This is a genomic window from Psychroserpens sp. AS72 (assembly GCF_038900375.1).
GTDB lineage: Bacteria > Bacteroidota > Bacteroidia > Flavobacteriales > Flavobacteriaceae > Psychroserpens.
This window is the reverse complement of the sequence record NZ_JBBMRC010000005.1, coordinates 57,672-115,342: the sequence shown is the minus strand read 5'-3', so window position 1 is coordinate 115,342 and position 57,671 is coordinate 57,672. Positions and strand designations below refer to the sequence as shown.

The 57,671-nt window shown below is 31.1% G+C and carries 50 protein-coding genes (2 of these 50 cut by a window edge); 42 read left to right on the top strand and 8 right to left on the bottom strand.

From position 1 onward, the window contains the following. From WNY78_RS11130 to WNY78_RS11120, 3 genes are all read right to left on the bottom strand, one after another. Positions 1 to 858, bottom strand: partial view of an SGNH/GDSL hydrolase family protein gene (locus WNY78_RS11130; protein ID WP_342873279.1) — the 5' portion only. The gene continues 99 nt to the left of window position 1, outside the view; 858 of the gene's 957 nt are visible here — the first part of the coding sequence; it begins with the start codon at positions 856 to 858; its stop codon lies off the left edge, out of view. A gap of 201 nt (positions 859 to 1,059) precedes the next feature. Further along, a complete protein-coding gene (gene gltX, locus WNY78_RS11125; protein WP_342873278.1) occupies positions 1,060 to 2,571 on the bottom strand; it encodes a glutamate--tRNA ligase in 1,512 nt (503 codons plus the stop codon). Positions 2,572 to 2,681: 110 nt separating this feature from the next. Beyond that, positions 2,682 to 3,725, bottom strand: coding sequence for an alkane 1-monooxygenase (locus WNY78_RS11120; protein WP_342873277.1), 1,044 nt, complete (start codon positions 3,723 to 3,725; stop codon positions 2,682 to 2,684). Between the two features lie 120 nt (positions 3,726 to 3,845). Between WNY78_RS11120 and WNY78_RS11115 the strand changes: the two genes are divergently transcribed. From WNY78_RS11115 to WNY78_RS11085, 7 genes are all read left to right on the top strand, one after another. Next, positions 3,846 to 7,340, top strand: a complete 3,495-nt coding sequence (locus WNY78_RS11115) for a DUF4175 family protein (RefSeq protein ID WP_342873276.1) — start codon at positions 3,846 to 3,848, stop codon at positions 7,338 to 7,340. Further along, positions 7,333 to 7,743, top strand: coding sequence for an rRNA maturation RNase YbeY (gene ybeY, locus WNY78_RS11110; RefSeq protein ID WP_342873275.1), 411 nt, complete (start codon positions 7,333 to 7,335; stop codon positions 7,741 to 7,743). The genes WNY78_RS11115 and ybeY overlap by 8 nt, the downstream gene beginning before the upstream one ends. 126 nt (positions 7,744 to 7,869) lie before the next feature. Then, positions 7,870 to 9,741 carry a tRNA uridine-5-carboxymethylaminomethyl(34) synthesis enzyme MnmG gene (gene mnmG / locus WNY78_RS11105; RefSeq protein WP_342873274.1) on the top strand — a complete coding sequence of 624 codons (1,872 nt, stop codon included), beginning with the start codon at positions 7,870 to 7,872 and terminating at the stop codon, positions 9,739 to 9,741. 149 nt (positions 9,742 to 9,890) lie between these two features. After that, entirely contained in the window at positions 9,891 to 10,763 is an 873-nt protein-coding gene (locus WNY78_RS11100) for a class I SAM-dependent methyltransferase (protein ID WP_342873273.1), read from the top strand. A 215-nt stretch (positions 10,764 to 10,978) separates the two neighbouring features. Further along, positions 10,979 to 11,500, top strand: coding sequence for an OmpH family outer membrane protein (locus tag WNY78_RS11095; RefSeq protein WP_342873272.1), 522 nt, complete (start codon positions 10,979 to 10,981; stop codon positions 11,498 to 11,500). A 267-nt stretch (positions 11,501 to 11,767) separates the two neighbouring features. Further along, the gene (locus WNY78_RS11090) at positions 11,768 to 14,143 is read left to right on the top strand and encodes a TonB-dependent receptor (protein ID WP_342873271.1); all 2,376 of its coding nucleotides are present in this window, start codon (positions 11,768 to 11,770) and stop codon (positions 14,141 to 14,143) included. Between the two features lie 4 nt (positions 14,144 to 14,147). Then, positions 14,148 to 14,993 carry a DUF4249 domain-containing protein gene (locus WNY78_RS11085; protein WP_342873270.1) on the top strand — a complete coding sequence of 282 codons (846 nt, stop codon included), beginning with the start codon at positions 14,148 to 14,150 and terminating at the stop codon, positions 14,991 to 14,993. 141 nt (positions 14,994 to 15,134) lie between these two features. Here WNY78_RS11085 and WNY78_RS11080 read toward each other — a convergent pair whose 3' ends face one another. Beyond that, positions 15,135 to 16,286, bottom strand: coding sequence for a DNA polymerase III subunit delta' (locus WNY78_RS11080; RefSeq protein WP_342873269.1), 1,152 nt, complete (start codon positions 16,284 to 16,286; stop codon positions 15,135 to 15,137). A 292-nt stretch (positions 16,287 to 16,578) separates the two neighbouring features. On the opposite strand from WNY78_RS11080, the gene WNY78_RS11075 reads away from it, so the two are divergent. The 3 genes from WNY78_RS11075 (at position 16,579) to WNY78_RS11065 (ending at position 20,696) form a co-directional block, all read left to right on the top strand. Continuing rightward, positions 16,579 to 17,766: a phosphoglycerate kinase gene (locus WNY78_RS11075; protein WP_342873268.1), complete on the top strand. Its 1,188-nt coding sequence runs from the start codon at positions 16,579 to 16,581 to the stop codon at positions 17,764 to 17,766. Positions 17,767 to 18,098: 332 nt separating this feature from the next. After that, entirely contained in the window at positions 18,099 to 19,697 is a 1,599-nt protein-coding gene (locus tag WNY78_RS11070) for a LysM peptidoglycan-binding domain-containing protein (RefSeq protein ID WP_342873267.1), read from the top strand. Positions 19,698 to 19,721: 24 nt separating this feature from the next. Further along, complete coding sequence (locus tag WNY78_RS11065; RefSeq protein ID WP_342873266.1) at positions 19,722 to 20,696, top strand: DUF4837 family protein; 975 nt, start codon at positions 19,722 to 19,724, stop codon at positions 20,694 to 20,696. A gap of 76 nt (positions 20,697 to 20,772) precedes the next feature. Here the strand turns inward: WNY78_RS11065 and tatA are convergent, their stop codons facing one another. Then, on the bottom strand, positions 20,773 to 20,958 hold the full coding sequence (tatA, locus tag WNY78_RS11060; RefSeq protein WP_040279599.1) for a twin-arginine translocase TatA/TatE family subunit: 186 nt from the start codon (positions 20,956 to 20,958) through the stop codon (positions 20,773 to 20,775). Between the two features lie 115 nt (positions 20,959 to 21,073). Here tatA and WNY78_RS11055 point away from each other — a divergent pair, with 115 nt between their 5' ends. The 30 genes from WNY78_RS11055 (at position 21,074) to WNY78_RS10910 (ending at position 52,960) form a co-directional block, all read left to right on the top strand. Further along, complete coding sequence (locus WNY78_RS11055) at positions 21,074 to 21,940, top strand: M23 family metallopeptidase (RefSeq protein ID WP_342873265.1); 867 nt, start codon at positions 21,074 to 21,076, stop codon at positions 21,938 to 21,940. Beyond that, positions 21,940 to 23,442: a GH3 auxin-responsive promoter family protein gene (locus WNY78_RS11050; RefSeq protein WP_342873264.1), complete on the top strand. Its 1,503-nt coding sequence runs from the start codon at positions 21,940 to 21,942 to the stop codon at positions 23,440 to 23,442. The genes WNY78_RS11055 and WNY78_RS11050 overlap by 1 nt, the downstream gene beginning before the upstream one ends. Before the next feature lie 29 nt (positions 23,443 to 23,471). Continuing rightward, on the top strand, positions 23,472 to 25,163 hold the full coding sequence (locus tag WNY78_RS11045) for a hypothetical protein (protein WP_342873263.1): 1,692 nt from the start codon (positions 23,472 to 23,474) through the stop codon (positions 25,161 to 25,163). 9 nt (positions 25,164 to 25,172) lie between these two features. Next, complete coding sequence (locus tag WNY78_RS11040; protein ID WP_342873262.1) at positions 25,173 to 26,228, top strand: hypothetical protein; 1,056 nt, start codon at positions 25,173 to 25,175, stop codon at positions 26,226 to 26,228. Beyond that, positions 26,218 to 27,237, top strand: a complete 1,020-nt coding sequence (gene rfbB / locus WNY78_RS11035) for a dTDP-glucose 4,6-dehydratase (RefSeq protein WP_342873261.1) — start codon at positions 26,218 to 26,220, stop codon at positions 27,235 to 27,237. The genes WNY78_RS11040 and rfbB overlap by 11 nt, the downstream gene beginning before the upstream one ends. Beyond that, entirely contained in the window at positions 27,234 to 28,088 is an 855-nt protein-coding gene (gene rfbA, locus WNY78_RS11030) for a glucose-1-phosphate thymidylyltransferase RfbA (RefSeq protein ID WP_342873260.1), read from the top strand. Before rfbB ends, rfbA begins: the two co-directional genes overlap by 4 nt. Positions 28,089 to 28,093: 5 nt before the next feature. Beyond that, positions 28,094 to 28,645 (top strand): dTDP-4-dehydrorhamnose 3,5-epimerase, encoded by a 552-nt coding sequence (gene rfbC / locus WNY78_RS11025; RefSeq protein WP_342873259.1) that lies wholly within the window; start codon positions 28,094 to 28,096, stop codon positions 28,643 to 28,645. Further along, positions 28,635 to 29,495, top strand: coding sequence for a dTDP-4-dehydrorhamnose reductase (rfbD, locus tag WNY78_RS11020; protein ID WP_342873258.1), 861 nt, complete (start codon positions 28,635 to 28,637; stop codon positions 29,493 to 29,495). Before rfbC ends, rfbD begins: the two co-directional genes overlap by 11 nt. A gap of 98 nt (positions 29,496 to 29,593) precedes the next feature. Continuing rightward, positions 29,594 to 30,712: a GDP-mannose 4,6-dehydratase gene (gene gmd / locus WNY78_RS11015; RefSeq protein ID WP_342873257.1), complete on the top strand. Its 1,119-nt coding sequence runs from the start codon at positions 29,594 to 29,596 to the stop codon at positions 30,710 to 30,712. Between the two features lie 6 nt (positions 30,713 to 30,718). Beyond that, a complete protein-coding gene (locus WNY78_RS11010) occupies positions 30,719 to 31,765 on the top strand; it encodes a GDP-L-fucose synthase (RefSeq protein ID WP_342873256.1) in 1,047 nt (348 codons plus the stop codon). After that, positions 31,743 to 32,549 carry a 3'(2'),5'-bisphosphate nucleotidase CysQ gene (cysQ, locus tag WNY78_RS11005; protein ID WP_342873255.1) on the top strand — a complete coding sequence of 269 codons (807 nt, stop codon included), beginning with the start codon at positions 31,743 to 31,745 and terminating at the stop codon, positions 32,547 to 32,549. Before WNY78_RS11010 ends, cysQ begins: the two co-directional genes overlap by 23 nt. Then, positions 32,549 to 32,974 carry a DUF2061 domain-containing protein gene (locus WNY78_RS11000; protein ID WP_342873254.1) on the top strand — a complete coding sequence of 142 codons (426 nt, stop codon included), beginning with the start codon at positions 32,549 to 32,551 and terminating at the stop codon, positions 32,972 to 32,974. The genes cysQ and WNY78_RS11000 overlap by 1 nt, the downstream gene beginning before the upstream one ends. Positions 32,975 to 32,978: 4 nt before the next feature. Further along, entirely contained in the window at positions 32,979 to 33,575 is a 597-nt protein-coding gene (gene cysC, locus WNY78_RS10995; RefSeq protein WP_342873253.1) for an adenylyl-sulfate kinase, read from the top strand. After that, positions 33,572 to 34,477 (top strand): sulfate adenylyltransferase subunit CysD, encoded by a 906-nt coding sequence (cysD, locus tag WNY78_RS10990; RefSeq protein ID WP_342873252.1) that lies wholly within the window; start codon positions 33,572 to 33,574, stop codon positions 34,475 to 34,477. Before cysC ends, cysD begins: the two co-directional genes overlap by 4 nt. A gap of 15 nt (positions 34,478 to 34,492) precedes the next feature. Further along, positions 34,493 to 35,746 (top strand): sulfate adenylyltransferase subunit CysN, encoded by a 1,254-nt coding sequence (gene cysN, locus WNY78_RS10985; protein WP_342873251.1) that lies wholly within the window; start codon positions 34,493 to 34,495, stop codon positions 35,744 to 35,746. A gap of 24 nt (positions 35,747 to 35,770) precedes the next feature. After that, positions 35,771 to 36,685, top strand: coding sequence for a DUF4296 domain-containing protein (locus WNY78_RS10980; protein ID WP_342873250.1), 915 nt, complete (start codon positions 35,771 to 35,773; stop codon positions 36,683 to 36,685). Between the two features lie 68 nt (positions 36,686 to 36,753). Beyond that, positions 36,754 to 38,568, top strand: coding sequence for an asparagine synthase (glutamine-hydrolyzing) (gene asnB / locus WNY78_RS10975; protein ID WP_342873249.1), 1,815 nt, complete (start codon positions 36,754 to 36,756; stop codon positions 38,566 to 38,568). A gap of 32 nt (positions 38,569 to 38,600) precedes the next feature. After that, a complete protein-coding gene (locus WNY78_RS10970) occupies positions 38,601 to 39,725 on the top strand; it encodes a hypothetical protein (protein WP_342873248.1) in 1,125 nt (374 codons plus the stop codon). An 11-nt stretch (positions 39,726 to 39,736) separates the two neighbouring features. Next, positions 39,737 to 40,177 carry an adenylyltransferase/cytidyltransferase family protein gene (locus WNY78_RS10965; protein ID WP_342873247.1) on the top strand — a complete coding sequence of 147 codons (441 nt, stop codon included), beginning with the start codon at positions 39,737 to 39,739 and terminating at the stop codon, positions 40,175 to 40,177. 16 nt (positions 40,178 to 40,193) lie between these two features. Continuing rightward, positions 40,194 to 41,378 (top strand): CDP-glycerol glycerophosphotransferase family protein, encoded by a 1,185-nt coding sequence (locus tag WNY78_RS10960; RefSeq protein ID WP_342873246.1) that lies wholly within the window; start codon positions 40,194 to 40,196, stop codon positions 41,376 to 41,378. Between the two features lie 4 nt (positions 41,379 to 41,382). Next, on the top strand, positions 41,383 to 42,639 hold the full coding sequence (locus tag WNY78_RS10955) for an oligosaccharide flippase family protein (RefSeq protein WP_342873245.1): 1,257 nt from the start codon (positions 41,383 to 41,385) through the stop codon (positions 42,637 to 42,639). Between the two features lie 107 nt (positions 42,640 to 42,746). Further along, positions 42,747 to 44,063, top strand: a complete 1,317-nt coding sequence (locus WNY78_RS10950) for an O-antigen polysaccharide polymerase Wzy (protein ID WP_342873244.1) — start codon at positions 42,747 to 42,749, stop codon at positions 44,061 to 44,063. After that, positions 44,056 to 45,300, top strand: coding sequence for an O-antigen ligase family protein (locus tag WNY78_RS10945; protein ID WP_342873243.1), 1,245 nt, complete (start codon positions 44,056 to 44,058; stop codon positions 45,298 to 45,300). The genes WNY78_RS10950 and WNY78_RS10945 overlap by 8 nt, the downstream gene beginning before the upstream one ends. Before the next feature lie 29 nt (positions 45,301 to 45,329). Then, entirely contained in the window at positions 45,330 to 46,412 is a 1,083-nt protein-coding gene (locus WNY78_RS10940; RefSeq protein WP_342873242.1) for a glycosyltransferase, read from the top strand. A 98-nt stretch (positions 46,413 to 46,510) separates the two neighbouring features. Beyond that, on the top strand, positions 46,511 to 47,473 hold the full coding sequence (locus tag WNY78_RS10935; RefSeq protein ID WP_342873241.1) for an NAD(P)-dependent oxidoreductase: 963 nt from the start codon (positions 46,511 to 46,513) through the stop codon (positions 47,471 to 47,473). After that, positions 47,473 to 48,024 (top strand): WcaF family extracellular polysaccharide biosynthesis acetyltransferase, encoded by a 552-nt coding sequence (locus WNY78_RS10930; RefSeq protein ID WP_342873240.1) that lies wholly within the window; start codon positions 47,473 to 47,475, stop codon positions 48,022 to 48,024. Before WNY78_RS10935 ends, WNY78_RS10930 begins: the two co-directional genes overlap by 1 nt. Further along, positions 48,014 to 49,228 carry a WcaI family glycosyltransferase gene (locus tag WNY78_RS10925; protein WP_342873239.1) on the top strand — a complete coding sequence of 405 codons (1,215 nt, stop codon included), beginning with the start codon at positions 48,014 to 48,016 and terminating at the stop codon, positions 49,226 to 49,228. The genes WNY78_RS10930 and WNY78_RS10925 overlap by 11 nt, the downstream gene beginning before the upstream one ends. A 75-nt stretch (positions 49,229 to 49,303) precedes the next feature. Beyond that, on the top strand, positions 49,304 to 50,614 hold the full coding sequence (locus tag WNY78_RS10920; protein ID WP_342873238.1) for a UDP-glucose/GDP-mannose dehydrogenase family protein: 1,311 nt from the start codon (positions 49,304 to 49,306) through the stop codon (positions 50,612 to 50,614). Beyond that, positions 50,614 to 51,600: a UDP-glucuronic acid decarboxylase family protein gene (locus tag WNY78_RS10915; protein WP_342873237.1), complete on the top strand. Its 987-nt coding sequence runs from the start codon at positions 50,614 to 50,616 to the stop codon at positions 51,598 to 51,600. Before WNY78_RS10920 ends, WNY78_RS10915 begins: the two co-directional genes overlap by 1 nt. 1 nt (position 51,601) lies before the next feature. Further along, positions 51,602 to 52,960, top strand: a complete 1,359-nt coding sequence (locus WNY78_RS10910; RefSeq protein ID WP_342873236.1) for an undecaprenyl-phosphate glucose phosphotransferase — start codon at positions 51,602 to 51,604, stop codon at positions 52,958 to 52,960. Here WNY78_RS10910 and WNY78_RS10905 read toward each other — a convergent pair. Together WNY78_RS10905 and WNY78_RS10900 are read right to left on the bottom strand one after the other, a co-directional pair. Then, positions 52,957 to 54,117, bottom strand: a complete 1,161-nt coding sequence (locus tag WNY78_RS10905) for a glycosyltransferase family 4 protein (protein ID WP_342873235.1) — start codon at positions 54,115 to 54,117, stop codon at positions 52,957 to 52,959. The genes WNY78_RS10910 and WNY78_RS10905 overlap by 4 nt on opposite strands. Further along, complete coding sequence (locus WNY78_RS10900) at positions 54,114 to 55,433, bottom strand: phenylacetate--CoA ligase family protein (RefSeq protein ID WP_342873234.1); 1,320 nt, start codon at positions 55,431 to 55,433, stop codon at positions 54,114 to 54,116. The genes WNY78_RS10905 and WNY78_RS10900 overlap by 4 nt, the downstream gene beginning before the upstream one ends. A gap of 104 nt (positions 55,434 to 55,537) precedes the next feature. Between WNY78_RS10900 and purD the strand changes: the two genes are divergently transcribed. Further along, a complete protein-coding gene (gene purD, locus WNY78_RS10895) occupies positions 55,538 to 56,809 on the top strand; it encodes a phosphoribosylamine--glycine ligase (protein WP_342873233.1) in 1,272 nt (423 codons plus the stop codon). Here the strand turns inward: purD and WNY78_RS10890 are convergent. Continuing rightward, complete coding sequence (locus tag WNY78_RS10890) at positions 56,804 to 57,031, bottom strand: uracil phosphoribosyltransferase (RefSeq protein WP_342873232.1); 228 nt, start codon at positions 57,029 to 57,031, stop codon at positions 56,804 to 56,806. The genes purD and WNY78_RS10890 overlap by 6 nt on opposite strands. 182 nt (positions 57,032 to 57,213) lie before the next feature. On the opposite strand from WNY78_RS10890, the gene WNY78_RS10885 reads away from it, so the two are divergent. Continuing rightward, positions 57,214 to 57,671, top strand: partial view of a DUF6427 family protein gene (locus tag WNY78_RS10885; protein ID WP_342873231.1) — the 5' end (the start) only. 466 nt of this gene lie beyond the right edge of the window; only the first 458 of its 924 coding nucleotides appear in the window; it begins with the start codon at positions 57,214 to 57,216; its stop codon lies beyond the right edge, outside the window.

The window sequence follows — 57,671 nt, the reverse complement described above, 5'->3', positions numbered from 1 at the left end:
ACCAATATAGTTTCTCCAACCTTCCGATCTTAATTCACGTCTTTTATGGATTAAAATAAAGAGAGAATCATTATTGAGACGTTCCATTTCTATATTAGGATTTTCTAATTTTAAATTAGGATATAAATCCCTCAATACGTTTTGTGCAATATAAAAATGCCCAATTTTATTAGGATGAACTCCATCTGGAACAAATGTTGAATCCTCTTTAATACCTTTCATATCCATTAAAACATTATTGAGATTATGATTTAAATTAATCACTTTTTGTGATTCGGTAGCTAAACTCAATAACCAATCTGAATACGTTGTTAGTACTTTATTATAATCGTAATAAGGATGCCAATAGGTGTGTTTCTCACCATCATTTGAGATCCGATTTTTTATAGGATCTGGGTCAAACACAGTTGGTGTAAGTAGTATTAATTGCGCATTGCGTTGTTCTACTTTAGATTTTAATTTTAGGATGCCTTTTTTATAAGCTGAAAATCTAAGGCTATCTAATGGTTGATAATTTCCATCATTCATGCCGTAACAAGCTAAAACCAAATCTGGTTTAATCTCGTTAAGTGCTGTATCTAAACGGTTATGTAGGTATGGTCTTGGAAATTCACGACCTAATTCTGTAGTCCCAGAAATCGTTTCTGCAGATAGCCCAATACTAATAATATCTAATTTGCTATTTGGATGCGCTTTCCGAAGATAATATTCCATTATATCAACGTAATGTCCATGTTGAGTGATACTATTTCCTAAAATAAGCACACGTTTGTTATGCAAAGGAAGATTCGTTTTTTCTTCATTTTCACAAGAAGTAATCCATATTAAAAGGAATAAGAATGGATATAGCTTAAACATATTAATTCGTTTTGGTTAAAAGAAAATTATAAGTTAGTAAATCTTAGTAGAATTAAGATTTCATATCAATAAAAAGTTCTTGAATTTTATAACCTATTTTAGAACATGTGTTGTAAACAAAATGAACAACCAAATACAAAAGAAGCCCATGGAACATAAACTGTTACCAAACCTCAATTGATAATGGATTTCAATATTTTTCTAATTTTGAGATATTAAATGATCTATTCGTTTCAACGTTTCCGCTTTTCCAATCATATAAATAATATCAAAAACATCTGGACCTTGTAAAGCACCAACAAGCGCTAAACGTAATGGCATCATCACTTTTCCGAAGCCAATCTCATTAGAAGTAATCCAACCCTTAACTGTAGTTTGTAAATTTTCTACAGTGAAATCTTCAACACTATTAACCAATTCTTTAACCTTAGTTAAAACATCTGCAGTATCCTCTTTAATTGCTTTTTTAGAAGCTTTTTCGTCAAATTCTTGAGGAGACGTAAAGAAGAAATGGCTCAAATCCCAAAAATCACTCACAAAAGTTGCGCGTTCTTTAATTAAGTTGACTACCATTTCAATGTAGTTAATATCGATATCTTTTAACTCTGATCTTAAATTCTGAAATGAAACAGCTAACTCACCATTGTCCTGCTCTTGCATATAATGATGGTTAAACCACTTAATTTTATCTGGATCAAAACGTGCTCCAGCTTTGTTAACACGTTCTAATTCGAAAGCATTAATCAATTCATCTAGATTGAAAATTTCCTGTTCTGTTCCTGGATTCCAACCTAAAAAAGACAAGAAATTAATCATTGCATCAGCAAAATAACCATCTTCCTTATAACCTCTAGACACATCACCAGTTTTTGGATCTGTCCACTCTAAAGGAAACACAGGAAATCCTAATTTATCACCATCACGTTTGCTTAATTTACCTTTTCCTGTTGGTTTTAAAATCAACGGAAGATGAGCAAACTCAGGAGCATCCCAACCAAAAGCATCGTACAATTGATAGTGTAATGCTAATGATGGTAACCATTCTTCACCACGAATCACGTGAGAGATTTCCATTAAATGGTCATCCACGATATTTGCTAAGTGGTAGGTTGGCATTCCGTCACTTTTAAATAATACTTTATCATCCAAAACATTAGTGTCAATCTTAATATCTCCACGAATGATATCTTTTAAGTGCAAAGTTTCATCCTGTGGTGATTTAAAACGAATGACATAATCGTCTCCAGCATCTAATTTTGCTTTTACTTCTTCTTCGGAAAGTGATAATGAATTACTTAATTTGAGTCTATTGTGCCAATTGTAGATAAAGGTTTTTCCTTTGGCTTCATGATCTTTTCTGTGGAAATCTAAAGTTTCGGCAGTATCAAAAGCATAGTAGGCATGACCTTTTTCAATCAATTCATCTGCATATTGCTTGTATAAATGTTTGCGTTCACTTTGACGGTAAGGACCAAATTTTTCGTTTTTACCAACACCTTCGTCAAAAGGAATTCCGCACCAATTTAGAGACTCAACAATATAATCTTCTGCACCTTCAACATAACGATTTTGGTCTGTATCTTCTATACGAAGCACAAACGTACCCTTATGTTTTTTAGCGAATAAATAGTTGAAAAGCGCTGTTCTAACGCCTCCAATATGTAAAGGTCCTGTTGGGCTTGGTGCAAAACGCACACGAACGGGTTTGGTCATGGGTTTGAATTTTAAGACTGTAAAGATAGAATAGAGTAGAAGAAAGAACAAAGAAAATAGAATAAAGACGCATAATATTGGTCTATTCTCTTTTATCTATTTTCTATGCTCTAAGAAATAATCATTTCCTTAGGCACGCGTTTATTCATAATCCCAAACCATAAAGGAGGCACCATTGCTAAAACGACAGATGTTGGATAACCAAATGGCATTTGCGGACTCTCATCATGGCAATCTAATATTTGATATTTTTTAGACGATTTAAAATGATGATCACTATGACGTGTCAATTCATATAAAACAATCCTACCAATAACATGATTAGAATTCCAAGAATGCATTTCTTTTACGCGCTCATATCTACCAGATTTTGTTTTGAGACGCAATAATCCGTAATGTTCAATATAATTAACAGATTCTAAAAGTAGAATTCCTACAATTGCTGCGGAAATTGAAAACAACAACCCAATACTTCCGAAGAATAAAAACACAGTCAGTAAAAACCCAAATTGTAATAAAACATACCAAAACATGTCATTTTTGACCGAAAAGAAGGGCTGATTGTTGTTTTTTAGTAGTTTTTGCTGAATATTCCATGCTTTCGCATATTGTCTAAAAATAGAAGTAAACCAAAAAGAATAAACGGATTGATTGTATCTAGCTGTTGCAGGATCTTCAGGAGTTGCAGCATGCAAATGGTGTCCAAAATTATGTTCAATATAAAAATGCATGTATTGCGCTGGTAATAATAGGGCTTTCCCAAGAAAACGTTCGTTTGTGGATTGTCTGTGACCAAGTTCGTGAGCAACATTAATCCCGTTGACGCCTAAAACGATACCTACAGAAAAGATCATACCAACCAATTCATATGTTTCAACTGGAGTGTTTGTTGCTTCATAAATTCCGAAGAAAACCAAACCGTATACTATTGGTATATTAAGATATAACAACCAATCAAAGATTTTATTCTTTAGTTTATTTTCAACGTCTTCAGACTCTAAATTCTTGTTTTCTACAGGGAAAAGAAGTTCTAGAATAGGAATTATTACAAAAGAAAAAATGACTGTTATAAACACGAATGAACCTTTAAAATATATGCTAATAAATGCAGCAATTGGTATAGAAAATGCAGCAAGATATTTGAGATCTTTCATTGATTACTTAGTTTTAACTAATGTTAAATTTAACATAGCTCTTCGAAATTAACAGAATCTTACCAATTTTAAGCAATTACAGATAAAAATAAATTCTATATTAGTGAGTTATTTAACTATATGGCAGGTAATTTTAAAAATATTCAAGGCAAATTAGAGCAATTTATCAGGCGTTACTATACAAATGAGTTGCTAAAAGGTGCTATCTTATTTTTCGCCATTGGGTTGTTATATCTCATAGGTACATTACTTATTGAGTATTTTTTATGGCTGAGCCCAACAGCAAGAACCATTTTATTTTGGGTATTTATTGCAGTAGAAGTGTCCTTGTTTGCTAAGTTTATCATATTTCCAATAGCAAAGTTATTTAAACTACAAAAAGGAATAGATTATAATGACGCTTCGCAAATTATTGGTAACCATTTCCCAGAAGTCAGTGATAAATTATTGAATGTCCTCCAGCTTAATCAAGACAATTCACAATCTGAACTGTTAGAAGCGAGTATTGAACAAAAATCGGCAGAATTAAGCCCAATTCCGTTCAAATTAGCGGTAAATTTCAGTAAAAACACCAAATATTTAAAATATGCGGCAATTCCAATTGTAATTTTATTATTGTCTTTAGTAACAGGAAAAATCAATTGGTTTAGTGATAGTTATGAGCGTGTAGTTAATTACAATACAGCTTATGAGCCACCAGCACCATTTCAATTTTTTGTAGTCAATGAGAATTTGAAAGCCATAGAAAACAAGGATTTTAAAGTCACAGTTAACACTGCTGGAGACATTATACCAGAGAATGCACAAATTCATTTTAATGAGCAATCTTACTTCATGCAACAAACTGCTCCTGGACAATTTGAGTATGTGTTTTCGCAACCTAAAGAAGCGGTTTCGTTTAGTTTATCGGCAAATGATGTGCTCTCAAAAAATTATACGTTAGATATTATAAAAGTACCAACACTCGTTAATTTTGAAATGGTACTCGATTATCCTGCGTACACCAAAAAGAAAGATGAGGTCTTAAAAAGTACTGGAAATTCTACAATTCCTGAAGGTACAAATGTGACTTGGAATGTTAAGACCAAATCTACCGATGAAGTGGTTTTTTATTCTAAAGATACGGTTGCTTTTGAGCCTATTTCCGACGGAAATTTTAAAGCTTCAAAACGCATCTATAACAATACAGATTATAGTATTAGTACAAGTAATGCAGCATTAAAGGACTACGAGAATTTAGCATTTTCTATCAACATTATTAAGGATAATTATCCCGAAATGAACGTAGAAATGAAAACTGATTCTTTAGATAATCAAACCTTATATTTCTTAGGTCAGGTCAGTGATGACTACGGATTGAGTAAATTACAATTAGTGTATTATCCAAGCAAAACTCCAGACGTAAAGTCGTACGAAGTAATGAACGTTTCAAAATCTAATTTTGATGAGTTTGTGAGCACGTTTCCTAATCAGTTAAATCTAGAAGAAGGTGTAGATTATGAGTTGTATTTTCAGGTGTTTGATAATGATGCTATCCATAATTATAAAAGCTCAAAAAGTTCAATATTTAGTTATAGAAAGTTAACTAAAGATGAAGAAGAACAAAAACAATTAAATGAGCAAAATGAAACGATTAAGGATATTAGCAAAACGTTTGACAAGCTAAAATATCAGGATAAAGAACTAAAAGAATTGTCTAAAACCCAAAAGGAAAAAGAAGAACTTAATTTCAATGATAAAAAGAAATTTGAAAACTTTTTAAAACGACAGAAAGAGCAAGAGCAATTGATGAAAACTTTCAACAAGAAATTGAAAGAGAACATTGAGGAATTTCAAAATGAAGATAAAGAGAAGGATAAATTCAAAGAAGATTTACAAAAACGTTTAGAAGAAAACGAAGACCAACTTAAAAAGGATGAAAAGCTTTTAGATGAGTTGGAGAAAATGAAAGACAAAATCAACAAGGAAGAGTTTACTCAAAAATTAGAAGAGCTAGCAAAGCAGAATAAAAATAAGGAGAAAAGTTTAAAGCAACTTTTAGAATTAACAAAGCGATTTTATGTCGCTAAGAAAACTGAAAAGTTGATGAAAGATTTGGAAAAGTTGGCTGAAGAGCAAGAGAAGCTTTCCGAAGAAAATAAAGACAAGAATACAAAAGAAGAGCAGGAGATGCTTAATGAGAAGTTTGAAGATTTCCAGAAGCAAATGGATGAACTACAAAAAGAAAATAAGGAGCTAAAAAAACCAATGGATTTACCTCAAGATAAACCAACTGAGGAATCTATAAAACAAGATCAAAAAGAAGCTACAGAGGCTTTAGAAGAACAAAAAGAGCAGGACAAGCAAGAAGAAGGAGAACCACAAGAGCCTCAAGAAAAACAGGAGGAACAAGAAAAACAAGAAGGTGAGCAGTCTGATAGTCCACCAGGTCCTCAGCAAGAAGCCAAGAAAAAGCAAAAGCAAGCAGCTAAGAAAATGAAAGAAATGACCCAAAAAATGGGCCAAGCAATGGCAATGGGTGGAGGCGAACAAATGCAAGAAGATATTGATGTGTTACGCCAAATTTTAGATAACCTCGTTTTGTTTTCTTTTGATCAAGAACACTTAATGAATGATTTTAAAAGTATTGAAGTCAATCACAATGAATATGGTAAGTTTTTGAGAAAGCAAAATGACTTAAGAGAACATTTTGAGCATATTGATGATAGCTTATTTTCATTGTCCTTAAGACAACCAGCTATATCAGAGCGAGTTAATTCTCAAATTACTGATGTCTTTTATAATATTGACAAGACTTTAGGTCAATTATCTGAAAATCAGCTATATCAAGGTGTGTCTTCTCAACAATATACCATAACAGCTACCAATGAATTAGCAAGTTTTTTGAGTGACGTGCTTGATAATATGAATCAAGAAATGAATCCTTCAATGGGTAAAGGTAAAGGTCAAGGAGAACAACTTCCAGACATAATTATGAGTCAAGAAGAACTCAATAAACAAATGGAAGAAGGTATGAAGAAAGGTGAAAAAGGAAAGAAACCTAATGAAGGCGAGAAAGGAGAAAGCGGAGAAGGAAAAGAAGGTAAGGAAGGAGAGAAAGGTGGCAAAGATGGAAAGAAAGGAAAAGAAGGAGAACAAAAAGGTGAAGGCGAAGGCGAAGGTAAAGGTGGCGAAGGAGAGGGAGAAGGTGATAGTGAAATGCAAAACGGTGAGCTCTATGAAATCTATCAAAAGCAACAACAATTACGTCAAGCTCTAGAAAAAAGATTAGAAAAAGATGGGATTAGTGATCCTTCTGGTCAAAAACTATTAAAAGACATGGAAGAGGTGGAATTAGATTTAATCAATAAAGGATTCACCAATCAAACGCTTCAAAAAATGATGGATTTACAACATCAATTGCTGAAATTGGAAAACGCCATATTTATGCAAGGACAAGATAATAAGCGTAAATCTGAGACGAATAATAAAGCATACGATAATACGATTCCTAATCAAATACCAAAAGCTAAAGAATATTTTAATACTACTGAAATTTTAAACCGTCAAGCATTACCTTTGCAGCAAGTTTATAAAAAGAAAGTTCAAGAGTATTTTAAGAAAGTCAATGATTAGTTTTAACTACGAAACAGATTTTAAATTAGATGATGAAACTATAATTTCAGAATGGATATCTAATACAATTTCAAAAGAGAATTGCAACGAAGGAGAGATCAATTATATCTTTTGTGATGATGATTATTTGCATCAATTAAATGTTCAATTTCTAGAACATGATACCTTAACTGATATTATTAGTTTTGATTATTCCGTCGGAAAAGAGCTACATGGTGATATTTATATTTCTATTGAAAGAGTGGCTGATAACGCTAAAGATTTCGAGGTAGAATTTTCCGAAGAATTGAAACGTGTTATGATTCATGGGATACTTCATTATTGCGGATTTAAAGATAAAACTGATGATGATGCTAAACTCATGAGAGAAAAGGAAAACTATTATTTAACTGCTCTGAAATAATATATTAATTTCTACGTAGGAAGGAATCTAAATTAGCTCGAGTAGAAGGTTTAGTATTTCAACGTATATTTGCAGACTGAAAAAAAAATTAATCCACATGTTCCACGTGGAACAATACATAAGATTATGTTTAACGAAGTTTATGATGTCATAGTTGTTGGAGCAGGTCACGCAGGAAGTGAAGCTGCTGCATCTGCTGCAAACATGGGAAGCAAAACATTGCTCATTACTATGAATTTGCAAAACATTGCACAAATGTCTTGTAATCCTGCAATGGGTGGAATTGCGAAAGGACAGATCGTAAGAGAAATTGATGCTCTTGGCGGTTATAGCGGAATCGTTAGTGACACGTCTGCTATTCAATTTAAGATGTTGAACAAATCTAAAGGACCTGCTATGTGGAGTCCAAGAGTTCAAAGTGATAGAATGCGCTTTGCTGAAGATTGGAGATTATTGCTAGAGCAAACCAAAAATTTAGATTTCTATCAAGAAATGGTTTCTGGTTTATTAGTAGAAAACCATAAAGTGGTAGGTGTGAAAACATCACTTGGTTTAGAAATTAAAGCAAAAACGGTTGTCTTAACTAATGGAACATTTCTCAATGGATTAATCCATATTGGAGATAAAAATTTTGGAGGAGGAAGAGCAGGTGAAAGAGCTGCAACCGGAATTACAGAACAGCTTATTAATTTAGGTTTTGAATCTGGTAGAATGAAAACAGGAACACCTCCAAGAGTTGATGGTCGTTCTTTAGATTATTCTAAAATGGTAGAACAACCTGGAGATGCACAACCTGAAAAGTTCTCGTATCTTGAGTCTATTAAACCATTGACAGAACAACGTTCTTGTCATATGACTTATACAAGTCCTGAAGTTCATGATTTATTACGTGAAGGCTTTGATCGTTCGCCAATGTTTAATGGTAGAATTCAAAGTACTGGACCAAGATATTGTCCATCAATTGAAGATAAGATAAATCGTTTTGCAGATAAAGATAGACATCAATTATTTGTAGAGCCAGAAGGTTGGAATACCGTTGAAGTTTATGTGAATGGTTTTTCTACATCGTTACCAGAGGATGTTCAATTTAAAGCTTTACGTTCTGTTGTGGGTTTTGAAAAAGTGAAGTTTTTTAGACCTGGTTATGCTATCGAGTATGACTATTTTCCACCAACACAATTAAAGCATACATTAGAAACTAAGTTGGTTGATGGTTTGTTTTTTGCTGGTCAAATTAATGGAACAACCGGATACGAAGAAGCAGCTTCTCAAGGTCTGATGGCTGGAATAAATGCAGCATTAAAAGTTCAAGAAAAAGACGAATTTATATTAAAACGTAATGAAGCTTATATTGGTGTTTTGGTAGATGATTTAATTACAAAAGGTACTGAAGAGCCTTATAGAATGTTTACATCTCGTGCAGAATATAGAACATTATTACGTCAAGATAATGCAGATTTTAGATTAACACCTAAAGGATATGATTTAGGTTTAGCGAGTGAAACGCGTTTACGTAGAATGGAAAAGAAGCAAACAGAGTCTGATAACTTTGTCAACTTTTTTAGAGAGACGAGTGTGTTACCAGAAGAAGCAAATCTTGTTTTAGAATCTAAAAACTCAGCATTAGTAAAACAATCTGATAAGATGTTTAAGTTGTATTCTCGACCAAATATTACTTCTGAAGATATGCGACGTTTTGATGCCGTTGAACAATACATTCAGGAGCATAATTTAGATAGAGAAGTTATTGAACAAACAGAAGTTCAGATTAAATATTCTGGTTATATAAAGAAAGAAAAGAATAATGCAGATAAGTTAAGTAGGTTAGAGGATGTGAAAATTCCTTCAAATTTTGATTACACAAAATTGAAATCTATGAGTACTGAAGCGATTCAAAAGTTAACAAAAATTCAACCTGTAACTATTTCACAAGCATCTAGAATTAGTGGAGTTTCTCCTGCAGATGTTTCTGTGTTGTTAGTTTATATGGGACGATAACTTCGACAAATTCTGCTACCTATTTTCGTTAAGCAGAGCTTTTCGAATCCAAAGGATGTTTCACGTGGAACATCACAAATTTCATTTCTTTTTTATAATTCAAAATGTAACAATAAACGTAGTTGAAATACTTTGTAAATAATAAATTCATGAGTAATAAATCAATCTATTTAAATGTCAAAGATCACTCCGTTTCAGGAGAAGAATTTGAGTTGGTTTATAATAAAGAATTTGATTTCCTTGAAACACATCCACAACCTTCCGAAGATAAATTAGGAGCATATTACGAAAGTGAAGATTATATTTCTCACACAGATGCTAAACGAAATCTGTTTGAAAATCTATATCATTTTATAAAAGGTATTGCATTAAAAAGAAAATTAAAACTCATTAATTCAATTTCCGAAACTTCGGTTTCGCTCAGTACGGGTGAAAAAAAATTACTAGATGTTGGATGTGGTACTGGTGATTTTTTAAAAGTTGCTAAAGATAATAATTGGAATGTTTCTGGAATAGAGCCCAACGAAAATGCAAGAGCAATTGCTAATAAAAAATCTGATGATTCAGTTTTTGATGTTGAACATTTATTAAAATTTAAACCACAGAGTTTTGATGTGATTACGCTTTGGCATGTGTTAGAACATTTACCAAAATTAGAATCTCAGATAGAAATATTTGAATCACTATTAAAACCAAATGGACGATTAGTAATAGCTGTTCCAAATTATAAAAGCTATGATGCTAATCATTATAAAAACTTTTGGGCAGCTTTTGATGTGCCAAGACATTTATGGCATTTTTCTCAAACCTCAATTTCGAGATTGGTAGCAACAAAAAACATGACAGTAGTGAAAACCGAACCTATGATTTTTGATGCATATTATGTATCGCTACTTTCTGAAAAATATAAAAACGGATCAATGAATCCATTTAAAGCATTTTGGATAGGATGGACCTCAAATAGTAAAGCAAAACGTTCTGGAGAGTACTCCTCCATGATTTACATCATTAAAAAGAGCTAAAACGTGTTTTTAGACGATTTAAGCGATGTTCTCCTGTTAACATAAACAAGTATAATGGTATAAATAGTTATTAATTATAAGCCTTGTTTAAACGAATCAATATTAATAGGTTTTAAAAATAGATTTTCAAATTACTATAAATAATTTAAATAGTTGGTTTTTAACATAAATTCAACCACTTTCTTACATTTGCAGAAATAATTAAAAATCAAAAAATGAAAAAAATATTAGGAGCACTTTCAATCGTGCTTGTTTTAGCATCTTGCCAAGAACAGAAAAAAATGGCATTCGTTAATAGATCTGAAGTAATAAATGAATACCAAGAAAAAATTGATGTAGAAGCTAAATTTAAAGCTAGAGAAGATCGTTTCAATAAAAGATCTGATAGTATTGGAAAAGCTTTTCAATTAGAATATCAACAATTTCAAATTGCTTCTTCAAAAATGTCTCAAGCAAAACAACAACAAGAAGGACAAGCTTTTACTCAGAAAAGTCAAATATTACAACAGCAATTACAATTTGAGCAACAGCAATTACAACAAGCTTATGCTACAGAAATGGATTCTGTTATGATGACAATGAAAAGTTTTGTTGAAGATTATGGTAAGAAAAACGGTTACAGTTTTATTTTTGGAACAAGTGATGTTACTACAACTGTAATGTATGGTGAAGAAGTAAATGATATTTCTGACGCAGTTTTAAAAGGACTTAACGATTCTTATAAGAAAGAAGAATAATTGTTATCTCTTAAAATTAATTTAGCCGACAAATTTAGTCGGCTTTTTTTATGCAAAAAAATAAATCATTATGTGTTTTAAGTCACAAGATCAAAACTATAATAGCTAAAATCTAATTACGTTTATACTAAACAGTTAAATTAAGTTAATTGGATTAAAATTAACAACTACTTTTTTCAGTATTTAAGTAACAAATCTAACTTAGTTGCGTCTTTAAACTGAAGTTTGAACGCATAATCAATTCATGAAATCAATCAATCAATCAAAATGAAACACTTTCTTTTAGGCTTTTGCCTATTATTTAGTACTGTAATATTTGCTCAAGAAAAGTATAGTATTAGAGGTACAATCAAAGACTTTAGTAACGGTGAAACACTACTAGGAGCAACAATTTTTTTGAAAGGAACTTCAATTGGAGCAGTAACCAATGAGTACGGTTTCTTCTCTTTAACAGCTCCCAAAGGAAACTATACAGTGATCATTTCTTTTATAGGATATGAGAGTATTACTCAAGAGATCCAATTAGATACCGATCAAACCTTAAATTTTCAACTTAAAGAATCTGCAACTAGTTTAAACGAAGTTGTAATTGTTGCAGAAGAATCAGAGCAAGTAAGTATTAAAAAACCACAAATGAGTGTTTCTAAACTTAATGCTGGTACTATAAAACAAATGCCTGCAGTTTTGGGAGAAGTAGATGTGATAAAATCTATACAAATGCTTCCTGGTGTTACAAATAATGGTGAAGGGTCTGCTGGATTTAATGTTAGAGGAGGAGCTGTAGATCAAAACTTAGTACTTCTAGACGAAGCAATCATCTATAACACCTCACACTTTTTTGGATTTTTCTCTGTATTTAATGCAGATGCTATTAAAGACATTAAGCTTTATAAAGGAGATATACCTGCAAAATTTGGAGGTCGTGTATCCTCAGTTTTAGATGTGAGACAAAAAGATGGAAACAATAAAAACTTCAATATAAATGGAGGTATCGGATTGATATCTAGTAGATTAGCTGTTGAGGGTCCAATAGTAAAAGATAAAGGTTCTTTTTTAATTGCTGGAAGAACGTCTTATGCACACCTAATTATGAAAGGTATTGATGAGCTAAAAGATGATAAAATTTCATTTTATGATTTAAACCTAAAAACCAATTACGAAATAAATAAAAATAACAGAGTTTATTTGTCTGGTTACTTCGGAAGAGATGTGTTTAACATCTCCAAAATTCTAAAAAATAGTTACGGAAATACCACAGCAAACCTACGTTGGAACCATATTTATAATGATAGATTATTTTCAAACCTATCTTTAATATATAGTAAATACGACTATCAAATTATTCTCGATTTTATTGAGTTAGACTGGATTGCAGATATTAAAAACTATAATATAAAGTATGATTTTAAGTACTATTTGAGTGATAAAGTAAAACTCGATTTTGGAGCTAGTGGTATTTCATATAAACTAAATCCTGGAGAAGTTAGACCAACATCAGAATCCTCTCCAATTAACTATTTAAAACTAGATCAAAAACGAGCTTTTGAAGGCGGATTATATGTAAGTGCAGAGCATCAAATTACAGATAAATTAACAGCTCAATACGGATTAAGATACAGTACTTTTTCTAGATTAGGAGGTCAAAATATGACAAACTATATTAATAATCAACCGGTTGTTTATAATAGCCAATTAGCTATTTATGAACGAGGAGAAGTAGAGTCTGAAACCTCTTTTGGTAAAAGCGAAAGCATCAAAAACTATGATAATTTTGAGCCACGATTAGGATTATCATACCAACTTAATGAGGCTTCTTCTATTAAAGCAAGTTATACAAAATCAACACAATATTTACATTTACTATCTAATACTTCATCGGTTACACCTTTAGACGTTTGGACACCTAGTGGAAAATATATCAAGCCGCAACGCTCAACTCAATATGCAATTGGCTACTACAAAAACTTTAATGATAAAGCATATGCGCTAGAGGTTGAAACCTATTTCAAAACCATAGATAATAGAATAGATTACATCGACGGTTCAGATTTAATTGGAAATAATACTATTGAAACCGAAATTTTAAATGGAGAAGCCAGAGCTTACGGTTTAGAAGTTTTACTTCGGAAAAATGAAGGAAAATTTACAGGCTGGCTAGCGTATACGTTATCAAAATCTGAACAACGCACTTTAGGAGGACAAGCAGGAGGACCAGGAATCAATAATGGAAATTGGTACAACACACCTTATGATAGAACGCATGATATTTCCCTAACAGGAATTTATAAACTCAATGATAAATGGAGTCTTAGTTCTAATCTTGTATTTCAAACAGGTCGTCCAGTGACGTATCCTAATGGACAATATAATTACGAAGGGTTTTCTATAGCAACCTATTCAAATAGAAATGAAGACCGTTTACCAGCATACCATAGATTAGATATTTCTGCAACATATACACCAAATAACAAACCAGATAAACGTTGGAAAGGCGAATGGGTTTTTGGTATTTATAATCTCTATAATAGAAGAAATGCAGCCTCAATAACATTTACTCAAAACGATCAAACAGGATTAAATGAAGCCACAAGGCTTTCAATTTTTGGCTTGATCCCTTCAGTAACCTATAATTTTAAATTTTAATAACATGAAAACATTTATAAAAGGCATTGTATTAATATTAGCTGTTTCATTTACATCTTGTGAAGATGTTATAGATTTAGATGTTCCAACAGGACAAACAAGACTTGTTATTGAAGGGTCTTTAGATTGGGAAAAAGGAACGTTAGGCAACAATCAAACCATAAAACTTAGCACATCAACACCTTATTTTGAAACTGCAAATATTCCTGTTGTAACAGGTGCATCAGTAAAAGTGAGAAATGTAGATACTAATGAAGAATTTGTTTTTGCAGATCAAAATGATGGCACATATACCATTTCTAATTTCGTTCCAATTATTGGTAACACGTACAATTTAGAAGTCATTTATAATAATGAAACCTATACAGCCACAGAGACATTAATCGCAGTTCCCGAATTTAATAGCATTACACAATCCATAGATGGAGGCTTTGATGATGAACTGTTAGAAGTGAATGTCTATTTTGACGATCCAGCAGACGAAGACAATTATTACCTTTTTAGCTTCTATGAGCCAGGAGATTTATTTGCTAACGTTGATAATTTCTCTGATGAGTTTTTAAATGGAAATGAGATTTACAACTTTTTTGAAAAAGAAGACGATGAAGATAACGACCAAGCTGCATTTCAACCAGGAGATACAGTAGAAATATCTTGTTATGGAATTTCAGAACAATTTTATAATTTCTCAAGTATAATTATAGAGCAATACTATGGAGGAGGCGACCCTTTTTCTTCAACAGCAGCTGAGGCAAGAGGAAATTGTATCAATGAAACCAATAGCGATAATTATGCCTACGGATATTTTAGAGTAACTGAAGTTGTTAAAGCATCATACACCTTTGAATAAAGTAGATTTTTGTCACCTTGAGCATTACTGAAAAGAAAATATATTTTCTTTGAAAGTAGTTTACGCAGTAAAACGAAAGGTCTTTGAGCTTGATAAGTTTAATGGGTTTCGACCGTGCTCAACCTGACATCAAAATATAAATTAATCCTCTTTTTTATGCAGTAAGCGTGTCAACTTTATAGATAAATCGGTAAGTATAATCTTAGAATTTCCATTACGTTCTATGTGGTAAATGGCGTTTTGAAGTTCTTCGGAAATTTCCATAATATTATTACCGTGAACAAAAGGAGCAAATTTTTCGAGTTTAAACGATGACTTTGGTTCCATAAAAACCAAACTTTCTGCATTATAATTTAAAAGCAATGCTTGACGGAAGAAATCCAAACAAAAATTCAAAAACTGCTTCTGTGTTTCACGACCCGTTTTTGCAATGGTTTCACTCCAAGAAATTAAATCATGAATGGCGCTTTTGTTTCCCTTAGCCTTAAAAGCAGATCTAATCCAAAATACAAACCAATCTTCAAACTGCGTGTCTTCACTATCGCTATACACAGTGTCACAAGCTTTATTATAGTTCCCGTTGGCTTGATGTGCAATTTTTATAGCATCAGGCTCAGGGATTTGATAATTTTTAAGTAAAGCTTCCTTTATAACATCTTCAGCCAATGGCGGAAAATGTAACACTTGACATCGTGATCTAATCGTGTTTATAATTTGTTCTTCATCTTCAGCGATGAGAATAAAAACCGTTTTATTTGGTGGCTCTTCAATAAGTTTTAAAAGCTTATTTGCAGCAGATGTGTTCATTTTTTCTGCCATCCAAATGATCATCACTTTATGACCACCTTCATAAGATTTTAGAGATAAAGCCTTTACAATATCTAATGCTTCATCAACACCAATTTGACCTTGCTTATTGTCAATCCCTAAAATTTTATACCAGTCAAATAAATTCCCGTAAGGTTGATTGTCAACAAGTTGTCGCCATTCCTCCATAAAATGTTTAGACACAGGATGCTTTTTTACCTTGTCTGTTATGGCAACAGGAAATACAAAATGAAGATCAGGATGCGATATGTTTTTGAATTTTAAATTACAGCTTTCATTACCATTAGAATTCTCACCATCCGTGTTTTTGCACAACAAATATTGAGCATAAGCGATTGCCATTGGTAAGGTTCCAGAACCTTCTGGACCAACAAATAATTGCGCATGAGGTATACGTCCAAAATCGGCACTTTTGGTAAGGTGATTTTTGATGTGTTCTTGTCCTAAAATTTCAGAAAATAGCATAAAGCAAATATACTTTTTTATTTAAATCTTTAAATAACTAATCACTGCAAACGTTTTCGTGAAAAAACACCTTTTTTCAGTTGGTTTTATTGGTTACATTTGCCGAAATCATCTTGACTTTTTGTTTTAAACCGAAAAGCATTGCTTTTGTACAGTAATGAAGTTGTTTTTTCTCAGCATAGCATCGCTACGGTTATAATAAACAATAAAATTAGCGTGCAAAATGGGTGTTTTGCAGGTAAAAGTAAAAGTCAAGGTGATTTCGTATAACTATTTTCAAAAAATGCAACAGATGAAGACTTTAAATGATTTCAATTTTAATAACAAAAAAGCATTAATACGTGTAGATTTTAATGTGCCATTAGATGATGATTTCAAGGTTACAGATGCCACGCGTATTGTATCTGCAAAACCAACAATTATTAAGGTTTTAGAAGATGGCGGAAGCTGTATTTTAATGTCGCATTTAGGTCGACCAAAAGGTGTAGAAGAGAAATATTCATTAAAACATATCGTCAATAAAATAGAAGATATTTTAGGGGTTGAAGTAACGTTTGTAGACAACTGCGTTGGACCAAAAGCTGAAGAAGCTGCTGCGAATTTACAACCAGGAGAAATTTTATTATTAGAAAATTTACGTTTTCATCCAGAAGAAACTGCAGGTGATAAAGCGTTTGCAGAGCAATTATCAAAATTAGGTGATATTTATGTTAATGATGCCTTTGGTACTGCGCACAGAGCACATGCTTCTACAACGATTATTGCACAATTTTTTCCAGATCATAAATGCTTCGGAAATTTGCTAGCTCAAGAAATTGAAAGTATCAATAAAGTGATGGAAACTGGAGAAAAACCAGTTTTAGCAGTTCTTGGTGGAGCGAAAGTATCTTCAAAAATTACAATTATCGAGAATATTTTAGATAAAGTTGATCACCTTATTATTGGAGGTGGTATGACATATACGTTTGTTAAAGCACAAGGAGGAAGCATTGGAGATTCTATCTGTGAAGATGATAAAATGGAATTAGCACTTGAGATCTTAAAACAAGCTAAAGCTAAAAACGTTCAAATCCATTTACCTGTAGATGTTATTGCAGCAAATGATTTTGCTAACGATGCAGATACCAAGATTGTTGATGTTGACAAAATACCAGATGGTTGGCAAGGTTTGGATTGCGGACCAAAATCTAACACCATTTTTCATGACGTTGTAATGCAATGTAAAACTATTTTATGGAATGGTCCTTTAGGTGTTTTTGAAATGGAGAATTTTGCAGGAGGTACTATTGCACTTGGAAATTCTATAGCAGAGGCGACTAAAAAAGGAGCGTTTTCACTTGTAGGAGGAGGAGATTCTGTTGCTGCTGTGAAACAGTTTGGTTTTGAAAACAAAGTGAGCTATGTGAGTACAGGTGGTGGAGCAATGTTAGAAAGCTTAGAAGGCAAAACCTTACCTGGAATTGCTGCTATTTTAGAATAGATAACATATTAGCATACGTTTTTTTACTTCGGAAGTCAATACGACTTCTCTTACACACTCTGTTAATTTGTGTAACTAAACTTTCATTTTAGCTAAAAAAGTACGATTTTAGCTCACGAACTCGTTTAAACTTTTTCAACTTGCTAAAAAATTAATCTTTTGCACCATGTTTTTACCAATTTAAATTTCCGTAGCAAGGCTATGAAAATTTAAAATAACTTCAACATAGCACAAAATCTTTAATTTTCGCTAAAACTTAAAAAGCTCAAACGAGTTCGACTTGTCGTTAGATTATATTCAAACATAATCAGCGATTAACAAAGATGAAACCAATGAACCACAAGCTTATTACTCTAACTATTGGCTTTTTATTGTGCGTTTTTATGTCTTTTGGACAGGATTCAATTCCGAAGAAAAAAGAAATAAAAAGACTCACAGAAGCCGATTTTGTTGAAGGCGAAACCTACGTAATCGACACTATTATTGATGGCAAAAACTATTTTAAAAAAGGCATCAGTATCAAACCAGAGATTGATTCTATTCAAAAAAGACAACTAGAAGACCATCCTCAAGCTGCAGAAATAGATCAAAAATGGCTAGAAGAATTATACAGTAATGTATTATTTGATAGCATTTATGAATCTGTCACAAATCTTAAATACGATCCGGTTGATTATCCAGAGTTAACTACAGATACATTAAAAGCAAGACTAGAGCGCCTTAATGCAAGAACACCTTTTAATGTTGAATACAACGAATCTCTTGAGAGCGTTATAAAATCATATTTAAAGCATCGACGTAATTCTATGTCGCGATTAATGTCATTAAGTCACTATTACTTTCCGCTATTTGAAGAATCTTTAGATAATAATGATATCCCTTTAGAAGTAAAATATCTAGCCATAGTAGAATCTGCGTTAAAACCTAAAGCACGATCTAGAGTTGGAGCTACAGGTTTATGGCAATTTATGTATGGTACAGGAAAAGAACACGGACTCGATGTAAGTAGCTATGTAGATGAACGTAGCGATCCAATTAAATCAAGTAAAGCAGCTAGTGAATATTTAGCACGATTATATCGCATATTTGGTGATTGGGATTTAGCATTAGCAGCTTATAATTCTGGACCTGGAAACGTATCAAAAGCGATTCGTCGTTCTGGAGGTTATAAAAATTATTGGAATATTAGAAAACATCTTCCACGTGAAACAGCTGGATATTTACCAGCCTTTTTAGCGACTATGTACATTTTTGAATATGCTGAGGAGCATGGTTTTAACATACAACCACCAAAATATCATTATGTAGAAACAGATACGATTCATGTAAAACAGATGATTTCTTTTGATCAAGTTTCAGAATTGGTTGATGTGCCTATTGAGGAACTTCAGTTTTTGAATCCTGCTTACAAGTTGGATATCATTCCGTTTGTTAAAGGTGAAGATTATACATTACGATTGCCACGAGAAGCTATAGGTCGTTTTGTGACTAATGAAACTGAGATTTATGCTCATGTTACTTCGGAAATGAACAAGCGAGAAAAACCGCTTCCGCAGTTATTTGATGCCAAGAGTAAAACAACATATCGCGTTAGATCTGGGGATTATCTTGGTAAAATTGCTAGAAAATTTGGAGTACGAGTTAGCCAACTTAAACAATGGAATGGTTTACGAAGTAATAATTTAAAAATTGGTCAGCGATTAACAATTTATCCAAGAAATTCTAATGTGTCTTCTGGAAAATCGGCCTCAAGCACACCTAAAAAAGTTATAAATACTGCTGGTAAATCCACCTATAAAGTTAGGGAAGGAGATTCACTTTGGAGCATTTCTCAAAAATTCCCAGGAGTTTCTGTTCAAAATATTAAAGAATGGAACGGTATTAGCAGTAGTAAATTGAAAATAGGGACGACTTTAGTAGTCTCAAAATAAATAGAACTCAATAAACACGTAAAAATGATCAAGAACGTTTTAAGCATTTTATTAGTAGCTACTGTATTTTTAGGGTGTGGTAATGGTGAAGAAAAGAGATATGTATCTGCCTCTTCAGGAGATATAAATAGTATAGTTGTTGTTTCAGATAATTTATTGTGGGAAAACAATGTTGGAGAAACTATTAGAGATGTTCTTGCAGCATCAGTTGAAGGGTTATCTAAAGATGAGCCTCAATTTTCAATGAGCCAAATGCCAACCGAAGTATTTACAGGATTTGCAAAAAAGAACAGAACCGTTTTAAAGATTGAAAAAGGAAAAAAAGCCGCTACTCAAATAGCTAGAGATGCTTACGCAAGACCACAAACTTTAGTGGTTGTTTCTGGACAAACTAATGCCGAAATCATTGAGCAAATTAAAGAGAACTCGGCAAAAATTATTGATGCTTTTAAAAAGACCGAAATAAAAGAACGTCAACGTAGAACTAGTAAATCATTATTTAATGATGCGCCTTTAAAGGAGGAATTAGGTGTGTCTTTAAAATTTCCTACAGCATATAGAATTGCAAAATCTGATGATGATTTCTTTTGGATAAGAAGAGATATTGAGACAGGAAATGTTGATTTATTGGTGTATGAAGTTCCTTTATCAGCAATAAGAAAAGGAGATAGTGCCGTTATTGATATCGTTAGAGTTAGAGATTCAGTTGGTAAAATACATATTGAAGGTGCTTTAGAAAACAGTTATATGGCAACAGAGTCAGCTTTTACGCCTTTTATTAGTAATGTGATTATTGATAATAAACCTGCCTTTGAAACAAGAGGGCTTTGGGATTTAAAAAATGCTTTTATGTCTGGACCTTTTATAAACTATGCTATAGAAGATAAAGTTAATAATAGATATATCATTGCCGAAGGTTATGTGTTTGCGCCATCTATTGCAAAACGTGATTATGTTTTTGAATTAGAATCGATTATTAAATCAATTGGAATAAAATAATATATTATAAAAAGCAAAAAGAAAAGCCAACGATTATCGTTGGCTTTTCTTTTTTATAAGTTTTAAGAACAATTAGTTATTCTTTTTCAGTTGTAGTTGTTCCGTCTTCTTCTTTGCTGGCATCTTTAAATTCTTTGATACCGCTTCCAAGACCTCTCATAAGTTCTGGGATTTTCTTTCCTCCAAACAATAATAAGACCACAACAACGATTAAAATTATTTGCCATGCTCCAGGAGCTAAAAATATGCTTGATGCTATCATAATGTTATATTTTGAACTGCAAATTTAATAATTATACTTCAAAATAAACGTTAATAAGCAAACTTTAACCATGGCTTATAAAACTTGGACTTATTTTATTTAATTTTGTACTACAATGGCAGAAAAAGAGAAAGAGAAAAAATTTAAAAAAAAACTACTTCATAAGTATCGTTTGGTTGTACTCAATGAAGACACTTTTGAGGAGCGTTTTGCTATAAAATTAACGCGTTTAAACGTCTTTGTTATTGCTTCATTAGGAACAATTCTATTAATAGCAGGTACTATTTTCCTCATAGCCTTTACATCCTTGAAAGAATATATTCCTGGCTATTCATCAACAGCTTTAAAGAAACAAGCGACTGTTTTAAATTATAAGACAGATTCATTACAACAAGTCATAAATCTTAACGAACAATATTATTCATCTATAAAAAAAGTATTAACTGGTGATGTAGCATCAGTTGAATTTAATAGAGATTCTATAATAGATGCAGCAAGTATTGATGCTGGTCAATTGGATTTAAAACCCACAAAAGAAGATTCTTTATTAAGAGAATTGGTAGATAAAGAAGATAAGTATAATGTGTTTGAATCTACTATTTCATCTACAAACTTTGTCTTATTTCCACCTGTAAATGGAACGATATCTGAAGGCTATAATATTAAAGATAAACACTACGCAGTTGATATCGTTGTTGCAAAAGACACACCAGTTAAAGCCACTGCAGATGGTACAGTGATTTTTGCAGAGTGGACAGCAGATACAGGTTATGTCGTTATTATTGAGCATAGTTATGAACTCATTTCAGTATATAAACACAACGCTTCAATAACCAAAAAACAAGGTGATTTAGTGAAGTCTGGAGAAGTAATTGCTATGGCAGGAAATGCTGGTGAATTAACAACAGGACCTCATTTACATTTTGAACTTTGGAATAGAGGCTATCCTGTAAATCCAACCAATTTTATAGACTTTAATTAATGATTTCTCTTAAACCTACATTAGCAAAACTCTTTGCGAAAAATATTAGAAAATCTGTATTAAGGTGGTCTAGTAAGCCTGTTGAAACTCAAAACAAGGTTTTTAAAACATTGATTAAAGAAGCGTCTCATACTCAATTTGGTAAAGACCATGATTTTAAGTCTATACAAACGCATCAAGATTTTATTGAGCGCGTTCCCATAAGAGATTATGAAGATTTAAAACCATATGTTGATAAAGTGGTTGCAGGAGAAGAAGATATTCTCTGGAAAGGCAAGCCATTATATTTCGCAAAAACTTCTGGTACAACTTCTGGAGCAAAATACATTCCGTTAACAAAAGAGAGTATGCCAACTCACGTTGAAGCTGCTAGAAACGCCATCTTAATGTATATTGCTGAAACAGGAAACAGCAAATTTGTGGATGGAAAAATGATTTTCTTGCAAGGAAGCCCAACTCTTGAAGAAAAAAACGGAATTCAATTAGGAAGATTGTCAGGAATTGTAGCACATTTTGTGCCTAAATATCTTCAAAAAAACAGAATGCCTTCATGGGAAACTAATTGCATTGAAGACTGGGAAACTAAGGTAGATGCTATTGTGGAAGAAACGCTTCCTGAAGACATGTCTGTTATTTCTGGAATCCCTTCTTGGGTTCAAATGTATTTTGAGAAGATCAATGCTAAAACAGGAAAAAAGGTAGGAGATGTTTTTAAAAACTTCAATCTTTTCATTTTTGGAGGTGTTAATTACGAACCTTACAGAGCAAAATTTGAAAGCCTTATTGGCCGTAAAGTAGATAGTATAGAGTTGTATCCTGCAAGTGAAGGGTTTTTTGCATTTCAAGATAAACAGAATGAGAAAGGCATGTTATTACAGCTAAATTCTGGCATGTTTTACGAGTTTATAGAAGCCAATCATTTTTTTGACGACAAGCCTAAACGATTAACGATTTCCGAAGTAAAAATAGGTGTCAATTACGTCATGATAATTTCTACCAACGCAGGACTTTGGGCATACAACATTGGAGATACTGTGCAGTTTACGTCTACAGCACCTTATAGAGTGATAGTTTCTGGGAGAATTAAACATTTTATTTCTGCATTTGGCGAACATGTGATTGGTAAAGAGGTTGAGCAAGCTTTACAGGAAGCAACCCAAGATTTTGAGGTTAGTGTGTCAGAATTTACTGTAGCTCCACAAATTAATCCTGAGTCTGGATTACCGTTTCATGAGTGGTTTATTGAGTTTGAAAATGAACCTCAAAATGTGACAGAATTAGCTAAAAAAATTGATGCATCAATGCAGAAGCAAAATAGTTATTACTATGATTTGATCTTCGGAAATGTGCTGCAACCATTAAAAATTTCAACAATTAAGAAAAATGGGTTTCAAGACTACATGAAATCTATAGGGAAATTAGGTGGACAAAATAAGATCCCAAGGCTGTCTAATGACAGAAAAATTGCAGATGAATTATACGCTCAAAAATTGTTGAAATAATACTATATTTGTCCGTAAACCTATAATGAATGAATAAAAGAAAAATTCACGAAAGAACGAGAGCTCAAGAGAGCTCAAATGCCATTGAAAGGATGTACATAACCATGCGACATTTATTTAATCGTGGGTTTTATAAGCCAATGGGAGTTTCTGGTGAGACACTTAGAGAGTCTTTATTATTATTACGACCAGAAATATATGGTTCAATTTCCGAAGAAAAAGCAGAATTAGAAGGATTATTATATGTGATTGATCGATTACCAGAAGGTATTGAAGAATGTACATTTATTAATTTAACGAGTGATGAAGGGTATGGAAATTCTCATTTTAAACCTATAATTCCTCCAAAAAGACGTCGTAACTGCTATCGTATTGACGCTGAGCAGATGAATATTGAAATTACAAGAGGACGATCAGAAATATACGATATTCTAACGCACCTTACGTTTTTGTTTATTGAATCTCACAAAATAAGCAAACGTGTTTTAATTGATGAGGAAGGAAGAACTACACGAGATTGGATTAAATTAGAAAAAGCGGTACTGTCTAAGAAGAAATTAACGCAACAAGAACGAGAGATTGCAATTACTCATACCGCAAATATTTTAGGTAGAACATTTGAGGAGCTTACAAATGCTCATTCAAAATTTACCACTAAAGTGCAACCAGAACGTTTACTTCATATTGTATATTGGTTAGGAAAACTCGCTATAGAAGAGGTTGTTAACAATAATAAACGAACAGTGACTTTTAGTCCAGTTTTAAGAGAGCGACTAGGTCATCATATTCATGGAGAAATTTGGGCAAATAACATTAAAGAGGTACTTCAAAAGAAGAACCTTTTAGGTCGCCCAATACATGTTATAAGTGCCAATATGCATAGTGTGATGAATTCTATTTTTGCACCTATAGCTTTAAAATCATTAACATCAAAGAAAGATATTTTTGAGGTATATGAATCTATTGGTAAAAAGGAAAATGAAGCTTTACGCAATAAAATCACTAAGGAAGCGTTGCAAAGTGGAATGACTTATATTAAGGATACATCTGGAACAAATATAGATGTACAAATTTTTGATACTGATAAAATAGATTTTTCTAAAACAGATATAGAAGTTGGAGGTTCATTTACAAATGATGAAAAGCCAGTTATCTTTGTTATGGATTATGCATTTGGAGAACAGGCTTATGAAACTATTGATGAGTTTTTAAAACCATATAATGTTGATGGTGAAAAAGTACATTTAAATGTAGAATCGGTTTCTATCATGGGTAAAGCTGGTATTTTAGAAGGAGGAAAAGGAGATATTATGATTCCTTCTGCTCATATTTTTGAAGGAACAGCAGATAATTATCCTTTTAAAAATGAACTTAGTAAATCAGATTTAGAAGGTCAAGGTGTAAAAGTTTTTGAAGGCTCAATGATTAGTGTACTAGGAACATCATTACAAAATAAAGAAATACTTAAGTTCTTTTATAATTCTACATGGAATGTAATTGGATTAGAAATGGAAGGAGCACATTACCAAAAGGCAATACAAGCTGCGTCAAAAGTTAGAGGAAGTATAAACCCTAATGTTAAAGTACGCTATGCTTATTATGCTAGTGATAACCCATTAGAAACAGGAAGTACATTAGCATCTGGAGGTTTAGGGACTTCTGGAGTTAAACCTACCTATTTAATAACAAGAAAAATATTACAACAGATATTTAATAAATAAGATAACGATATGAGTGAAAATTTACCTAATAATAATACTACAGAGGAAGTTGATTTAGGGGTTTTATTTAATGCTATTGGCAATTTTTTTAATAAAATTTTTGATTTTATTGGTGGTGTTTTTAAAGCAATCTTCTCATCAATAATATTTTTAATAAAGGCTGTAATTGAAAATTTCAAGCTTATATCTATTGTAGTATTAGTGGCCTTATTAGTTGGCTTTGGTTTAGAGAAAACGAAGACACCTGCTTACTACTCTGAAATGCTTGTTAAGCCTTATTTTAATTCAAAATATCAATTAGTTTCAAATATTGACTACTATAATTCATTACTAGAAAGTAAAAACTATGAGAGTTTAACTTCTATTTTTGATATATCAGTAGACGAAGTAAAAACAATAAATAAGTTTGAAATTGATATAGGTCCAGAAACAGAAAATCAGTTGATTCAAGAATATGATAAATATGCTAAATCTATTGATAGTATTAGAGCTCAAGAAATAACCTTTGAAGACTTTGTTGAAAATAGAGACTTATATTCTAGCGATGTTTTTAATATTAGAGTAGAATCGAGTAAAAGAGATATATTTAAAAATCTTTCAACTGGGTTTAATACTACATTTAATAATGAGTATTCCAAAAAGTTAATGCGTGTAAGAGATTCCACGATAGCAATTAAAAAGGCGACTTATTTAAAAGATTTAAGGAAAATAGACTCTTTACAATTGGTGTATTTAAAAATATTAAACCAAGAATCGGAAAAGGGAACGTTATCTATTGGAGTACAAGGCTTGTTACCTTTAACTCAAGAGCGAACAAAAACTCAAGAGTATGAATTATTTAAAAATGAAATTGCAATACGAGACTCAATAAGAAGTTTAGATGAGCTTAAAATTACTGAGAGTGTCTATTATGATGTGATAACAGATTTTTCAGATATTGGCTTAAGATCAAATGAATTGACGCAAAAATACTCTTTAATATTCCCAATATTAGCGATACTTATAATGTTCTTAATTTATGTATCAATTAAGGTTATAAAATTTGCTAAAGAATATGAAGGATAAAACCATCTTAATTACAGGAGGAGCAGGATTCATTGGTTCAAATTTTATTCCGTATTTTTTAGATACTAATAAAGATACAAAGGTCATTAATGTTGATAGTTTAACTTATGCTGGAGACCTTTCCAATTTAAAAGAGCTTGAGTCAAATACAAATTACAACTTTGTTAAAGGAGATATTTGCGACAGAGAACTCATAGAAAATCTCTTTATAAAGCATGATTTTGATGCAGTCATTCATTTTGCTGCTGAATCTCACGTTGATAACTCGATAAAAAATCCGGATGCATTTATTAAAACAAATGTATTTGGAACATTTAATCTTCTAGACATCGCTAAAAAACATTGGATGAAAGCTCCTAATGTTTTTAATAATGGTTGTGAATCTAAACGTTTTCATCATATTTCTACAGATGAAGTTTATGGTACATTAGGTGCAGAAGGTTTATTTAAAGAAGACACTCCTTATGCGCCAAACAGCCCTTATAGTGCTTCTAAAGCATCTTCAGATTTCATAGTTAGAAGTTATTTTCACACCTATGGAATGAATGTAGTAACGACTAACTGCTCTAATAATTATGGACCAAAACAACATGATGAAAAGTTAATACCTACCATCATTAGAAAAGCAATAAGTGGAGAGCAAATTCCTATCTACGGAAATGGAAAAAACATAAGAGACTGGTTATATGTATTAGATCATTGTAAAGGAATCGATTTAGTTTTTAAAAACGGAAAGTCTGGAGAAACATATAACATTGGTGGACATAATGAAAGAGATAATCTGTATATCGCTAATAAAATATGTGAAATATTAGATGAAATAGAACCTAAAGCAGAATCTTATAAAAAGCAAATATCCTTTGTTAAAGACAGACCTGGTCATGATTTTAGATATGCTATAGATGCTTCTAAAATAGAAAATCAATTAGGCTGGAAAGCCGATGAGAATTTTGAAACTGGAATCAAAAAAACAATTGATTGGTATTTAGATAAATATAAAAATGTATGAAGGGAATTATTTTAGCAGGAGGCTCTGGTACTAGACTTCACCCATTAACAAGGGTTGTAAGTAAACAACTTATGCCAGTTTATGATAAGCCAATGATTTACTATCCATTAACAACCTTAATGTCTGCAGGTATTAGAGAGATTTTAATTATTTCTACCTCTAAAGACACTCCTAGGTTCAAAGAATTACTAGGAAATGGAGAAGATTATGGATGCGTTTTTAAATACGAAGTTCAAGAAAACCCTAATGGTCTTGCTGAAGCATTTATTATTGGAGAGTCTTTTATTGGTCAGGATAAAGTAGCACTTGTATTAGGAGATAATATATTTTATGGTTCTGGATTAGAAGAAAAACTAAGAGAATTGAATGATATTGAAGGCGGAATTATTTTTGCCTATCACGTTCAAGATCCACAACGTTATGGTGTTGTTGATTTTGATGAAAACAATAAAGCACTTTCAATAGAGGAAAAGCCAATACATCCTAAATCAAATTATGCTGTTCCTGGTATTTATTTTTATGATAATTCGGTAGTTGAAATTGCAAAAAATATTAAACCTAGTCCACGAGGTGAGTTAGAAATAACAGACGTCAATAAAACCTATTTAGAACAAGGAAGATTAAATGTTCAAATATTAGACAAAGGTACTGCTTGGTTAGATACAGGTACATTTAATTCTTTAATGCAAGCGTCTCAATTTGTTCAGGTTATTGAAGAGCGTCAAGGATTAAAAATTGGTTGTATCGAAGAAACAGCATATAAAATGGGTTTTATTGACAGAGCTCAACTAAGTAAATTGGCAGAACCACTACTTAAAAGCGGTTATGGTGAGTATTTACAAAACTTATAGTTTTTATGAAAGTAGAAGAAACACACTTAAAAGACTGTTACGTAATAGAACCTCAGGTGTTTGAAGATCATAGAGGTTATTTTTTTGAAAGCTTTAACGCAGACAAGTTTCAAGAAAAGACAGGTCTTACTATTAATTTTGTACAGGACAACGAGTCTAAATCCTCTAAAGGAGTTTTAAGAGGCTTACATTTTCAAATTGGTGATCATGAACAGTCAAAGTTAGTAAGAGTTGTAAAAGGAGCTGTGATAGATTTTTGTGTAGATTTAAGAAAAGAGTCTCCAACATTTTGTCAAACTTTTTCAGTAGAATTAAATGAAGAAAATAGAAAGCAGCTGTTTGTACCTAAAGGATTTGCACATGGCTTTGTAGTGCTTAAGGATAATACTATTATTAACTATAAATGTGATAATTTTTATCATAAAGATTCAGAACGAGGAATTATATTTAATGATAAAGATTTAAATATTGATTGGAGATTGCCTGAAGATGAAATCATTCTTTCAGAAAAAGACAATAAATTACCAACACTTTCAGAATACTTAAATGAAAACTAGGATCTTAGTAACTGGATCTAATGGGCAATTAGGCAAAACAATTAAAGAAATTTCTACTGATTTTACGAATTCTATCGTTTTTGTTTTTTTAGAAAAATCTGAATTAGATATTACGAATAATAAGGATGTAGAGCATTTCTTTCAAGAAAATAAATTCAATTACTGTATTAATTGCGCAGCTTATACTAACGTTGATTTAGCTGAAACTGAAATTAAAAAGGCATTTGATGTTAATGCTAAAGCAGTTGAAAATTTAGCTATTAATTGCAAAACACATAATACGACTCTAATTCATGTGTCAACAGACTATGTTTTTGATGGTACAAAACATACGCCTTATATAGAAAGCGACATAACAAACCCTATAAACACTTATGGTGAGTCTAAACTATTAGGGGAAGAATATATTAAAAAACATCTAGACAATTATTTTATTATAAGAACTTCATGGCTATACTCAAAATTCAATAAAAACTTTGTAAAAACGATTTTTAACAAATTGAAAATGAATGAAGAGTTATCTATAATCACATCACAAAAAGGCACTCCCTCAAGCTGTAGTGATTTATCTAATTTCATTTATTTTTTAATAACCAATGATATTAAAAATTATGGAACCTACCATTTTTCTGCCACAGGAGTTACTACATGGTATGGATTAGCGTTGCACATATCAAAGTTTTTAAATAAAAGTTCAAATGTAAAACCAATAAAAAATTACCCAACAAAAGCACAAAGACCATTATACAGTGTTTTGAATAATAATAAGGTAGAAGAACTTTTTAAAAAACCACTTAAAAAGTGGGAAGAAAGTGTTGATGAGGTTCTTGAACATTTATCAAAAGAGTAAGCAGGTATAATTGTATGATAAATAAGAACAAAAATCATACATTTGCAAATGATTAAACCTATCTAAAAAGGTTTATTTTAATGATTTAAACAGAAAAAATGCAGAAAAAAGTAGCATTAATTACAGGAGTCACAGGACAAGATGGAGCTTATTTAAGTGAGTTTCTTTTAAAGAAAGGGTATATTGTACATGGTGTAAAGAGAAGATCATCACTTTTTAATACAGGTAGAATTGATCATTTATACCAGGATCCTCATGAAGAAAATCAAAATTTTATTTTACACTATGGAGATTTAACTGATAGTACAAATCTTATTAGAATCATTAAAGAGGTAAAACCAGACGAGATTTATAACCTTGCAGCTATGAGTCATGTTCATGTATCTTTTGAAATGCCAGAATATACAGCTAATGCTGATGGTATTGGTACACTTCGTCTTTTAGAAGCTATAAGAATTTTAGGGTTAGAAAAAACGACTAGAATTTATCAAGCATCAACTTCAGAACTTTATGGTAAAGTACAAGAGGTTCCACAAACTGAAACTACACCATTTTACCCAAGAAGTCCATATGCAGTTGCAAAAATGTATGCTTATTGGATTACTGTTAATTACCGTGAAGCATATGGAATGTATGCTTGTAATGGGATCTTATTTAACCACGAATCTCCAATTAGAGGAGAAACATTTGTTACAAGAAAAATTACAAGAGCAACTTCAAAAATAGCTTTAGGCTTACAAGATAAAATCTACTTAGGTAATTTAGATGCTCAAAGAGATTGGGGACATGCTAAAGATTATATTAGAATGATGTGGATGATTCTTCAAGCTGATGAAGCTGAAGATTGGGTAATCGCTACAGGTAAAACAACAACTGTAAGAGATTTTATAAAAATGTGTTTTAATCACGTTGGAATAGAACTTGAATTTAAAGGTGAAGGCTCAAATGAGAAAGGGTATGTGAAGTCTTGTAGCAATGCTGAATATCAAGTTGAAATTGGTAAAGAAGTTATCGCAGTAGATGAAAAATACTTTAGACCAACAGAGGTAGAACTTCTTATTGGAGATGCTTCAAAAGCAAAAGAAAAATTGGGTTGGATCCCAGAGTATGATTTGCCAGCTTTAGTAGAAGATATGATGTCTAGTGATGTGAAATTAATGCAGAAACAACAGTACCTAAAAGACGGAGGATACAGAATCAAAAATTACTTTGAATAGTATTTTATGAATAAAGAATCTAAAATTTATATTGCAGGTCATCGAGGTTTAGTTGGAAGTGCATTATTAGAAAACCTTAAACAAAAAGGGTATCATAATATTATAACTAGAACGCACAAAGAACTTGATTTAACAAATCAAAATGAGGTGTCAGAATTTTTTTCTTCGGAAACTCCTGACTACGTTTTTCTCGCAGCTGCAAAAGTAGGAGGCATTATTGCCAACAATGTATATAGAGCAGATTTTATCTATGCCAATTTGATGATTCAAAATAATGTGATTCATCAAAGTTATAAGCATGGTGTAAAGAAGCTATTGTTTTTAGGAAGCACTTGTATTTATCCTAAGAACGCTCCACAACCAATGAAAGAAGATTATCTTCTTACAGATACTTTAGAATACACTAATGAGCCTTATGCGATAGCCAAGATTGCAGGTATAAAAATGTGTGAAAGTTATAATTTACAGTATGGTACGAACTTTATTTCTGTTATGCCAACAAACCTTTATGGGCCAAATGATAATTTTGATTTAGAAAAATCGCATGTTTTACCAGCACTTATAAGAAAAATCCATTTAGCTAAATTGCTTAATGAAAATAATAATGAGGCAGTTCTAGAAGACCTTAATCTTTCAAACATAGAAGACGCTAAAACGTATTTATCTTCATTTGGAGTCTCTGAAAATAGTGTAGAGATTTGGGGCTCAGGAAAACCTAAAAGAGAATTTTTGTGGTCAAAAGATATGGCAGACGCTTGTGTGTATATTATGGAAAACAGAGATTTTAAGGATACGTTTTCCGAAGATAAAAAAGAAGTAAGAAACACGCATATAAATATTGGTACAGGAGAAGATATTTCAATTAAAGAATTAGCAGATATAATAAAAACTATCGTTGGTTTTAAAGGCGAATTAGTTTATAATACTGATAAGCCAGATGGCACGCTTAGAAAGCTAACGGATGTAACAAAGCTTAATGCATTGGGCTGGAAGCATAAGATGGAGTTAGGAGAAGGCATAAAAAAGATGTATGATTGGTATAGAAATAAATAACAATTTAAAAATTGCAATTGAAGCTTCTTTAAAAGCAGGAGAAGTCATCATGCAAGTGTATGACACTGCTTTTGATATAGAAATTAAAGATGATAAGTCTCCATTAACTGAAGCAGATAAAAAAGCTAATGATATCATCAATACTTTTTTAAATCCCACACCAATTCCAATTATTAGTGAAGAAAATAGACAGATAGACTTTTCTACTAGAAAAGACTGGGATGAGTGTTGGATAGTAGATCCTGTTGATGGCACAAAAGAATTTATAAAGCGAAATGGAGAATTTACCGTAAACATTGCGTTAGTTAAAGATGGAATGCCACAATTAGGTGTGATTTATGTACCAGATTCTAAAGTCTTATATTTTGCTGATGTATCAAAAAAAGAGGCTTATAAAGTAGTACTAGAATCTCATCAAACAACTCTTGAGGATATTAAAAAGCAATGTTCATCTTTAGTACCTAAACTCAAAACAAATCAAGTTGACGTTGTTGGTAGTCGTTCTCATATGAGTCAAGAAACTCTAGATTTTGTTGAGGACTTAAAATCATCTGGAAAAGATGTTCAAATAGTCTCAAAAGGTAGTTCTCTTAAATTTTGTTTAGTTGCAGAAGGTAACGCAGATATATACCCAAGATTTGCACCTACAATGGAATGGGATACTGCAGCAGGACAAGCAATTTGTAATGCTGTTGGAGTTGAGGTTATTTCTAAAGAAACGAATAAGCCTTTACTTTATAATAAGGAAAACTTATTGAACCCATGGTTTATAGTTTCTAAATAATGAAAGATCAATCGCATAAGCGACATATTGCTAAAACCATTACATGGAGATTAATAGGTACAATTGATACCATTATATTAGCTTGGATTATCTCTGGAGATGCAACTACAGGTTTCAAAATTGGTTTAGCAGAAGTTGTTACTAAAATGCTTCTTTATTATTTTCATGAAAGAGCTTGGTTTAAAATTAACTTATCTAAAGATGGTATAGTTCTAGAAAGTAGAAAAAGACACATTGCAAAAACCCTTACTTGGCGATTAATTGGAACCATGGATACGATGCTCTTGGCTTGGATTATTTCTGGTAATCCATTAACTGGTTTAAAAATTGGATTTGCTGAGGTTGTGACTAAGATGCTTTTATATTATTTGCATGAGCGTGCTTGGTATAAAGTAAATTATGGTTTAACAAGTAGAGAAAATTAAGAGAATGAAAGAGAATATTATTCCACACAGTTATCAAGTTTCTAAAAAGGATAGAACAAATTCAAATAATCATAATTCGTTTTTAATTTGGTTTACAGGACTTTCAGGTTCTGGTAAATCTACAATTGCAAATTTGGTTGAAAAAGCTTTACATGATTTAAATGTGAAAACTTATTCGCTTGATGGTGATAATATTAGAAAAGGTATCAACAATGATCTTTCTTTTTCGCCAGAAGACAGAACAGAAAATATTAGACGCATTGCAGAGACAGCAAATTTAATGATTGATGCAGGTCTAGTGGTCTGTGCAGCTTTTGTTTCTCCATATAAAAAAGACAGAGAGAATATTAGAACTATCGTTAAAGATGTTAACTTTGTAGAGGTTTACATCAATACGAGCTTAGAAGAATGTGAGAGGAGAGATGTTAAAGGTTTGTATAAAAAGGCTAGAGCAGGAGAAATCAAAAATATGACAGGGATTTCTGCTCCTTATGAAGCACCAGAATCACCAGATTTAGAAATTAAAACGGAAGACGAATCTATAGAATTATCAGTAAAAAGAATAATAGATTTTATCACACCAAAATTACAACTCAAATGAGTAAATATTATTTAAATTATTTAGACGAATTAGAAAGTGAGGCTATTTTCATATTACGTGAAGTGTGGGCTCAATTTGATAATCCTGTTATTTTATTTTCAGGTGGAAAGGACTCAATTTTAGTTACTCATTTAGCTAAAAAAGCATTTTATCCAGCTAAAATTCCTTTTCCATTAATGCATGTAGATACTGGTCATAATTTCCCAGAAACGATTCAGTTTAGAGATGATATTATTAAAGATTTAGGCGTTCAACTTATAGTAGGTTCTGTTCAAGAAGCTATTGATGATGGGCGAGTTTCCGAAGAAAAAGGAAAAAACGCAACTAGAAATGTACTTCAAATAACAACATTACTTGATGCTATAGAGTCTAACAAAATAGATTGCGCAATAGGAGGAGGACGACGAGATGAAGAAAAAGCTAGAGCTAAAGAACGTTTCTTTTCACATCGAGATGATTTTGGACAATGGGATCCTAAAAACCAAAGACCAGAACTCTGGAATATCTTCAATGGAAAACATTTTGAAGGCGAACATTTTAGAGCTTTTCCAATTAGTAATTGGACAGAAATGGATGTTTGGAATTACATAAAAAGAGAAAATATAGCTATCCCTTCTTTATATTTTGCGCATGAAAGAGAAGTGGTTTGGAGACAAGACAGCTGGATTCCTAATTCAGAATTTTTAGTCCTTGAGGATCATGAAGAAATAGTAACTAAAAAAATTAGATTTAGAACTTTAGGTGATATTACAATTACTGGAGGTGACGAGTCTGAAGCAGATACTTTAGAAAAAATTGCAATAGAGGTTGCTGGTATGAGAAATACAGAACGTGGAAACAGAACTGATGACAAGCGTTCTGAATCTGCAATGGAAGATAGAAAACGTCAAGGATATTTTTAAAAAGAAATTAAATCAATGTTAGACAATAATCAATTATTACGTTTTACTACAGCAGGAAGTGTAGATGATGGAAAAAGCACACTTATTGGTCGCTTACTTTACGATTCTAAATCCATATTTGAGGATCAATTAGAAGCTATTACTAATACGAGCAAGAAAAAAGGACATGATGGTGTAGACTTAGCTTTGTTTACTGATGGTCTTAAGGATGAACGTGAACAAGGTATTACTATTGATGTGGCTTATAGGTATTTTACAACACCAAAACGTAAGTTTATAATTGCTGATACTCCTGGACATATTCAGTATACTAGAAACATGGTTACTGGAGCATCCACAGCAAATGCAGCTATAATTTTAGTAGATGCTAGGCATGGTGTTATTGAACAAACTAAAAGACATTCATTTATTGCTTCGTTATTACAAATACCGCATGTTATAGTTTGTGTCAATAAAATGGATTTAGTAGATTATTCTGAAGACGCTTACAACAAAGTTATTAATCAATTTGAAGAGTTTTCTTCTAAGTTGTTGGTTCAAGATATACGATTTATTCCAATAAGTGCGTTAGATGGAGATAATGTTGTAAATCGATCTAAAAACATGGATTGGTATCAAGGTGCTCCACTATTACATACACTAGAAACGATGCATATTAGTAGCGATATTAATAAAGTAGATGCTAGGTTCCCTGTTCAAACGGTATTAAGACCTCAAAATGAAAGTCATAGAGATTATAGAGGTTATGCAGGTCGAGTTGCTAGTGGAATTTTTAGAGTTGGTGATGAGGTAACTGTGATGCCTTCTGGATTTACTTCAAAAATAAAAACAATAGATACATTAGACAAAGAGTTACCAGAAGCTCATGCTCCTATGTCTGTATCCATTACTTTAGAAGATGATATTGATATCAGTAGAGGTGATATGATTGTACGTTCAAACAATAAACCAGAAACGAGCCAAGACATTGAGGTTATGTTATGTTGGTTACACAATGATCCTGCTAAACCAAGAGCTAAGTATAGTATTCGCCATACAAGCAATGAACAAAAAGCAATGATTAAGGAAGTTGTTTATAAAATAAATATTGAATCTTTAGGACGTAATACAGAAGATAAAGATTTGAAAATGAATGATATTTCTAAGGTTAAAATAAGAACGACAAAACCTCTTATGGTAGATTCTTATAGAGAAAATAGAACAACAGGAAGCATTATACTTGTTGATGATGCTACGAATGAAACTGTTGCAGCTGGAATGATTGTTTAATTTAATATTAGAAGCACGTTTTATATGAAAAACCAGGTTGTATTTATTTTTATATTAATTGTTTTTTTGTCGTGTTCTAATAAAGTTAAGAAACCAGATAATCTTATTTCCGAAGAAAAAATGGTTGATATCATTTACGAGGCCTCAATATTAACAGCTGCTAAAGGTGTAAATAAAAAAGCTCTTGAAGATAAGGGTATTGAACCCGAAAACTTTGTGTATTCAAAATTCAATATTGATAGTTTACAATTTGTTAATAGCCTAGATTATTATGCGAATTCAATAGAAACTTATGATAATATATATACAAAAGTAGAAGAGCGATTAAACGCTGATAAAGAGCTTTATGAAGATGATATTAAAGGAAATAAAAAAGAAACAAATAAGAAAGTACCAAAAGTAAATAAGTTAATTAAAAACTCTAACATTGATGTTTTAAATACAATTAATAGAGATGTTACTTTTGATGAAGTTGGATTAAAAATTGAAGAGACCGATATTGCTTTTATAGACGAAAGTGTTTTTAAGGTGTCTAGAATATCTAATAATACACCTGCTTATTTAATTATTAAAAATCAAAAAATCACAAGTGGTGAAACGGTTTTAGTAACTATTTATGTTCAAAAAACAAATGATAAAAGTGCTTTAGGGTTAAGAATTTCTGGCATTTATCCCAATAGAGTTGATGCAATTTTTGATTTAGAAAATAGTAAACTAATAGGCGTTAAGTCTAAAGGGTATTTTGAAAATGAAGACGCTTCAATTGAATTAATAGACGAGGAATGGTACAAATGTACAATATCAGCAAAGGCTAATATAGACGAAATTCAAATTATTTACGGACCTACAGATGCCGATAAACCTATTGGGTCCTGGGAAGGTAAATCGGCTATATTATCTCAAGTCAACGTCACAGTGCCTACTATTAGTAGAAATTAATTTTTAGTGTAAAATTAAATTAATTTATACATTTTTAACTTAAAACAAAACTCCTAGAAATATAGATTATGTGCGGAATTACAGGAATTTATTCTACAAATACAATCCCTAATTTAGAAAAAAGAATTCAGAAAATGAATGATTCTATTCAACATAGAGGACCAGATTCTGAAGGATATTACAAGGATGGGAATCTCGTTATTGGACATAGGAGATTAAGTATAATTGACACTAGAGAAATTTCTAATCAACCAATGCATTCTAACAATAATGATTGGCATTTAGTCTTTAATGGAGAGATTTATAATTTTGACGAGATAAAAAAACATCTTAATTATGAGTTTAAAACAGCATCAGATACCGAAGTTATAATTGCTGCAGTAGAAGAAAAAGGTATGGATTGGTTTTTAAAAGAAGCCAATGGGATGTTTGCAATAGCACTTTATAATTCAATATCAAAAGTACTTTATTTGGTAAGAGATAGATTAGGGATTAAGCCACTATATTTTCACAATCTTGATGGTAACATTGTTTTTTCTTCGGAAATAAAAGCAATCTTATCCAGTGGTTTAGTTGATGCTAATTTTAATGAAGAGGCAGTTGATGAGTATTTAGCAAATAGATATATAAGATCGCCTTATACTTTTTTTAAAGATATTTTTCAAGTTCAACCAGGAACCTATCTCACAATTGATGAGAACTTAAATAAAAAAGAAGTCAAATATTGGGATCTTCCTGAAGAGTTTAACACCTCTACATCTTATGATGAAGAAACCATTTTAAAAGGTTTAGATGACGAGTTAAATAAAGCAATAAAATATAGACTTATAGCAGATGTACCCTTAGGAACATATTTAAGTGGTGGAGTCGACTCAAGTCTTATCACAGCAATAACTGCTTTAAATTCAAAAGACAAAGTTAACACGTATACTATAGGCTTTGAAGAGCTTAATGAGTTTGAATACTCAAAAATTATAGCAGATCAATATCATACCAATCATCATAAAATAGTTATGACTAAAAAGGACTATATGTCTAATTGGGAGCGACTTATCAACTTTAAAGATGCGCCTTTGGGAGTTCCAAATGAAATACCATTGGCAGTGATGTCTAGCAAATTAAAAGAAAAAATAACAGTTGTGTTATCTGGTGAAGGTGCAGATGAATTAATGGGAGGATATGGACGTATTTTTAGAGCTCCTTTTGATTACGAAAATGAAAATACAACAGAGTCTTTTTATGATTATTTCATTTCCAAATATGATTATGTACCAAGGTCTATGCGAGATGAATTAATTAATACTCCAAAAAACTATAGAGAAGAGTTTGATAATGAGATTAAGAATGAATTTGAAAACAAACCAAACGAGGAAAATGTATTTAAATTTTTTCACAAATATCATGTAAAAGGATTATTGCAACGTGTTGATATGACTACAATGCAAACATCTGTTGAAGCACGAGTGCCATTTCTAGATCATAATTTAATTGAGTACTCTTATCGCCATATTCCGTATGATTTAAAATTACGATGGAAAGATGAAGACTCAAAGAAAAAAGCATCACAAACAAGCTCTGATAATTATAGCGAAGTATTAGATACACCAAAATACTTATTAAGACAAGTATCCTATAACTATCTACCAAAAGAAATTATTGAACGAAAAAAAGTAGGGTTTCCTGTACCTTTGACTGAGTGGTTTGAAAACTTAGAATCATTAGCTGAAGAACTCTTACCTAAAGCTAATTGGTTAAAAGATGGAGTCGTAAAAGAATTGATAGAAAAAAGTAAAACTGAGACTAGAGCTGGTCAAATTCTATGGATGTTTATTAATATAGAATTATTTAAAAAGAACTATTTTAATAAAAATTGGAGATGGTAGTTCAATTGAAATTATCTCAAAAAGGTAAATAAATGTCAAAATTTTTAATAGGTCTTACAATTTTAATTTGTGCTAATGGGTTTTCTCAAAAAGTTGAGTATGGCAACAGTACTTTTGATAAAAATAAAGTAAACTTAGAGTATGTTGTCTCAAAGTATGATGGCAATCAAGAAGCTTATATTGACGAAATAAAACAAAAAAAACTAAATCCAAAAAACTGCGCAATAGTATTGATTGATGTTTGGGATATGGATTTTTTAAAACCAATGGTTAATGAATTTTTAAACCCAGTAATAAAAGACCTCAGCTCTATTGGATTTAATATCATTTACGCACCATCACAAGAAAAGCAGCATAAAGATTTGTTACAAGTTGAAAATGGGATTACCTTTTACAACGATGACATTATGGATTCTTACATTGAAAAGAATGACATTAAACATATTTTCTATTTAGGGTTTGATGCTTTGTATTGCGTAATTGATAAACCTAACGGGTTATTTGCTTTCAAGAATAGAAATAGTAATAAGAATCTTAATTATTATGCTTTTGATAAGGGCTTATCTTCCTATAGTATTGGCATGAGAGCAGCAGCACTTAGGTTATTTAAAAAGAACGACATTGGAGTCATTGTAACAGATAAGGTCAATTTTAATAATTATAATTCTGATAAAATAAATAAACATTTAAGATCAAAGACAGTAAAAAAATTACCAGCTGGAAAAAATTTAGTCTTGATTTTTAAAAATGATAAAGTCAATGATACCTTAAATAACTTTGAAGCTAATCTAAAGAAAGCTAATATCAATTATTTAACAGTTTCAGATAACAAATTATATACTAAGGATAAGGTTCTAACTAACGATTCAGAATTTTTAGACCTATTAATAAAGCAAGAAATTGATAATATATATTATGCAGGATATTATTTAAACAATGAGATTTTATGGAGTGAATTTGGCGTTACCAATTTGTATATACATAAGCGATATATGGGAATTAAAGAGTTGCCAAAAATTTTCTTCGTAAATGATTTAGTTTATATTGCAAAAACTTTGAAAAGTGATTCTATAATAGAAAAATTTATTATTCTAAATCATTACAGAGGAATAAAAAATATCTTTTCAAAACAATTAATAAAGCTCAACCTTGATTAATAATAAATTATATGTATAAAAGAGGAGACGAAAAGACGACAATAGGTTATACATCAGGAGTTTATGATTTATTCCATATTGGACATTTAAACCTAATTAAAAACGCTAAAGGTTTGTGTGACAAGCTTATAGTAGGTGTTACTTCAGATGAACTAGTTGCTTATAAAAACAAAAAATCAGTTATCAATCATACCGAACGAATGGAAATCGTAAGGAATATCAAACAAGTTGATGCTGTTGTACCTCAAAATGATATGGACAAATTTAAAATGTGGGAACGTTTAAAATTTGATGTTATGTTTGTTGGCGATGATTGGTTTAAGAGTGATAAATGGAAAGAACTTGACGAAAAGTTTGAAGCTGTTGGTGTAAAGATTATTTATTTCCCATATACTGAAGGAACTTCATCTACACTTATCAACGAAACGCTTACTAAGCTCAGAGAATCTTAATTTTTTGAATTAAAACATGTTAAAAAAAGCACTTGTTAAAAGCGTAAAGTTTTTATGTCAGATTTTTTCAAATAAAGAACAAAAGATAGTATACCACAGTTTTCCTGATTTTTCCGATAATAGTTTTGCGACATTCATATTTGTATCTGAGCATTTTAAGACCTATAAAAATGTTTGGTTAGTAGATAACTACGCGTCTAAAGAAAAGTATCTAAAATTGGCGTCTAATTATACCAATAGCAACCAATTAAGTATTGTGAACAAAAAATCTATCATAGGTTTTTACCATTACTTCACGGCAACTATTGTATTTCACACTCATGGTTTATATAATTTTTTAGGAATTATCCCTAATCAAAATAAATTTAATTTATGGCATGGAATGCCTATAAAGACTATTGGATTTTTAGATGATCCAAACAATAAAAACGTTCCATTTTCTAATTACCATACAGCAACATCTTCATTTTATCAGGAGATATTGGCTAAAGCATTTAATGTTTCCGAAGAAAAAATATTGATTAATGGTCAAACCAGAAATGACTTTCTATTGGAGGATAAATTCTCTATTCATCAACTATTTAATGATGAAAAAGAGTATAAAAAGACACTACTTTGGATGCCAACATTTAGAAAATCTGTAGTTGTAGACCATAGAATAGATGGAGAAATAGAAGGTGAAAATGATTTTTTTAATGAACCTAGTTTGGATAGTATTAATTCTTTGTTAGAAGCTGAAAATGCCATGTGCTATGTAAAGCTACATCCAATGGATTATAGAAAAATAGGCGATTTTAAAAACTATTCTAATATTCGATTTATTGATAATTCTTCATTTGAAGACAAAGGGATAAATATGTATTCTACATTTAAGTCTGTAGATATACTATTAACAGATTTTTCATCTATTTACATTGATTTTTTACTTCTTGACAGACCTATTGGATTTGTGTTTTCAGACTATGAAGCATTTAAAAACTCTAGAGGGTTTTTATTTTCAGACCCAATAAAGTATATGCCTGGAGAAATAATAACTACTTTGCAAATGTTAGAAGGATTCTTGCAAAACACTATAGTTGATAATCAAGATCTTTATTCAGAAAAAAGAAAGGAAATAAAAAATATATTCCATAAATATGACAATAATTTTTCTCAAATTTTGTTTGAAAAGATTAATGCTATTACAAATTCTACTAATTAGCTAAATGAATTTTTTACAAAATAAAGATTACCGAATAATGTTGGAAAACTTTTCATACCTGAGTGTATTGAAGGTTTTTAATATCGGGTTTAGATTTATTTTGGTGGCTTATTTAGTTCGCGTATTAGGTACAGATTTATACGGTCTTTTAACTTGGTCTGATTCTATCATCCAGTTCTTTTTAATGTTTATAAATTTTGGTTTTAATGTATACGCAGCCAAATACATTGTAGATAATAGAAATGATAAGTCGGTAATTAATGAAGTTGTTTCTTCAATTTATATCATAAAAACAGTACTTTTTTTAACGTCTTTTTTAATTCTTTTAATTACTGCCATTTTTGATCCTATAGCGCAAAACTTAGGTTTATTGTATTTAATGCTTGTAATGGGAATAGGGGAAGTGATGTTTCCAATATGGTTTTTTCAAGGTATTGAGAAATTAAAAATAGCAACGATAATTGTTTTTATCTCAAGATTATTTATTGTTGTAGCAACGTTTCTTTTTGTAAATAATCCTGAAGACATTTTTTTATATGTAGGTTTTATTGTGATTTCTAATATCATAATGGGTGTTTTAGGGGTTTATGCTATTAAAAAATATTATGACATTGAATTTTATTTTGTAAAGTTTAAAGTACTGCTGAAGTACTTTAATGCTGCATTAATGTTCTTTTTTGGGCGATTCTTATTACTTGTCTTTAATTTTGGTACAATCTTTCTTATTGGTGTTTATGCGACAATGGATGATGTTACAGGATTTGACATTGCCTCAAAAATTGTTATGTTAACTGTGATTCCTTTTGAAATGTTACAACAAGCTGTTTTTCCAACCATATCTAGAACTATGGATAAAAAACTGTTAACTAAATTAGTGTTTTTTAGTTTAGGTGCTGGGTTGATATTAATGGTTTTAATTCATTTATTTTCTTCACAACTTGTGCTTCTTTTTGGAGGAGAAGAGCTCCTAAAATATACGAGTACATTAGAGTTTTTAAGTCTACTTTCGCCTATAATTTCGGTTACATTTATTCTTGGAAGTTGTGGGTTAGTAGCATTTGGTTTTTTTAAAGAATATAACTTCTCATTATTATTTTCGTCTATTGTTTATATAGTCATAGTATTATTTTTATATTTAATTGACGAAATTACATTTTGGAACCTTATTTATTTAAGAGTGTTTTCAGATTTTGTTCTTGTAAGTATTAGAGCTTTTTATTCAATAAAACGGAAAGTTCTGTTTCAAAAAAATTCTATATAATGAAAGGGAAAGTTATTTTTTTATTGCTCTATTTTACTATTTTCATACCCTTACTCATTTTCACAAAAGTCCCTATAATACTTAAGGTGTTATTTTCGCTTAACTTCATGGCGATATTTATAATGACTGTTTTTTATGTCTTTAAAGACAAGAGGTATTCTCCCATATTGGCAGCCTATATTGTATTTAATTTTTTGTTTTTTATTATCGCACCAATGCTTCAAATCCACGAAGTTTTTGCAAATAATGACTTAAAAATGCCAACCAAGCTCATATATAAAGATCATTTAATGATAAAAACCAGCATCTTTATACTGATTTTTAACATTGTGTTTTTTGTTTCTTATCGTTATTTTTTATCAAGAAAAGTCGTTTTAAAACCATATTTTAAAGACAAGTATTTGCCTATACATCTTTTGATTTTGTTTGGTGTTTGTTTGTTGATTTTTGCACTTAATTTTGACCATATAACTAGTGAATATATAGATAACAATTACAAAGTAAATAAAGACGTTTCAAAATCAGCTTTATTACTCAAAGAGAAGATTGTTTTAATGATTCCGTTTCCTATATTTCTTTTAAGTGTTTATTATCTGAAAAAGGCTAAAAAGAAAAGTATTAATTATTACGCAATAATAGTGTTATCAATACTGCTATTAGTTTTATTATTAGCTATTAAAAATCCATTAACAGAAAAACGAAATGCGCTGGGACCTATTTATTTGACTATCATATTTTTTTTAATCCCAAAATTGCTAAATACAAATTTCAAGGCATTGATTTTCTTGTTTTTTTCAATGATAATTATCTTTCCTACGATATCTCTCATAACACATTCTGGATATTCATTAGATCAATTAAGAGCGAAGCCCAAACTATTACTATATCAATTAAAAAACCATGGGATATCAAATACGTTTACAACATTAAATTATGATGCGTTTATAAATTTTGCAGCAACAATAGAATACGTTGAAGGAGATAGGTTATCGTATGGTGAACAACTATCTGGAGGTGTGTTTTTCTTTGTACCCAGAAAAATATGGACTAACAAACCAATTTCTTCAGGAGAATTTATTGGCGAATATTTAAAAGATAACTACGGAAATCCAAGAAGCTTTACCAATCTATCTAACCCTTATGTCTCTGAAGGCTATTTAAATTTTGGCCTTTTAGGTGTCATACTATTTGCCATTGCTTTGGCATATTTTTTATATATAATGGTCATTTGGTTAAATGGCTTTGACCCACTTAAAATCGCTGCAGGATTTTATGCATCTATGCATATGATCTTTTTTTTAAGAGGTGATTTTACCAATGGCTATGCATTTTTGATGGCAACATTTATTGTGTTGTTAGTGATTCCTAAAATTTATTTTTTAGTATTTAGGGCTGCAATGAAAAAGACAAAAACAAATGTCTAAAAACGTTAAAACAGCAAATGGATTATTAAAAGCCTTTTTAGTCTTTAATAGTGCCATTATTTTAGTGCCAGATAAGTTCAAGGGCATTCCGGTAATTGGTTTGCTGTTGAGTACTATATTTTATTTTATTGTTACCAAATCTGATAAAAAGTTTGATTACAAATTGCTTATTGTAAGCACGAGTTTTTTTCTCATGCTGGTTGTAAGTATTCTTTACACCGAAGATAAAAGTTACGCATTTAAAAAACTTGAAACTGGGTCGTCACTTTTGGTTTATCCAGTCATTTTTGCACTGTTATATAATTGTAAGGAACATCTAAGCAAGTCGTTTATCGAACTTTTAAAATGGGTGTTTGTAATTACACTAGCATTTTTCTTGGTATCTACATTTACATATTACTTTTTAACCGAACCCTATTATACATTTAAGAGCACAATTGTGCATTACCATACTCTTGTCGACTTGAGAATAAAAGGGTACGAGATACACTCTATCTACTTATCTATGAGTATTGGAGTTGGGATTTTATTTTTAATAGACAGTATACCTAAAGTTAAAAGGATTAATAAAATTTATTCGATACTATTTCTGGCTCTGTTTTTTGTGTTTCTAGCACTTTTAAATAAAAAAGGCCCAATTTTAGCTTTTGCAGTGGTAGGCTTTATTTATCTTATTAAAACTAAATTAAAAGCCAAGCCTGCAATTTATGTCGTAACTTCTATTATTCTATTTGTTTTAATTTTAGCGTTTATTCCTAAATTCAAAAATATCAATAGATTTAGTGAATTAGTAGATTTGGATGGCCTAAAATCAAATCAAAACACATCTACATCTATTCGTTTAGATATTTTTAAATGTTCAATGATACAAGCCGCTAAAGAGCCCATTATTGGTTATGGTTGGGGAGATGCAAATAGTGCTTTAGTTGATTGTTACGAAATAGAAAACCCAAGCTTATTACTTAAAAATTATAACTCTCATAACCAATTCTTAAGTATCTTGTTATCTACAGGAATTATTGGGTTGATGATATTCTTATATTACTTTTATTACATATTTAAATTTTCGAATAAAAATAAAAATCAACTATTGTTTTTTTTATTATTGTATTTTGGTTTAAATATGCTTTCAGAGAATATTCTTGAGCGCGAAGATGGTGTTATATTCTTTTCGTTTTTTATTAATTTATTTCTGTTTAATTCTGAATCTAAATTAAACGAATCAACTGAGAATTAGCATTTTTATAATGTTATAAACTTTTTGTAATGAATGTAATACATGTATTAGAAGATTTTTCCTTCCAAAGTGGTGGTATTAGAACCGTCGTTTTAGATTTACATACTAGATTACTAAATAATAATATTAATTCTAAAATACTTACAACTAGAATAGAAGATGGAGATCAAGCCATAAAAGTAGAAGGAGAAACCACACCTTGGCGCTATTCTAAAAACCTAAAGAGTACCTTGAAGAGCTTAAATTCAAAAAATGAAATAAGCCTTATACATATTCATGGTGTATGGATGTATCCTCAATATGCTACTGCTAAATTTGCAAAACAAAACAATATTCCTTTTTTGATTACTTGTCATGGCATGTACGAGCCTTGGTTATGGTCACAAGGAACATTAAAAAAGAAGTTGTATTTTAATTTGGTAGTCAAATCTGCATTTTCAAAAGCAAATTATTTACATGCTATTACGCATAATGAAGCTAATGAATTAAAGGCGCTTTTCCCAAATACTCCAACGGTTGAAATACCAAATTTAATTGATTCGGAACTTGCTATAGAAGATAGTTATAATGGAGAAGAAAAGTATGTGCTATATGTTGGAAGATTAGATTCTAAAAAAGGAATAGACTTACTCATTAAAGCATTTTCAAATTTAAATCCCAAAGGCTTCAAACTAAAAATTGCTGGAAATTTTAGCGACTATAAACTAGAATTAGACCAATTAGTTGTGTCTCTTGGTATAGAAAACAAGGTTGAATTTTTAGGTTTAATTACAGGCGAAGAAAAAATAGTGTATTTTAAAAATGCCTATGTTTTTGTGGCACCTTCGCATTCTGAAGTTGTTGGCATGGTTAATCTAGAAGCTGCCATTTATAAAACACCTGTAATTACTACATTTCAAACAGGTTTAAAGAAAGAATGGTCCAATAATGGAGGCATACTTGTTAATCCAAATGTAGAGGAGATAGAATCTGCACTAAAAACAGCACTTAATTGGACATTAGAACAAAGAAATGAAAACGGATTAAAGCTCCATAATTTTGTTTTAAAATCATATTCTTGGCAATATCGATTTGATGATTGGGTCAAACTTTACCAAAACATGCTTAAATAATCCATGAATTAGTCTTTTCAGCTAATAAAACATGAGTTTTTTTATTTTTTTAGAGATAAACAAATGATAATTTTATCTTTGGGATTATTTTAAAATTGATGAAGAAAAAAATCTTAGTTACAGGTGGTTCAGGTTTTATAGGAACTAATCTAATTGATTACTATAAAGATAGGTACGAGGTATTAAACCTAGACCATAGCAAACCAAGAAATGAATCTCATTCAGTTTATTGGAAAGAAGTTGATATTTTAGATAAAGAAAAGACACTACAGCTTTTTAATGATTTCCAGCCTCATTATGTTTTACACATGGCAGCAAGAACAGATTTAGATGGTAAAACAATAGAAGACTATGCTGCTAATATTGCTGGAGTAGAGAATATAATTACTGCTATTAATCAAACAAAATCAATAGAAAAAGTCATTTTTGCTTCTAGTAGACTAGTTTGTGAAATTGGTTACAGTCCTAAAGACGAATGTGATTATAAGCCTTCAACAGTTTATGGAGAGAGTAAAATTGTTGGAGAGAAAATTGTTAGAGATTCTAAAAAATTAGAAGATAACTGGATTATTGTAAGACCAACATCACTTTGGGGACCATGGTTTGACATACCATATAAAAACTTTTTTGATTCGATTAAGCGAAAACTTTATGTACATCCCAAAGGAGTTCGTATTCATAAAAATTTCGGTTTCGTCGGGAATTGCGTTCATATTTTAGATAAATTATTATTTGATCGCACTTTAAATACTCAAACGGTTTATTTATCAGATTTTGAACCATTAGAAGTAAAGCAATGGGCTAATATTATTTCAAATAAATTTCATGGTCACGATATAAAATCTGTACCTTTATTTGTATTAAAAACATTAGCTATATCTGGTGATGTTTTAAAAAAAATAGGCTACAAATCACCTCCAATAACATCATTTAGGTTAGATAATATTATGACCAATATGATTTATGATACAACTAAAGTTGAAGAAGTTGTAGGCGAGCTGCCTTATAGTTTAGAAGAAGGAACAACGATTACTTACAATTGGTATAAAGCACATAATTAATGTATCAAAACTTAAAAACATTTAGCGTCCCAGGAGACTTTCGAGGAAAATCTAAAGTTGTAGTTCAACTTTGGTGGATTGTCGAAAAAACTCTTTTCGCTTGGTCACCACAGTTTTTCTATGGATGGAGGCGGTTTTTATTAAGATCATTTGGTGCAAAAATTGGAAAAGGCGTACTTATTCGTCCATCAGCAAAATTCACATACCCTTGGAAAATAGCTATTGGAGATTATACTTGGATTGGTGAAGACTGTATTTTATATAGTCTTGGTAATATTACAATTGGTAAGCATGTGGCTGTTGCTCATGGAGTATATTTCAATACAGGACTTCATGATTACACCAAAGAAAGTTTTGATATTGATCATCAAGAAGTCATTATAGAAGATGAAGCTTGGATTACTAATGATGTCTATATTGCACCAGGAGTAAAAGTAGGTAAAGGCTGTGTTATTGGAGCTAGAAGCAACGTGTTTAAAGATATGCCTGAAGGATTTATTTGCTACGGAAATCCGGCTGCAGCAGTAAAAAAGAGAAAGATTGAAGAATAATAATATCACTATTATTGGAGTCAACTATTCTCCAGAAGATAGCGCAATTGGTTTATACACAACACAAAAAGCAGAATACTTAGTTTCTAAAGGTTACAATGTATCAGTGATAACGGGTTTTCCTTATTATCCGCAATGGAAAATTCGCTCAGATTATGAGAACAAAAAGAGATGGCATAAAGAAATCATAAATGATGTTTCGGTTTATAGATACAAACAATACGTACCATCAAATCCCACTTTTTCTAAACGAATTATACACTTGCTTAGTTTTACCTTCGGAAATGTGCCTAATTTATTTAAAATAGCTAAACCAAGCCACGTTATCTGTATTGTCCCTTTTACATCCTCCATCTTACTAGGTTGGTTTTTAAAACTGAGATATCGATCAAAATTATGGATTCACATTCAAGATTTTGAATTTGATGCAGCTATAGATTCTGGTTTACTAAGTAGTAATAAATCATTTTTTATTAAAATGATACTTTGGGTAGAAAGAACCTTGTTAAATAAAGCAGATACCATTAGTACCATTAGTAATGGGATGCTTAATAAATTAAAGACCAAAGTCAAAAACAAAAACACATATTATTTAACCAATTGGCTTGACACCTCTAAATTTAGAGTTAAAACAGACAAAAAACACCCATATCTAATTTCAGAAAAATTCAAAATATTATACTCTGGAAATATAGGAGCAAAGCAAGATTGGAGTTTTTTCTTTGAGGTTTTAGATACGCTTAAATCTTTTAATGATGTAGAGGTCATTATTGTAGGTGAAGGCGCAGAAAAAGAAAAGATTGTAGAAGGCATCAAGAACTATGATTTTGTTACCCATTATAATTTAGTGCCTTATGATGAACTTCCGTTACTTTTATCAAGCGCAGATGTTCATTTTTTATTTCAAAAAAGCGATGTCATAGATACTGTAATGCCATCTAAATTATTAGGGATGATGGCAAGTTCTAAGCCATCTATTGTTACTGGTAATAAAGACTCAGAAGTAGCAACCGTATACAAGAACTCTCAAGGTGGATTTTACTACAGTGACAATTCGTTAGAACAAGTTGTAGCGTGTATAGAAACGTTGAAGAGCGATAAAAATCTTTGCGAGCAATTAGGTAAGAATGCAGAGACTTACGTTGTCAAAAACTATTCAAAAGAGAACATATTAAATCGTTTCATCGACGAGCTAGAAAAGTAATCTTCTCTTTTAAATTAAATTATTATAATCTACCGTCTTTATTTTTCTATTTTTGTTTTTTAAATATAATAATGCATGAAAATATCCGTAATAGGAACAGGCTATGTTGGCTTGGTAACAGGCACTTGTCTTGCAGAAACAGGAAATGAAGTACTTTGTATAGATATAGATCAAAATAAAGTTGAACAAATGCAAAACGGTATTGTTCCAATCTATGAACCTCATTTAGATGTTTTATTTGAGCGTAATATAAAAGCTAACCGACTTAAATTTTCTACATCATTATCAGAAGGACTAGAACATGGTGATATTATATTTTTAGCGTTGCCTACTCCAGAAGACGAAGATGGTTCTGCAGATTTATCTTATGTTTTAGGTGTTGCAAAAGATATTGGTAAACAACTAAAAGAATATAAAGTTATTGTTGATAAAAGCACTGTTCCTGTTGGTACTTCAGATAGAGTGAAAGAAACTATAGCTAACGAAACTAATGTCGAATTTGATGTTGTATCAAATCCAGAATTTTTAAGAGAAGGTTTTGCCGTAGATGACTTTTTAAAACCAGAACGAATTATAGTAGGATCTAGTTCTGATAGAGCTACAAAATTAATGGAAAGACTCTACAAGCCTTTTGTACGTTCTGGCAATCCAATAATAATTATGGATGAGCGTTCTGCTGAGCTTACTAAATATGCTGCAAATTCTTTTTTAGCAACCAAAATTACGTTTATGAATGAGATTGCTAACTTTTGTGAAAAAGTTGGTGCAGATGTAGATAAAGTGAGAGTAGGTATGGGTACAGACTCTAGAATTGGAAAACGTTTTTTGTTTCCAGGAATAGGATATGGTGGCTCATGTTTTCCAAAGGATGTAAAAGCATTATATAAATCTGGAGAAGACAATGGATATGAATTTGATATTTTAAAATCTGTAATCAAGGTTAATGATATTCAGAAAAAAATATTAATGCCTAAAATAACATCACATTTCAACAATTCATTAAAAGGTAAATCATTTGGAGTTTGGGGATTAGCATTTAAACCAGAAACAGACGATATTAGAGAAGCTCCAGCCTTGTATATGATTGATGAGCTTTTAAAAGAAGGCGCATCTATAAGAGTTTTTGATCCAGAAGCAATGGAGAATGTTGAAAAGAGATATGGAAATAAATTGTATTACTCAGAGCATATGTATGATGCTACAAATGATGTTGATGCTTTGATTATATGTACAGAATGGAGTATATTTAGAACACCCGATTTTAACAAGTTAAAATCAAAAATGAAAGCACTAGTAATTTTTGATGGAAGAAATCTTTATGATGTTAATGATGTAAAAAGCGAAGGGTTTTCTTACACTTCAATAGGACGTAATACAATTAATTAATGAAAAATATACTTATAACTGGAGCTGCAGGTTTTTTAGGCTCACATTTATGCGATCGTTTTATTAATGAAGGCTACAAAGTTATAGGTATGGATAACTTTATAACTGGTGATAAACGAAATTTAGAGCATTTAGAATCTAACGTAAATTTTGAGTTCATTGAACACGATGTGACAGAGTATATAAAAGTCGACAAAAATCTAGATTATATCTTACATTTTGCCTCACCAGCAAGTCCAATAGATTATTTAAAAATCCCAATACAAACACTTAAAGTAGGTTCGTTAGGTACACATAACTTATTAGGATTGGCTAAAGCAAAAAAAGCGAGGTTATTAATTGCATCAACGTCTGAAGTCTATGGTGATCCACTTGTGCATCCACAAACAGAAGATTATTATGGCAATGTCAATACCATAGGCCCTAGAGGTGTTTATGATGAAGCTAAACGATTCCAAGAATCAATAACTATGGCTTATCATAGGTTTCATGGTGTTGAGACCAGAATAGTTCGTATTTTTAATACGTATGGTCCTAGAATGAGACTTAATGATGGGAGAGTTATTCCTGCTTTTATGGGACAAGCACTAAGAGGAGAAGACTTAACGGTTTTTGGTGATGGTTCTCAAACCCGATCTTTTTGTTATATAGACGACCAAGTTGAAGGCATATATAGACTTTTACTTAGTGACTATGTGTATCCTGTAAATATTGGTAATCCTCATGAGATATCTATAAGTGATTTTGCTGAGGAGATTATTAAATTAACAAATACAACACAAAAAGTTATTTATAAAGACTTACCTGTAGATGATCCATTACAGCGACAACCAGATATAACTTTAGCAAAAAAATTGCTAAATTGGGAACCAAAGGTAGAAAGAGAAGAAGGTATGGTGAAAACATTTGAGTATTTCAAGAGTTTATCAAATGAAGACCTTTTTAAAAGAGATCATAGAGACTTTTCTAAACACATAAAACCGTAATTTGAGTTTATTTAAACAAGGACGATATTCAGGGTATTTAAGGCCAATTTCATATTTAATTGATTTAAGTATTATTAATGGTTTTGCAATCTTGTATTTTTTTATAAATATTGATCCAATCATATTTATAGTTTTTACATCAATTGCATGGATTACATTATCTGTATATTCTAAATTCTACGAAGTATATAGATATACAAGAGAGGTGAAGATTTATTCTTTAATACTCAAACAAATGATTTTGTTTACCCTAATCATTTTTGCATTTGCAGGATACTATCATACATTAAATATCTACCCAAATACAATATTTAAATTTATTATTTCTGTATTTCTAGGGATTACGTTTTTTAAATTCACAATCTATTACCTATTACAAAAGTATAGAGTTTCTTTCGGTGGAAATTTTAGACGTACAGTTATATTTGGCGACAATAAAAAAACAAGAGCATTAGAAACCTTCTTTAATCAAAACCCAGAATATGGCTACGTACATGTCAAAACATTTAATTTAAAGGATAGAAAGAGTATCAACTTACAAAGCTATTTTGAAGCCATTAAAAAAGAAGAAATTGATGAGATTTACTGCTCAATTTCTGAGTTAACTAATCTTCAAATTAGTGAGATTTCAGATTTTGCAGACAATAATCTTAAAATCTTAAAATTCCTTCCAGATAATAAAGATATATACTCTAAAAAATTAAAGTATGAGTATTATGATTACATACCAATTTTATCACTTAGAAATATACCACTAGAAGACTCTTTTAATACCGTTTTAAAAAGAACTTTTGATATTCTTTTTTCTAGTTTAGTTGTCATTTTCATCTTATCATGGTTAACACCTATAATCGCCATATTAATTAAGTTAGAATCAAAAGGACCTGTGTTTTTTAAACAGTCTAGAAATGGTTTTAATTATAAAGAATTTGATTGTTATAAATTTAGATCAATGACGCCTAATAAAGATGCTCATTTATATCAAGCAACTAGAGGCGATCAACGTATTACTAAAATGGGTAAATTCATTAGAAAAACGAGTATAGATGAATTGCCACAGTTTTTCAATGTGCTTTTTGGAGATATGTCTGTAGTAGGACCAAGACCTCATATGGTTAGTCATACCAATATGTATGCAAAAAAGATTGATAAATTTATGGTGCGCCATTTTGTAAAGCCTGGTATTACAGGTTTAGCTCAAATTAGTGGTTTTAGAGGAGAAATAGAATCAGATAAAGATATCATTGGACGCGTAAAATATGATATATTTTATATAGAAAACTGGTCTTTACTTTTAGACCTAAAAATCATTACAAAAACATTTATGAATGCCGTTAAAGGAGAAGATAAAGCATATTAAATTATAGCTTTTAATGATTCCAGCTGCTTATCGAAATCAAAATTACGAACAGCAGTATTTTGAATGTTTTCTTTTCTGTCTATTGTCAATGATTCACTTTTAATAGTAGCTATTACAGTATTTAAATCATCATAATCACCAGACGTTGCAATCCAGCCCAAATTATTATTTCTAATAACGTCTTCACCTTCACCACCACCAAAATAAAGCATTGGCATGCCTAAACGTGCATATTCAAATATTTTTGAAGGCACACTACCATAAATTCTATTTAATAAAGGAATGATTGCGATATCATATGTCAATAAAAGTGGATGAAGCTCATCTCTTGTCACTCGACCATGAAAAATAATAGGTAAATCTGGATGTTGAGATACAAAATCTTCAATTAAAGATTGCTCAGCTCCCGAGCCATAAATATGAAATTCAATATGAGTATAATCTAACTCAGTACACAATTTATAGATGCCTTGAGCAATACCCAATAGACCAGCATATACTATTGTTAACTTATCATTAGTTGATGATTGTTCAATTTTTGGAGGCTGAAAATCTGGGTAGTTTCTGTATAAAAAGGTTTTTTTCTCAGGAAATATTGACTTCACATGAGCTAAAATTTCTTCGCTTTGGCCTAAAATAAGACTTGCTTTTTTATAATTAAAGTGTTCAATATTCTCTAGCATTTTGTAGCTAAAATTCTTTTTAAGAGCTCCCAATTCTAAACCAGCAATTGGCCAAAGATCACTCACGTTTAAGATGAGGTTTCTATTTTTTTTCCTAAGAAAAAGCATAGAAGTAAAGGCGACTAGTAGTGGAGGAGACTGCACAATAACCGTTTTCGGGATTTTATTCCACATAAAAAACCAAACCAAACTAAAACTATAAGATAACATTGCAATTAATCGTAACAGCTTGTTTTTTGAGTTGCTTGCATAAATCCAAAGACGGTTAATAGTTATATTTTTTTCTTCGGAAATGTGCCTGAATTTACCCTTATAGTCATCAAAAATTTTGCCAGTAGGATAATTGGGTAAAGGTGTTAAAACAGTGACGTTAAAATCATGTTGTAAACCATTTGCCAACTGAAAAATTCTGTTGGAAGCTGCTCCAATTTCTGGAGGAAAATAGCTAGTAATGATTAATACCTCCTTTTTCATATGGTTGAGGTCACGTGCGATGTAAACTGTTTAAGTTTTCCGCTTTTAGACCGTTTTAATGTCGATTGTCTTTCAAAAGTTATGGTCAATCCTTGTTCGAGATAACGTTCCATCTCTTGAGTTATGGTATTCTTTTTTTCTTCGGAAAGTTGCATTTCGCTCACATAAATAACTTTAAAAAGATGGGCTTCTAATTGTTCAATAACAAACTCCTTTACGTTTCCATCATCCTCAATAATACTTTTAGTAATATAGTAAAACGTAAGACCTGCAGCTTTTTTTCCACTAGGTAAAATAGCAATATCATTGGTTCTACCAATTAAGGTTTTTAAGATTGGTTTTTTTAGTGTGCTCATTTCAGAAAGCACTCCAACATCACCAATATCATATCTAATAAATGGATGTGCTTTGTTATATAAAGAGGTAATTACGATGCGTCCTTCTTCACCATAAGGAAGAATTTCATCATGATCATCTAATATTTCAACATATAAGGTTTCACTATTGAGTTGCCAATCATTATTGGTGTTTTGAAAAGCGATTAAATCCAATTCAGAGGCACCATATTCGTTAATTACTGGAACTCCAAATTGTTGTTCCATTAGCTTTTTATCGTTATCAAATAACATTTCCGAAGTTACCACACAAGCTCTCAATGTTGGACAAATAGAGGTTAAACAGATAGATTGTCGCTCAAGAAATTTCGCGAATTGTACGATAGAACTCGTGTAACCATTGATATAATCAAACGAAGTTGCTTTAAACTTTTGTAAATGCTCTTCAAAAGCTGTGTCACTTAAATCAAATACCGAAAACCGATAGCGTTTACTTAAACGATCTTTAAAACGCTCCTTATAATATCCTTTTTTATCTAACGGAATTCCGTAAAAACGAGCCTGACGAGAGCTATTAAAATCTAATCCATACCAACCAAACCTATTTTGAATTACTGCCCAAGTTAGCGCATGACAAAATTTATCCTTAGCAAATATAAATGGATCACCAGAAGATCCAGACGTTTTGTTAACGTATACATTTTTAGTTGTAAATCCTTTTGATAATCGTTCTTCTAGAGGTTGTTGCAAATCCTTTTTTGTCATTACAGGTATTGAAGACCATGATATTGAATTTGCTTTTGGAGCTAATGATTTATAGAAGGTGTTGTTTTCAAAATGATAACTCACGATAGCTTTGAGCTTGTCATCTAAAAAGGTTTTGAAATCAATATCACTTTTTTGCTGAATTTGAGCCAATTCACTTTTTGCCTTATCCAAAGGGTAGCCATTTAATCGCAAAGAAAAATCAAAAAGGTTCAAAAGAGGATAAGGTTTGTGTTGGATGTAAAGTAAAGAAAAAAAGTCTTGTTTAGAAACTTCGAAACGCGTAAAAACAATTATTTTTACGCAAACAAATTGAAAACATGACAATTTTAATTCTTGGATCTGGAGGTAGAGAGCACACATTTGCATGGAAAATAGCTCAAAGCCAATTATGCGATAAAATTTTTGTTGCACCTGGAAATTCTGGTACTGCACAAATAGCAACGAATGTTGATATTAAAGTAACCGATTTTGAAGCCATTAAAACACTAGTTATTGAACATAAAATTGATATGGTTGTTGTTGGACCAGAAGATCCATTAGTACAAGGCATTCATGATTTCTTTTTAAATGACGAACAATTACAACATGTTGCTGTTATAGGACCTCAAAAAGCAGCTGCAGAATTAGAAGGCAGTAAAGAGTTTGCTAAAGAGTTTTTATTTAAACATAATATTCCAACTGCTGCTTATGAAAGCTTTAATGCCAATAATGTAGAGGATGGTTATAAATTTCTAGAAACGTTAAGTCCTCCTTATGTTTTAAAAGCCGATGGTTTAGCTGCAGGAAAAGGTGTGCTAATTCTTAATGATCTAAATGAAGCAAAAGCTGAACTTAAAAGTATGCTCGTTGATGCTAAGTTTGGAACAGCTAGTTCCAAAGTGGTCATTGAAGAGTTTCTCGACGGAATTGAATTAAGCTGTTTTGTACTAACAGATGGGAAAAACTATAAAATTTTACCTACAGCTAAAGATTATAAACGAATAGGAGAAGGTGATACAGGTTTAAATACTGGTGGAATGGGAGCAGTGTCTCCAGTGCCTTTTGCTACTGAAGAGTTTTTAAATAAAATTGAAGAACGCATTGTGAAACCTACAATTAATGGTTTAATTAAAGACAATTTACCATACAAAGGATTTGTATTTATTGGTTTAATCAAGGTTGGTGATGATCCAAAAGTGATTGAGTACAATGTAAGAATGGGAGATCCAGAAACAGAAGTTGTATTGCCTAGAGTAAAAACCGATTTTGTAGAAATACTTAAGGCTATTGCAGAAGAACGTCTCAACGAGATTGATATTGAAATAGACGATAGAGCAGCAACCACAGTAATGTTAGTGTCTGGTGGTTATCCAGAAGCGTATGAAAAAGGAAAAGAAATTACAGGAATTAATAATGTAGAAGATTCTATTGCTTTTCATGCTGGAGCAATTATAAAAGAGGGTAAAACTGTAACTTCTGGAGGACGTGTTATGGCAATAACATCATATGGAAATACGTACCAAGAAGCCATAAAAAAATCTTATCAAAATATAGATAAACTACATTTTGATAAGATGAATTATCGAAAAGATATTGGTTTCGATTTATAGATAAGAATGAGAAGTCACACTCTTATCTTCTTCGTTGTTTTTACTATGTTCTTTTAATTGTAACATCCAATATACCATGGCTACTATGCATATGATGATAAACATCCAAGATATTAAATTTGCTGACCACCAGTTTTCTAATTCTAAAGCTCTAAGAGCATCAAAAGGAGCGAATAAAAAATCTACGAATAAATCTTGTATAGCGTTAAAAAAGTCTTTCATTAAGTTATATTTTATAGAAACTTTTATCAAGCTTCGTTGGTATAATCATATATTTACAGTGCAAAATTACATATTTTTTTAAATTAACTAGTTAGTCTTTCATAATTTTAATTGTGAATTGAATAAAAATCCACTCAAACTGAATACAAATATTAGGTCTAACTTAGGTTTTAACTACTGCAATGATTTCAAATTTTTTTAGCAAATCAAAACCAATACACTATATCGTTGTTAGTGTCATACTATTATTGGTTTTTACTATGAGTAGATTTAAGATGTTTTCTTCAGGTTTTGACATGATGATCTTTGGTGAGCAATTAGGTCTATTTCTGATTGCATTATTTTCGATTTTTGTTTTTGATTTCCTGGTTAGTCGTAATGGCTTAACCAAAAAGAACAGTTATAATATTCTTCTCTTTGTATTATACTTTGCCATTTTACCACAGACAACATTAAACACTAATCTATTATTTGCTAACTTTTTTATTCTATTAGCATTAAGACGTATTATAAGTCTACGGTCTCAAAAAGACATAAAGAAAAAGCTGTTTGATGCTTCAGTTTGGATTTCAATTGCAACACTTTTTTATTTTTGGTCTGTATTGTTTTTTATATTGATTTTTGCTGCATTATTGGTGTA

Coding starts and splice junctions, on each gene's coding strand:
- WNY78_RS11095 (WP_342873272.1), top strand. CDS start 10,979: ATGAAAAAAATATTAGGAGCACTTTCAATCGTGCTTGTTTTAGCATCT.
- WNY78_RS10935 (WP_342873241.1), top strand. CDS start 46,511: ATGAAGAAAAAAATCTTAGTTACAGGTGGTTCAGGTTTTATAGGAACT.
- WNY78_RS11000 (WP_342873254.1), top strand. CDS start 32,549: ATGAAAGATCAATCGCATAAGCGACATATTGCTAAAACCATTACATGG.
- cysQ (WP_342873255.1), top strand. CDS start 31,743: ATGATTGGTATAGAAATAAATAACAATTTAAAAATTGCAATTGAAGCT.
- WNY78_RS10980 (WP_342873250.1), top strand. CDS start 35,771: ATGAAAAACCAGGTTGTATTTATTTTTATATTAATTGTTTTTTTGTCG.
- WNY78_RS11040 (WP_342873262.1), top strand. CDS start 25,173: ATGAGTGAAAATTTACCTAATAATAATACTACAGAGGAAGTTGATTTA.
- WNY78_RS11050 (WP_342873264.1), top strand. CDS start 21,940: ATGATTTCTCTTAAACCTACATTAGCAAAACTCTTTGCGAAAAATATT.
- cysD (WP_342873252.1), top strand. CDS start 33,572: ATGAGTAAATATTATTTAAATTATTTAGACGAATTAGAAAGTGAGGCT.
- WNY78_RS10890 (WP_342873232.1), bottom strand. CDS start 57,031: ATGAAAGACTTTTTTAACGCTATACAAGATTTATTCGTAGATTTTTTA.
- rfbA (WP_342873260.1), top strand. CDS start 27,234: ATGAAGGGAATTATTTTAGCAGGAGGCTCTGGTACTAGACTTCACCCA.
- tatA (WP_040279599.1), bottom strand. CDS start 20,958: ATGATAGCATCAAGCATATTTTTAGCTCCTGGAGCATGGCAAATAATT.
- ybeY (WP_342873275.1), top strand. CDS start 7,333: ATGATTAGTTTTAACTACGAAACAGATTTTAAATTAGATGATGAAACT.
- WNY78_RS11085 (WP_342873270.1), top strand. CDS start 14,148: ATGAAAACATTTATAAAAGGCATTGTATTAATATTAGCTGTTTCATTT.
- WNY78_RS11120 (WP_342873277.1), bottom strand. CDS start 3,725: ATGAAAGATCTCAAATATCTTGCTGCATTTTCTATACCAATTGCTGCA.
- rfbB (WP_342873261.1), top strand. CDS start 26,218: ATGAAGGATAAAACCATCTTAATTACAGGAGGAGCAGGATTCATTGGT.
- WNY78_RS11070 (WP_342873267.1), top strand. CDS start 18,099: ATGAACCACAAGCTTATTACTCTAACTATTGGCTTTTTATTGTGCGTT.
- WNY78_RS10950 (WP_342873244.1), top strand. CDS start 42,747: ATGGCGATATTTATAATGACTGTTTTTTATGTCTTTAAAGACAAGAGG.
- WNY78_RS10960 (WP_342873246.1), top strand. CDS start 40,194: ATGTTAAAAAAAGCACTTGTTAAAAGCGTAAAGTTTTTATGTCAGATT.
- WNY78_RS10905 (WP_342873235.1), bottom strand. CDS start 54,117: ATGAAAAAGGAGGTATTAATCATTACTAGCTATTTTCCTCCAGAAATT.
- gltX (WP_342873278.1), bottom strand. CDS start 2,571: ATGACCAAACCCGTTCGTGTGCGTTTTGCACCAAGCCCAACAGGACCT.
- WNY78_RS10955 (WP_342873245.1), top strand. CDS start 41,383: ATGAATTTTTTACAAAATAAAGATTACCGAATAATGTTGGAAAACTTT.
- WNY78_RS11055 (WP_342873265.1), top strand. CDS start 21,074: ATGGCAGAAAAAGAGAAAGAGAAAAAATTTAAAAAAAAACTACTTCAT.
- WNY78_RS11115 (WP_342873276.1), top strand. CDS start 3,846: ATGGCAGGTAATTTTAAAAATATTCAAGGCAAATTAGAGCAATTTATC.
- WNY78_RS10965 (WP_342873247.1), top strand. CDS start 39,737: ATGTATAAAAGAGGAGACGAAAAGACGACAATAGGTTATACATCAGGA.
- WNY78_RS11075 (WP_342873268.1), top strand. CDS start 16,579: ATGAAGACTTTAAATGATTTCAATTTTAATAACAAAAAAGCATTAATA.
- cysC (WP_342873253.1), top strand. CDS start 32,979: ATGAAAGAGAATATTATTCCACACAGTTATCAAGTTTCTAAAAAGGAT.
- purD (WP_342873233.1), top strand. CDS start 55,538: ATGACAATTTTAATTCTTGGATCTGGAGGTAGAGAGCACACATTTGCA.
- rfbD (WP_342873258.1), top strand. CDS start 28,635: ATGAAAACTAGGATCTTAGTAACTGGATCTAATGGGCAATTAGGCAAA.
- WNY78_RS11090 (WP_342873271.1), top strand. CDS start 11,768: ATGAAACACTTTCTTTTAGGCTTTTGCCTATTATTTAGTACTGTAATA.
- mnmG (WP_342873274.1), top strand. CDS start 7,870: ATGTTTAACGAAGTTTATGATGTCATAGTTGTTGGAGCAGGTCACGCA.
- cysN (WP_342873251.1), top strand. CDS start 34,493: ATGTTAGACAATAATCAATTATTACGTTTTACTACAGCAGGAAGTGTA.
- gmd (WP_342873257.1), top strand. CDS start 29,594: ATGCAGAAAAAAGTAGCATTAATTACAGGAGTCACAGGACAAGATGGA.
- WNY78_RS10945 (WP_342873243.1), top strand. CDS start 44,056: ATGTCTAAAAACGTTAAAACAGCAAATGGATTATTAAAAGCCTTTTTA.
- WNY78_RS10970 (WP_342873248.1), top strand. CDS start 38,601: ATGTCAAAATTTTTAATAGGTCTTACAATTTTAATTTGTGCTAATGGG.
- WNY78_RS11010 (WP_342873256.1), top strand. CDS start 30,719: ATGAATAAAGAATCTAAAATTTATATTGCAGGTCATCGAGGTTTAGTT.
- rfbC (WP_342873259.1), top strand. CDS start 28,094: ATGAAAGTAGAAGAAACACACTTAAAAGACTGTTACGTAATAGAACCT.
- WNY78_RS11045 (WP_342873263.1), top strand. CDS start 23,472: ATGAATAAAAGAAAAATTCACGAAAGAACGAGAGCTCAAGAGAGCTCA.
- WNY78_RS10930 (WP_342873240.1), top strand. CDS start 47,473: ATGTATCAAAACTTAAAAACATTTAGCGTCCCAGGAGACTTTCGAGGA.
- WNY78_RS11065 (WP_342873266.1), top strand. CDS start 19,722: ATGATCAAGAACGTTTTAAGCATTTTATTAGTAGCTACTGTATTTTTA.
- WNY78_RS10920 (WP_342873238.1), top strand. CDS start 49,304: ATGAAAATATCCGTAATAGGAACAGGCTATGTTGGCTTGGTAACAGGC.
- WNY78_RS11100 (WP_342873273.1), top strand. CDS start 9,891: ATGAGTAATAAATCAATCTATTTAAATGTCAAAGATCACTCCGTTTCA.
- WNY78_RS10915 (WP_342873237.1), top strand. CDS start 50,614: ATGAAAAATATACTTATAACTGGAGCTGCAGGTTTTTTAGGCTCACAT.
- asnB (WP_342873249.1), top strand. CDS start 36,754: ATGTGCGGAATTACAGGAATTTATTCTACAAATACAATCCCTAATTTA.
- WNY78_RS10940 (WP_342873242.1), top strand. CDS start 45,330: ATGAATGTAATACATGTATTAGAAGATTTTTCCTTCCAAAGTGGTGGT.
- WNY78_RS11080 (WP_342873269.1), bottom strand. CDS start 16,286: ATGCTATTTTCTGAAATTTTAGGACAAGAACACATCAAAAATCACCTT.